Genomic DNA, 56,949 nt, shown 5'->3' on the forward strand with positions numbered 1-56,949 from the left:
ACCGTGCCGGGCGTGCCGGAGCGCGGCCCGGACGTGCGCGGCCCGCACCCACCGCTCGATGCGCCGCCACGCCGACTCCTGCCGCAGCCACCCGGACACCGACCGGAAGGGGATGCCGGCCCGGCGGAAGACGTTGCCGACCTCCGGGACCGAGCACTGCGAGCAGTACGCCAGCCAGTCGCCGGTGTCGAAGGAGGCGTGGTCCATCCGCTCGGACGGCTGGAGGTCCACGACCAGCACCGGGGTGTTGGTGCGCTGCGCGATCGGCAGCACCATCGACGAGGTCAGGTAGGTGGTCAGGAAGAGCACGATCAGATCGCAGTCCACCTGCCGCAGTCGCTCGGCGGCGGCCGCGCCCTCCTGCGCGTCGGAGACGAACCCGGCGTCCGTCACCTCCGCGTCCAACTGCCCGAGCCGGTCGGCGACATAGGCCGCCGACTCCTTCAACTGGGGGAGGAGCCCCGGGAACTGCGGCCAGTACGTGCCGAGTCCGCCGGACACCAGCCCGATCCGCGGCCGGCGCCGGGTCACGGGCGGGAGCAACTCCTCCAGACGGGCCTCCCGTTCACCGGCGTACGTCGTGGTGGCTTCGGTCGTCGCCATGGTCGGCGCTCCTTCGGGATTCGGTTCAGGTCTGCGCGACCTTGAGGTCCGCCGGAGCGGTGGCGGCCGGGGACGCGCGCGGGACGAGGACGCGGACGATGTACAGGCCCGCCAGTGCCGACAGGGCCATGCAGCCGGTGATCACCCAGAGCAGCAGGCTGGGGCTCCGGTCGAGCAGGGCGGGCGTGACGAACGCGACGCCCGCGAAGACCCCGCGCGAGACGGCGTAGGTGATCCCCTGCGTGGTGCCCCGGGTGTCGGCGGGCAGCGTGAGCTGCGACCACACCTTGTAGTTGGCCTCTCCGGCGAAGGGGTACGAGAGCTGGTAGAGGACGTAGAAGACGAGGAAGCCGACGATGGCGCCCAGGGTCAGCGTGCCGATCGCGAAGGCCGCGATCTGCACGACCGTGGCGACGTAGAACATCCGGTCGCGGCGCGGGCCGTCGGCGATCCGCACGAAGGCGAGCGTCAGCAGCAGGCCGATCGGCAGACACGCCAGGTTGATGCCGGTGGCCATGCTCTGCGAGGCACCGCTGACGGTGACCAGCAGATACGTCGTGAACTGGCCCATGGTGTTCGCGCCCAGGCCCCAGGTGACGTAGAAGGCGAAGGTGGCGAGCATGGGCACCAGGGCGGCACGGGTCCAGACGTTCCTGAGTGCGACACCCCGCTCCGCGGCGGGCTTGTCGACCGTGACCTGGTCCTGCTCCGGGTCAGGCCCGGTGGCCAGTTCCAGTCGTGCGCGCAGATGCCAGGTCACCAGGGCGGCGACCGCCAGATGGCCGGTGATGAGACGGGCCCCGAGCATCCCCGTGTCCGACAGGGCGAAGCCGACGAAGACCACGACGATGATGCCCAGCATCCACATGACCTGCGTGAACGCGATGAGCCGTCCGCGGGCGTGGTCGGGGGCGGCGTCCGACACCACGGCCAGGGACGTCGGCAGGTCGGCGCCGGCCGCGAGACCGGCGAGCAGGACGCCCACCAGAAGGGTGATGTCGTCGGGTGCGAGGGTGATGACGATCGCCCCGACGGCGTAACAGAGGATGTCGAGGTTGTAGAGACGGCGTCGGCCGAAGACGTCGGCGAGACGCCCGCCGACCAGGGAACCGACGGCGATGCAGATGGTGACGATCGCGCTGATCGCACCGGCCATCCAGACGCCCATGTCGTAGGCGTCGCGGTAGATGGCCAGGTTGACGCCGATGCTCACGATCAGTGCGGCATCGAGGTAGGACGCCATGCCGGAGAGGGTCGCGACCTTCCACAGGCGCTTCTCGATGGGCGGTTCCGGCTGGTTCGGGGCAGGCGAGGTTCGGGCCATGATGCGGCTCCGTCTGGGGAGAGGGGGTCCGAGCGGAGGGGGACGTCGCTGTTCTCGGCCGATGTCCAGCGACTATAGGAGGGTAAAAACGTTCCAACAAGACGTCATGCGGCCATCCGTGGAAACGACCTGACGGCCCCGCAGCTCTGGTGAGGGCCGTGGGGGTGTCCTACGGTGAGGCTGACGTAAAACGTTTTTGATCCGTGAGAGTGTCCCGGCCGTAGTCGGAAGGACCCACCCGTGCTCTCTCCAGCCCTGCAACGGCTCTTCGACGACCCGCCCCGGGACTTCGGCCCCACCCCGCTGTGGTGGTGGTCCGGCGCGAAGGTCACCCGCGACCGCCTGGCCTGGCAGCTCCGCCGCTTCGCGGACGGCGGCGTCCACAACCTCGTGGTGATTAATCTGGCTCCAGCCGGGCCGACCTTCGGCGCCCGGACCGACGACCCGGTGTGGTTCGGCGAGGAGTGGTGGGCCCGCTTCACGGACGCCTGCGAGATCGCCGGGGACCTGGGCACACGCCTGTGGTTCTACGACCAGATCGGCTTCTCCGGCGCCAACGTCCAGGGGAGCATCACCCGCCGCCACCCCGAGGCGGCGGGCCGCGCCCTGCGCGCCCGCCGGGCGGTGGTCTCGGGCGGCACGGTCCCCCTGCGGGGCACGGAGACGCTGCTGGGGGCGTACGACGACTCGGGCGCACGCCTGCCGGTCACCGGTCCGGCGCACGTCGGCGCCCCCGACGGCACCGAGGTGCGCCTGGTCCTCGCCGTCCCCACGGCGTTCGACTATCTGAACCCCGCTGCCGTCGGTCTCCTGTTCGACGCCATTCACCGCGAGTACGACCGCCGCGTGCCCGAGCACCTGGGCAACGTCATCGCGGGCAGCTTCCAGGACGAGCTGCCCGCCACCAACTCCTGGACCGGCCGCCTCCCCGAGGAGTTCCGGACCCGGCGGGGCTACGACCTCCTCGACCACCTGCCCGCCCTGTTCACCGGGGACGACTCCGACCGGGCCCGGCGGATCCGCGCCGACTACTACGCCGTCCGCGCCGAACTCACCGAGGAGGCCCTGTTCCGCCCGCTCGCCGCCTGGCACGAGGAGCGCGGCCTGCTGCTGGGCTGCGACCAGAGCCATCCGGCCCGCTCCGGCTTCCCGGCCCAGTCCACCCAGCTCTACACCGACTACTTCCGCACCCACCGCTGGTACAGCGCCGCCGGCAGCGACCACCACGGCGACGCCAAGGTCCACTCCTCCATGGCCCACCTCTACGGGCACGAGCGGGTCTGGATCGAGTCCTTCCACTCCTCCGGCTGGGGCGGCACGCTGGAGGAGACCTACGACTGGCTGCTGCCGTTCCTGCGCAGCGGCGCCAACCTGTACAACCCGCACGCCAGTTACTTCGGCACCGCGGGCGGCTGGTTCGAGTGGGCACCGCCGTCCACCGACTGGCGCCAGCCGTACTGGCGGCAGTACCCCGCCTTCTCCCGGGCCGTCGCCCGGATCTGCTCGATCCTGTCCTGGGGCACCTACAGCGCCGACGTGGCGGTCCTGCACCCCACCGCCACCATGCAGGCCCTGCTTCCCCTGGACGCCCCCGTCCAGCACTTCGGCGACGGCCGCCTCGGCGCGGCCCACGCCGACGTCGACGAGACCCAGCGCCACTACCTGGAACTGTGCGGCACCAACAACTGGCTGCGGCCCACTGTCGGCGCCCTCGACCGGCACCGCGTCTCCTTCGACGTCATCGACGACACCTCGGTCCAGGCCGCCAAGGCCGGCGACGGCGTCCTGCGCGTCAGGGACCTGGCGTACACGACGGTCCTGCTGCCCTCCGCGAGCGTCCTGGAGCACGAGACGGCCCGCCGGCTCACTGAGCTCCTCGACGCCGGAGGACGTGTCGTGGTCGTCGGCCGCCCGCCGGAACGCGCCGCGGGGCTCGCCGGTGACGACTCCGTGGTGGCCGCGCTCGCGGAGCATCCCCGTCTGGAGCGGGTGACCGACGCCGAGGCCGGCGCGGCGGCGGCCGACGCCGGATACGCGACGGGCGAGGTGCCGCTGCTGGTCAGGAGGAAGGGCGACGCCGCGGTCGCGCTGGTCACGGGGGCGTTCCCGGACGCCCGTACGCATCCGCCGGAGGGCCGGCACGAGATCGACCCCGCGCGCTACGCCCGTACCTCCACCGTCACCGTGCGGGCCCCGGTCGCCGAGGCCGAGGTCTGGAACCCGGCGACGGGCCTCCGCTGCCCGGCTCGTGTCACCGTCACCGACGGCGTCTCGACCATCGAGGTACCCCTTGAGGGCGCCCCCGCCGCCCTCGTCGTCTGGCGGGAGGGCCCGACGGCCGACGCCGTGCCCCCGCCGCCCACGGAACCGACCGAGACCGTCGACCTGTCGGAGGGCTGGGAGGGCCGCCTCGTGCCCACCCTGGACAACACCTGGGGCGACCTGGCCCTGCCCGCCGGGGCCGCCCTGGACGAACCGCAGATCTGGACCATGCGCTGGACCGAGGACGGTCACTCCTGGGAGCTGGTACGGGCGACCTACGGCAACCGCGTCCGCGTCCTGCCACCCGTGCCCTCCCACCAGGCGCCGCCGCCCCTGGACAGCGCCGCAGTCGAACAAGTCCTCTCCGGTGCAGGGGAGTTGGCCCCCGCGGACTGGGGCGTCTCGCTCTACTCGTCCAGTCGTGGCATCCCCGACCCGGACGGCCTGCTCGGCAACAAGGGCCTGGTCCCGGAAGAGTTCGTGCGCGTTGCCGTGCCCGTGACCGGGACGGTCGCCCGGGTCAGGGCCGTCGTGGAGACCGGTCACCGCGGACCCGCCGACCTGCACATCGGCGCGGCGGCGGTCAAACGCCTCTGGTGGAACGGCAGTCCGCTGGAGACCACCGGCGGCTACCTCGCGTCGGCCCGGATCCGGGTCGAACGGGCCCGCAACGTCCTGGAGTACGAGCTGTCCGACGCCCAGGACCGGCCGCAGACCATCTCCGGCGCCGCCGACACCCCGCTGGGCAGCTACTTCTGCCTGTCCCACCCGGACGGGTTCGCGCCCCGCCCGCTGTTCATGCGCCTGCCCGACGGCGTACGGCCGGACGGCTGTGTGACCTACAGCGGCAGGATCGACGTCCCCGGTGAGGGAGCGGCGGCGGTCCTCGTCGTGGGCGCCGCGGTGGGCGTGACCGTCCTGCTCGACGGAGCCGTCGTGGCCCGGCAGGAGAAGGTCGAGTACTACGAGTCCGACTGGGGCGCGGTACCGATGTTCTTCCGGCACGAGCTGACACTGGACGGCGGCGACCACGTCCTCGACCTGGTGGCCGACAGCACCGACGTACGGGACGGGATCTACGTCGACCTCGTGGCGGACGGGTCCGCCCTGGTCAGCGGTCCCGGCTGGGAGGCCCGGACGGGGGAGTGGCAGGGAGCCACCGTCGAACACGAGGGCCGCTGGGGGGAGTTGCAGCACTGCGGCGCCGCGGTACGCCCGCATCCGCTGCCCGGGGCCGCCTGGCTGGCCGGGGCCCCGGTGCTCGGCTCCGGGACACTGCACCTGCGGTCCACCGACGATGTCCGGGAGACGCGGCAGCGCTTCCGCTTCACCGTCCCGGCGGGCACCGTGTCCCTCGACCTGCCCCTGGAGCTCCCGGCCCGGGTGAGCATCGACGGCGGCCCCGAACTGGATCTGAAGGGGGGCGAGTTGACGCTGGACCGCCCCCTCGGAGGAGCCGCCGAGTGCGAGGTCGTCACCGCTCCCACGGCCGTGCTGCGCGGCGGTTCCGCCTGGCGGGGACCGGTGCGGGTGCGCACGGTACCGGCGCCCCTGCCGCTCGGGGAGTGGGGCGAGCTGGGGCTGGGCGGCTGGAGCGGGGGTGTGGCCTACGCGCGCACCCTCACGGTGCCGGCCGGGCCGGACCCGGTGCTGGACCTGGGGCGGGTGCGCGGCAGCGCCGAGGTGCGCGTCGACGGCGAACTCGTCGGAGAGGCGTTCTGTGCGCCGTACCGATTCACGCTGACCAGGACCTCCGGGCGGGCCGTCCGCCTGGAGGTGACGGTCCACAACACCCTGGCCCCCTACCTCGCCGAGGCCACACCGACCGCCTGGGCCTTCCCCTCGCAGTTGCCCTCGGGACTGCTGGGTCCGGTGACGCTAGAACGGCGCGTCTGAGGACGTCCGCGTGGAGTCCCGCACGACGAGCCCCGGAGCGAACACCCTCGCCTCGTGGGCGTGTTCGGCGCGGGCCTCCACCTCGTCCAGGAGCATCTCGACGGCCGCCCGGCCGAGCTCCTCGACCGGCTGGCGGACCGTCGTGAGGGTGGTGCCCACGAAGCTCGCGATGTCCAGGTCGCCGTACCCGACCACCTGGACGTCCTCCGGGATCTTCACCCCGCGCTCGCCCAGCGCCCGGCACAGGCCCGCCGCGAGGAAGTCGTTGGTGCAGAACACCCCGTCGGGCAGCTCGTCGAGACCCTGCGCGATCCCGCTGCCGTACGCCACCGTCATCTCCTCGGCGACGACCTGGCCGAGGCGGGCCTCCCGCCGGGTGCGCACGGCCTGGCGGGCGCCCTGGTAGCGGTCGGCGCACTGGCGGATCGTGCGCTCGCCGTTCACGACGAGGATGTCCCGGGCCCCGCGGTCCAGGAGGTGCTGCACGGCCATGCGCCCGCCGGCGATGTCGTCCACCGAGACCGAACAGCCCTCCTGGGCGGGCATCGCGCGGTCCGCCAGCACCAGCGGGATGCCGCGCTCGCGCAACCGCGACAGCCGGGTGGGGTCGGCGCTCAGCGGGACCACCACCGCGCCGACCGCCCGCTGTTCGATGAGCATGGTGAAGTAGCCCTCCTCCCGCTCCGGCGCGTCCCCGCTGTCGCACAGCACGAGGGAGTAGCCGTGCTCGTACGCCGCGTCCGCGGCGCCGCGCGCGATGCGCGAGTAGAAGGAGTTGGCCACGTCCGGCAGCACCAGGCCGATCGACGAGGAGTGCCCGGTGCGCAGACCGGCGGCTCCCGGGTGGGGGACGTAGTCGAGGGCGGCGACCGCGTCGCGGACCCGCGCGGCGGTGCGCGCGTTGACCCGCTCGGGCCGGTTCAGGACGTTCGACACCGTGGAGACCGAGACCCCGGCGGCGGCCGCGACGTCCTGGATACGGGCGGGGCGAACCGAAATGACGTCCACCCCCTCGCTGTTGCAGCCGTACGACCAGGAAGGACGGAGTCCTCGGACGCTCTTCCAGATGGGCGACGCAAGTCTACCCCGGGCACGGATAAAACGTTTTCCGCACCGGGAACGGAGGGGTCCTGAAAGTGGCGCAATCCCGTGTTGCAGGCCTGACGGGTGAGGCGCACGTTGGTTGCTGCGGGAGCGCTCCCACGGCGCTCGCGCACGATTGAGTCCCCCCACTTCGAAAGGCACGCACCATGACATCCGCTTGTCATGATCACCACAAAAAAGTCATCAGGCGCGGCGGACGGGGCCCCCAGCTCGTCCTCGGCGCACTCCTCGCCCTGTTGCTCTGCCTGGTTCCCTGGAGCGGCACGGCCGTCGCCCACGGTTCGGTCGTCGATCCCGCGTCCCGCAACTACGGCTGCTGGCTGCGCTGGGGCTCCGACTTCCAGAACCCGGCCATGGCGCAGGAGGACCCCATGTGCTGGCAGGCCTGGCAGGACAACCCCAACGCCATGTGGAACTGGAACGGCCTGTATCGCAACGGCTCCGCCGGGAACTTCGAGGCCGTCGTCCCCGACGGGCAGCTCTGCAGCGGCGGCCGGACCGAGAGCGGCCGCTACAACTCCCTGGACGCGGTGGGCGCCTGGAAGACCACGGCCCTCGCCGACGACTTCACCGTGCACCTCTACGACCAGGCCAGCCACGGCGCCGACTACTTCCTCGTCTACGTGACACGGCAGGGCTTCGACCCCACCACCCAGCCCCTGACGTGGGACGACCTCCAACTGGTCGCCCGCACCGGACGCTACGCGCCCAGCCAGAACTACCTGATCGACGTGAACACCTCCGGCTACAGCGGCCGGCACGTCGTCTACACGATCTGGCAGGCGTCCCACATGGACCAGACGTACTTCCTGTGCAGCGATGTCGACTTCGGCTGAGCCGCATCGAAAATCCGGCGAACCTGCACACCGTTCACGGCTCGGCCACGCGGAAACTGAACGGTAGTCATGACCGCGTCCGCGCACGGCTTTTTGGTGGTGGAGTGTCCGTCTTGGGAGCCTCACGGCGATGAAGGCGCGGAAACCGCTCCAGCAAATCCTGTGAAGAAACAGGTGGATCGGGTGACCGTGTTGCGACGGCGGTGAAGCCGGTGACGGCCACCCGCCGCGGGGCGCGTCCGGCTGACTGGCCGTGTCCATGCCCGGCGTGCTTCCATCCGGTGTCCCCCTCCTTGAGGATTGCTCATGCGAAAGGAACCGCGCGCCATGAACGTCACCCCCCACATCGAGGCAGCCGAGCTCACCGACGCCGACCTGGACAACGTCGCCGGTGGTGTCGCCGCCGCGACCGCTGCCGGTGTCCACCTCCAGGTGGCGAACCTCGAGGTCTGCGCCGACGCCGGCGTCTGCGTCTCGGCCGCGGGTGTCGCGCTCGACGTCAACGCCCACGTCGGCGTGAACTGACCGCACGCCTGCCGAGGGCTCCGGATCATCCGATCCGGGGCCCTTCGTGGTTCCCGGCGCCATCGTGCGCCGCTTCCGGCTCCTCGGGGAAGACGGTGCCGCCGACCGCCCTCGCGATGCCATGCTGGCAGCCTCGGAGCGTTTCAGGAGGCCCTCATGCACGAGCAGCCGTCCCTTCTCGCCGCGCTGGTGTCCGCCCTGCGGGCCGGTTCGATCGAAGTCGTCGATCTCACCTCGCCGTTGTCGTCGTCCACGCCCGTGATCCAACTGCCGCCGGAGTTCGGCCAGACGGCGGTCTTCGAACTGGAGGAGATCAGCCGGTACGACGACCGCGGACCGGCCTGGTACTGGAACAACTTCCGCAGCGGAGAGCACACCGGCACCCACTTCGACGCCCCGAACCACTGGGTGACCGGAAAGGACCTCGCCGACGTGGCGTCCGTACCGGTCGGTCGGCTGATCGCCCCCGCCGCCGTGCTCGACTTCACCGACGAGGCCGCCAAGGACCCCGACTTCCTCGTGGAGGTGGACCACGTGAAGGCCTGGGAGGAACACAACGGACCGCTGCCGGAGGGGGGTTGGCTGTTCCTGCGCACCGGCTGGGACGCCCGCGCGCACTCCCAGGAGACCTTCCTGAACGCCGACGAGAACGGCCCGCACACCCCCGGGCTGTCCCCGGAGTGCGCGCGCTGGGTGGCCGAGGAGTCGCCCGTGATCGGCCTCGGGGTGGAGACCGTCGGCACGGACGCCGGGCGCGGGCACTCCTTCGAGCCCGCCTTCCCCTGCCACTCCTATCTGATGGGCAGCGACAAGTACGGCCTGACCCAGCTCCGCAACCTGGACGCACTGCCCGCCACGGGCAGTGTCGTCGTCGCGGGGCCGCTGCCCATCGTCGCGGGCTCCGGCTCCCCGGCGCGCGTGCTGGCCCTGGTGGAGCGGTCATGAAGGTCGCGGAGGCCGTTGGACGGGCCCTGCGCACGGCGGGCGTCGAGCAGGTCTTCGGCGTCGTCGGATCCGGGAACTTCCATCTGACCAACGCCCTGATCGCGGCCGGCGCGCGATTCGTCGCCGCGCGTCACGAGGGCGGTGCGGCCACGATGGCCGACGCCTACGCGCGCGTGAGCGGCACGGTCGCCGCCGTCAGCGTCCACCAGGGGCCCGGGCTGACCAACGCGATGACGGGCATCGCCGAGGCGGCCAAGAGCCGCACACCGCTCGTCGTGCTCGCCGCCGAAGTCACCAGGCCGACCTCCAACTTCTACGTCGACCAGGACGCGCTGGGCGCGGCCGTCGGTGCGGTGCCGCTGCGGATCACCTCGGCCGAGGACGCCGTGGAACAGGCGGTCGAGGCGGTGCGGCGGGCTCTGCACGAGCGGCGCACGGTGCTCCTCAACCTCCCCTTGGAAGTACAGGCGTTGGAGGCTCCCGACGGTGTCCTCGCCCAGGTGGCACCCGTGCCGCGCCGGTCGGCGGTCGAACCGGCCGCGTCCGAGGCGGCCGCCCTCACGCGGGTGCTGGAGCAGGCGCGGCGACCGGTCTTCGTGGCCGGCCGCGGCTCCCGCTCACCCGCCGCCCGGGACGCCCTCGAAGCCCTCGCCGAGCGCTGCGGCGCGCTGCTGGCGACCTCGGCCGTGGCGCGCGGGCTGTTCCACGGCAACCCCTGGTCGCTCGACGTCTCCGGAGGCTTCGCATCGCCCCTGGCGGCCGAACTCATCCGGAGCGCCGACGTGATCGTCGGCTGGGGCTGCGCACTGAACATGTGGACCATGCGGCACGGCGCCCTCATCGGAGCCGGCACCACCGTGGTCCAGGTCGACGACGACCCCGCGGCGCTCGGCGCGCACCGGGAGCTGCATCTCGGGGTCACCGGCGACGTCGAACGCACCGCGCGACACGTCCTGGCGGCCTCCGGCGACCGGCGGCAGGGCCTGCGGACCCCCGACATCGCCGCGGCCGTCGCCGCGCGGGTGCGCTGGCGTGACGTGCCGTACGAGGACACGGGCACCCGCGACCGGATCGATCCGCGCACCCTCAGCATCGCGCTGGACGACATCCTCCCGGCGGAGCGGGTGATCGGCGTCGACTCCGGCAACTTCATGGGCCACCCGAGCATGTTCCTGTCGGTGCCGGACCAGGACGGCTTCTGCTTCACCCAGGCCTACCAGTCGATCGGTCTCGGCCTCGCCACCGCGATCGGCGCGGCCCTGGCCCGCCCGGACCGGCTGCCGGTGGCCGCGCTCGGCGACGGGGGCGCGCTGATGGGCGCCGCCGACCTGGACACCGTACGGCGGCTCGGACTGCCCATGGTCGTCGTCGTGTACAACGACGAGGGCTACGGCGCGGAGGTGCACCACTTCGGGCCCGACGGGCACCCGCTCGACACCGTCGTGTTCCCGCCGACCGACATCGCCGCCGTGGCCCGCGGCTACGGCTTCGAGGCGGTGACCGTGCGTACGCCGGCGGATCTGAAGCCGGTGGCGGACTGGGTGGCGGGACCGCGTTCCGCCCCGCTGCTGATCGACGCCAAGGTGGTGGCGGACCGCGGGGCATGGTGGCTGGAGGAGGCATTCCGGGGGCACTAGGCGGTCACCGGGGGGGCTCACCCTCCGCCCGGAGGCGGGAAAAAAGGGGAAGCGGGTCGCCCCCGGGGTGTGCCAGCCTGACCGGCCGGACCACCCAGGGGAGCACCCATGACCGCAGGACCTCGCCTCACCCCGCTGCTGGACCAGTTCGACTGGTCCTGCGAGCGACTGGCCGGCCGGCTCGCCGGACCGGTCATGGACAGCGGAGACGGCTCACGGACCCCGGTCGGCCCGCTGACCGACGACGAGTACCTCTGGGAACCGGTGCCGAACTGCTGGTCGGTGCGACGGCGCGGCGAGGAACCCGGGGCGCGCGCGGCCTTCCTGACCGGGTCCGGCGACTGGGGCCGGGACGCCGCGCCCCACCCGCACCCCGTACCGCCGCCGTTCACCACCCTGGCGTGGCGGCTGAGCCACCTCAGCGAGATGCTCCTCCTGCGCGCCGACCACACGACCGGCACCCACACCCTCACCCGCGACGACTACCGCGTCAGCGGCACCGCCGCCGACGCGGTCGCCGCCTTCGACGCGGCGGCCGACGCCTGGCGCACGACGCTGCGGGCCACCGACGACAGCGATCTCGACACCGTGGGCCGCTGCACCTACCCGCACGGGAGCGACCCCGAGGAGCCCTTCCTGGACATCGTGTGGTGGGTCAACCAGGAAGTCCTGCACCACGGCGCCGAGATCGCCCTGCTGCGCGACCTGTACCGGGAACGCCGGCACTGACCCGCCGCTGGGATCAGACCGCGGGCGCCGGATAGGTCGGGTACTCCACCCCGGTCACGTGCTGCACGACCCGGACCACCTGGCAGGAGTAGCCGAACTCGTTGTCGTACCAGAGGTAGAGGATGGCGTTGTCCCCGTCGACCTTGGTGGCGCCGGCGTCGACGATCGAGGAGTGGCGCGAGCCGATGAAGTCGCTGGAGACCGCGTCGGGGGCCGTGGTGAAGTCGATCTGACGCTTGAGCGGTGAGGTCAGCGAGACGTTGCGCAGGTGGTCGAGGACCTCCTCGCGGGTGGTCTCACGGCCCAGGCGCAGGCTCAGGATCGCGATGGAGACGTCCGGCACGGGCACCCGGATCGAGCTGCCGGTGATCGGCGCCTTCAGGTCGGGCAGCGCCTTGGCGACGGCGGAGGCTGCGCCCGTCTCCGTGATGACCATGTTCAGCGGCGCGGAACGGCCCCGGCGGTCGGCCTTGTGGTAGTTGTCCAGCAGGTTCTGGTCGTTGGTGAACGAGTGGACCGTCTCCACGTGGCCGCGCAGCACGCCGTACTCGTCGGCCATCGCCTTCAGCGGCGGGACGATCGCGTTGGTGGTGCAGGACGCGCAGGACAGGATCTGCTCGTCCGGCTTGATGGTGTCGTGGTTGACGCCGTGCACGATGTTGGGGACGTCGCCCTTGCCCGGCGCGGTCAGCACGACCTTGTCGATGCCGGGGCGCAGGTGCTGGGACAGGCCCTCGCGGTCACGCCACTTGCCGGTGTTGTCGATGAGGATGGCGTTCTTGATGCCGTACGCCGTGTAGTCGACCTCGGAGGGGTCGTTCGCGTAGATCACCTTGATGGTGTTGCCGTTGGCGATGATCGCGCTGTCGGCCTCGTCGACGGTGATCGTGCCCTGGAACTGGCCGTGGATGGAGTCCCGGCGCAGCAGCGAGGCCCGCTTGATGATGTCCTGCTCGCCGCCGCCCCGGACGACGATCGCGCGCAGCCGCAGTCCGTTGCCGGAGCCCGCCTTCTCGATCAGCAGCCGGGCCACCAGTCGGCCGATGCGGCCGAAGCCGTAGAGGACGACGTCCCGCGGCTCCCGGCGGTCGATCTTGTTGCCGCCCGTCGCGCCGGCCACGGCCTCGGCGGTGAACTCGGCCACCGACAGGCCGCGGTCGTCGGCCTGGTAGATCTCGGCCAGCCGGCCGATGTCGATCTGCGAGGGGCCGAGGTCCAGCGTGGTGAGGGCCTGGACGAAGGGCAGGGTGTCGGTGACGGAGAGCTCCTCGCCGGCGATCTGCCGGGCGAACCGATGGGTCTTGAGGATGCTGACCACCGACTTGTTCACCAGGGAACGGCTGTGCAGAAGAACCGTTACATCACGCTCCCGGTGCAGCCTCCCGATCATCGGGATCATCGATTCCGCGATCTCTTCGCGGTTCTTCCAGTCGGTGAACGAGTCGTCCTTGACAGTCACAGAATTCTCTTTCGAGCTAGGCGGCGCTCATATGCTAACCCCCTGATGTTTTGATCGATCGTCGGGGTGGCAGAGCTCACTGCCCCAGCAGCCGGGGCGGGGTGGCGTCCGGGACCGGGCGCAGCAGGGCGGGGTGCGCGTCGGTCACCCGCTCCCTGGTGAACGCGGCCACGATCCGGCGGGCCAGCAGGGGATCGGCCGGGAGGGCGTGCGCGGCGAACCAGCGGGCGGGCGTCGGGTCGGGGGAGGACTCGACGAACTCCGCGCCCGCGTAGTCGTCCAGCGGCGGGTCGTAGATGTAGCCGCAGACCAGGTCGTGCCGCACCAGCCGCCGCACCAGGGCATCGCGGTCGTGGACCAGGAGCGGCACCCGGAACAGCGGGAGGGGGCCGTCGTGCGCCGTCCGGTCGCGCAGCGCCGGCGAGGCCCACGGCGTGCCCGCCAGCAGGGCGACCCCGGCCCTGCGCCGTGCCAGGTCCTCGTCGAGCCGGGCCATCCGCACGCCCAACTGGCCGCGGACCAGCGCGCCGTGCCGGGAACGGTAGCCGTGCAGATCGACACGGACCCAGCGCTCGTACGCGGGCAGGCTCGGGGCCTCCCGGGCCGAGGCGGCGAGCCGGGGCGCCTGGAGGGCCATCCGGAACGTGTCGCGCTCCATGAGCCCGAGGCGTTCCATGGTCCGCCACACCGGGCGCACCAGACGCAGCGACCGGACCGCGGACAGGGCCAGGGGACGCAGGGTCGTGGCGAGGTCCTCGCGCAGTCTGCCGGGGGTGAGGAGATCGTCCCGGAGCAGCTCCAGCTCCCGGCGCGTGCGCGCGTCCTCGACGGCGAGGAAACCGCCCGCCATCCCGGCCACGTGCTTGGACAGGCTGAACGCCGCCGCCCTGCCGAAGGTGCCGACCGGCTGCCCGTCCACATGGCTGCCGATCGCGTGCGCCGCGTCCTCGAACAACGGGATCCCCAACTGGGCGCAGCGGCGCCGCAGTTCGAGGACCCGGTCGGGTACGCCGTACAGGTTGGTGGTCAGGACCGCGTCCACCTCGCGCCAGGTCGACTCCGGCACGGCGGCCGGGTCGATGTTGCCGTCCCACACGGACACCGGCGCCTGCACGGGACGCAGACCGGCCGCGAGGACCACGAAGAGGATCACGTCGTCGCTCACCGGCGACATCAGCACCCGCGCGCCCGGCCGGCACCAGCGCCGGAGCGCCAGGTACAGGGCCAGCCGGGCCGAGGGCGTGTAGACGCACTCGCGTCCCAGTCGCCGGGTCATCGTCGCGGCCAGCCGCGAGCCGTAGGGCATCGGCACCCCTTGTGTCGACGGGCCAGGGAAGGGCCGGGGAAGAGGACACGCGCGTGTGTGTCCCGCGTGCGGACCGGGTGGGCGGGCTCGCGTCAGCTCGCCGGCGGTCCCGCGCTGTCGGAGTCCGAGCGGTGCCGGGACGTGCGCAGGGTGCCGACGGTCTTCAGGAGGCGGTCGGCGGGCTCGCGCAGGGCCGGGTGGGCGTTGACCGTGTTGCGCAGGCCGCGCACCGGGCGGCGCCACAGTCGGTGTGCGGTCGCGACCGGGTGGGGACGGCTGGCGAATCCTTCCGCCACACGCAGTTCACGGGTCTTGAGCCAGTCCTTCCACTCCTTGTCGCCGCGCCCCATGTCCATGAGCCGTACCCCGCGCCGGCCCGCGGCCTCGGCCATCCGCAGGTGCATGATCAGGCCGGGGGAGTAGTAGCGCAGTTCGGGGTCGTACGCGGTGAACCAGGGGGCGAACACCGTGCGCGAGGTGGGCCCGAAGTGGGCGGCCACCGGCCGGTCACCCGCGTACACCACCGAGAGGACCCCGGTGAAGTGCTCCTCGCGGACCTGGAAGAGGTCCTCGACCAGCCGCACGATCCACGGCCGCGCGAACCGGTCCATCCGGCCCGTCCTGCGGTACTGCGCCGACTTCCACCGCATCAGCGTGCGCAGGGCCCGCGGGTCGCGCTCGTCGAACACGAAGCGCATCTCGCCCAGGTCGCGGGTGAGCCGGCGCTCCTTCTTGAGAGTCGTCTTCGCGAGCCCCGGGTAGGCGCCGCGCAGCCACTCCGGGTAACTGTCGCTGCCGACCTTCAGATCGATCACCGGGGAGGCGAACGTCCCCGTCACGTAGGGGGCGAAGGGCTTCTGCTCCTCCACGAGGTGGTCGAACTCGAACACCGAGAGCCGGCACGCCTTCAGCAGCGCCCGGGTGTCCCAGGTGACCCCGGGGCGGTGCACGAGCCCCTGGCAGTCGGACAGTCCGAGCCCGATGGCCCGGCCGACGCCGAAGGAGCCGCGTTCGTACGGGAGGAAGCCCACGGCCTCGCCGCGCTGGTGCAGGACCGCCACCCGGGCGCCGCCGCGGTGCCGGTCGATCCCGGCGGCGAACTCCGGTGCCAGGAACGGGTTGGCGTAGTCCGGCGACTCGTCCATCGCCTGGTGCCAGGCCGTGCGGAGCGCGGTGTCGAGTTCGCCGGGTCTGTGGATCGTTATGTCCGTGTCACTGCTCATGGATCGCATGGGCGATCGGTCCCCCCAATTCCCCCCACGACGCGCCGTCCGCGTCCCGCCGGTCGGAGTGCTGGCAAGGATCAAACGTCGCCAAACAGTACGCATGCTGTCAAGGGTGCCTGCCGTAACGGAAGAGTGCGGATCGGACGCCGCTGGTTCCCGTCGGCGGCCACGGTGCCCCACCCCGCGGAGGATCTGTCGTCGGTCCCGATGCGCTACTTGCCGTGGCCCGCCCGGTCGCCGTCGCCGGTCATGGCAGCAGCCGTCGTTCCTTCGCCACGGCGACCGCGCCGGCCCGGGGCATGGTGCCCGACCTCGCGGTGGATCTGCCGCTGGCCCCGATGTGCGGCTGCCCGCCGTGGGCCGCCCGGTCCCCTGTCGCCGTTCATGGCAGCAGCCGTCGCTCTTCGCCACGGCGAACCGCGCCGGCCCTGGCGTGCTGCCCGCCCGGCGGTGGATCTGCCGCTGGCCCCCATGTGCGACTGCCTGCCGTGGCCCGCCCGGTCCCTGTCGCCGGTCAGGGCAGCAGTCGTCGTTCCTTCGCCACGGCGACCGCGCCCGCGCGGGTCTCGACGCCCAACTTGCCGTAGATGCGGCCCAGATGGGTCTTGACTGTGGCCTCGCTGATGAACAGGGCGCGGGCGATCTCCCGGTTGCCGAGCCCGCGGGCGAGTTGCGCGAGGATCTCGTGCTCGCGGGCGGACAGGGCGGGACGAGGGCTGCGCAGCCGGGTCAGCAGCCGGTCGGCCACCGGGGCGGACAGCGCGCCGCGGCCCGACGCCGCGTCCCGGACGGCGGAGAACAGCTCCTCGGGCTGTTCCGCCTTGAGGAGATAGCCGGTGGCGCCCGCCTCGATGGCCCGGGTGACGTCGGCGTCGGTGTCGAACATGGTGAGCACCAGTACCCGGGGGGCCCGCTCGCCCTGGGCGGTGAGGTGCCGGGTGGCGGTCACCCCGTCCATGCCGGCGTCGAGCTGAAGGTCCATCAGGACGACGTCGGGGCGCAGATGGGCCGCCATGGCGAGCGCCTCCTCGCCGGTCGCGGCCTCCCCGACCACGTCGATGCCCTCGGCGCTGGAGAGCAGGGCCCGCAGCCCGGCGCGCACCACGGCATGGTCGTCGCAGAGCAGGAGCCGGACGGGGGAGGCGGGGGTCGGCGTACTCACAGGGCGGGCTCCTCGGCGACGAGCGGGACGGCGGCCGACACCACGGTGCCTTCCCCGGGCGCGGACTCCACGGTGAGCGTGCCGCCGGCCTGGCGGGCCCGGATCCGCATCGCGGGAAGCCCGTGCCCCCGCGTCGACGACCGCGGGGCCCCCGGCCCGGTCTGCTCGAACCCCCGCCCGTTGTCAGCGACATCCAGCGAGACCAGGTCGTCCAGCCACGTCAGCGTGAGCGCGGCCCGGGTCGCCGCCGCGTGCTCCCGTACGTTGGCCAGCGCGCCCTGGGCGATCCGCAGCAGCGCCGCGGCGACCCGTTCGGGCAGCGGCCCCTGGTCCCCGTCGAGCCGGAACTCCACGGTCAGCCCGGGACCGCTCTCGCGCCGGGCGAGTTCGTCGAGGGCCTGCGCGAGGGAGCGCTCGGAGAGGTCGGCCGGGGCCAGGTCGTGCACGAAGCGACGGGCCTCGGCGAGGCTGCGCGAGGTGATCCCGGCCGCCGCCCGCACATGCTCGCGGGCCGCGTCCCGGTCGGCCTCCCACACCCGCTCCGCGGCCTGGAGCAGCATCCGCTGACTGGACAGCTCCTGCGCGAGGGTGTCGTGGATCTCCGCGGACAGCCGCTGCCGCTCCGCGAGGACCCCGGCCCGCCGCTCGGTGGCGGCGAGTTCGTGCCGGGTGCGCACCAGGTCCCCGATCAGCACGCGCTGCTGGGCGCCCTGCCGCTGCAGATGCACGAGTACGGCGGTGGCGACCGCGGCGACGGCCGGCGGGGCCACGACCATGTTGGGGTTGAGCGGCCCGTCGGCCACCCGTATCTCCGAGAGCACCACCAGCGCGGTGAGCACGGCCGCCACCGGCACCGCGATCCGCGGCGGCAGCGTGTGCAGTCCGGCGAACAGCAGGGGCATCACGCACCAGGTGGCGCTCGGCGCGAGCGCGAGCAGCACGACCCAGACGGCGGTGACCGAGCCCAGCCACACCAGATGACGGCGGGTCGGCGGCAGTCCCGGGCGGGGCGGCGGGGCCACCAGGCGGCCGAGGACGTACAGCAGACAGAAGACGGCGAACAGCGCCACCACCCAGCCCGTGCGCGCCCCGCCCTGGTCGCGGCTCAGGAAGCGGGCGAACGACGAGCCCAGCAGCACGAGGAACGCGCCGTGCACGATCGCGCCCAGCCAGCGCTCGTCCGGATCGGTGTGGTTCATGCTCCGTGTCTAACGTGCCGGACGCGGGACCGCATCAACCGATCGGCTGACACGGCCGTCGCCCGGGTCTCCCCGCGGGAGCAGCCGGTCGGCCGAGCCGGACCCCCGGCCGCCGCACCGAGGCTTGGCGGCAGAGCGAAACACCTCCGAAAGGCCTCCCGATGCCCGCCAGGAACCTCACCGCCAACCGCGCCGCCCTCGGCCACCGTGTCGGCTACGCCCTGCGCCACCCCGACCGCGTGCCCCGCCACCTGGTCCGCGCCGCCCGCGACCTGTGGCTGCGCCGCCGTCACCCGGACCACATCTCCTACTACCGGGCCGTGATGCGCTCCGACACCCGCACCGACCCTGACCTGGCCGTCGGCAGCCGCAACCGGGAGCGCTGGCTGGCGCTCGGCGCGATGCAGTTCGACTACCTGGTCGGCCACGGGCTGCGTCCCGAGCACCGCATGCTGGAGATCGGCTGCGGCAACCTGCGCGGCGGCTGGCGCTTCATCCGCCATCTGGAGCCCGGCCACTACCACGGGATCGACATCTCGCCCGACATCCTGTTCGCCGCGCAGGACACGATCGTCGAGATGTCCCTGCAGAAGCGGCTGCCGAACCTGACCCCGGTCCGCGACCTGACCCTGCGCTTCCTGCCGGACGCCCACTTCGACGTCGTCCACGCGCACAGCGTCTTCTCGCACTCGCCGCTGCCCGTGATCGAGGAGTGCCTGGCGCACGTCGGCCGTGTCCTCGCCCCGGGCGGCTGGTTCGACTTCACCTTCGACCGCACCGAGGGCGAGGAGCACCACGTGCTCAGGGAGGACTTCTACTACCGCGTCGAGACGCTCGTGGCCCTGGCCGAGAAGCACGGGCTGCGCGCCCGGTTCATGCGGGACTGGGAGGAACTTCCGCACGGCCAGTCCAAGATCCGGGTGACGCACGGGGGTGAAGAATGAGGCCGGTGAAAATTGCCTGTCGCCGGGGCCCATGAGGGCACAGACTCGTCCCATGGCTGACATGGGGGAGTTCCGGGACGCGGTCACGGCGTGGGCGGCCGGTGGCCCCGGCGAACCGGCACACGAACTGGCCGCGGACCTGTCCGTCCGGACCGTCGTCCTGCTCGAAGGCCCGAGCGACGTGGCGGCGGTCGAGGCGCTGGCCGCGGCCCGGGGCCGGGACCTGGCCGCCGAGGGGCTGTGCGTCCTCGCGATGGGCGGGGCGATGAGCGTCGGCCGCTTCGCGGGCCTGCTGGGCCCGTCGGGCCTGGGCCTGCGCCTGACGGGACTGTGCGACGAGCGGGAACGGCCTTTCTACGCCCGGGGCTGGGAACGAGCCGGTGCGACGCCGGACGGCTACTTCGTCTGCGCGGCGGACCTGGAGGACGAACTCATCCGCGCGCTGGGGGTGCCACGGGTGCGGGAACTCGTGCGCGAGCAGGGCGAGCTGCGGCAGCTCCAGACCTTCCTGTCCCAGCCCGCCCAGCGCGACCGCTCCGCCCAGCAGCAGTTGCGGCGCTTCATCGGCACGAAGTCGGGCCGCAAGATCCACTACGGCCGCGTCCTCGTCGAGGCCCTTGACCCCGACCGGGTGCCCGCCCCGCTGGACGACCTCTTCGCCGCCCTCTGAGAGGGCGCGGCGAGGCGGGGCGAGGACGAGGGCGGCCCCGTTCGCCGAGTCGGACAGGTGAACCGACGGTGTGCGTGGCGTGTTCACCGATATCACCGCCCGGGGGTCTTGTTAGGACAATCGCCGGGATCTAGGGTCGACCCGGGGAGCAAGCGCTTTCCCCGCACGTCAGCGTCCCTCGCCGGACGTCCCAGGAGGACCGTATGCCCCGTCCAGCCCGCCGCCGCGTCGCCGTGGTCGGCACCGGCGCCATCGTCAGCGGCAGCCATCTGTCCGCGCTCAGGGCCCACGCCGAGCGCACGGAACTGGTCGCCGCCGTCGACGTGGACCAGGGCAGACTCGACGCCTTCCGCGAGCTCGCGGGCGGTCAGGTCGCCGGGTACACCTCGGTCGACGCGATGCTGGACGCCGTACGCCCCGACCTGGTCCTGATCGGCACCCCGCCGTCGCTGCACCGGGAGCAGACGGTGGCCGCGCTCAAGTCGGGCACCTGGGTGCTGTGCGAGAAGCCGCTGACGCTGTCGCTCGCCGAGTACGACGAGATCGCCGCCGCCGAGGAGGCGTCCGGCGCCTACGCCTCGGTGATCTTCCAGCACCGCTACGGCTCGGGCGCCGCCCACGCGCGCGAGCTGATCACGAGCGGTGAGCTGGGCGCCCCCCGGGTCGCGCACTGCCAGACCACCTGGCACCGGGACGCCGCCTACTACGCCGTCCCGTGGCGCGGCACCTGGGCGAGCGAGGGCGGCGGCCCGACCATGGGCCACGGCATCCACCAGTACGACCTCCTCCTGCATCTGCTCGGCCCCTGGGCGGAGATCCGCGCCATGGCCGCCCGGCTGGTCCACGACACCGAGAGCGAGGACGTCTCCACGGCCCTCGTCCGCTTCGAGAACGGCGCCCTCGCCACCGTCGTCAACAGCGTGCTGTCGCCCGACGAGGTGAGCCGCATCCGCATCGACTGCGCCGACGCGACCGTCGAGCTCACCCATCTGTACGGGCACCGCAACGAGGACTGGGCCTACACGCCCGCCCCCCACGTGGCCGCCGACCGCGTCGACGCCTGGCGCACTCCGGCCGCCGACGTGCCCAGTTCGCACACGGCCCAGCTCGGCGCGCTCCTCGACGCGTACGACAACGGTGTCAGGCCGCCCGGCAGCGGTGCCGACGCACGTGCCACCCTCGAGTTCGCCGCCGCCCTCTACAAGGCCGCGTTCACGGGACTGCCCGTGCACGCGGGGGAGATCGTGCCGGGCGACCCGTTCTACCCGGCCATGCACGGCGACCACCCCCACTGGGCCCCCAAGGAGCGCGCATGAGCATCCGCGTCAGCCACGTCCACGGCGAGCACATCGCCGTCGAGGCGGCGAACGGCACGGAGATCCTCCGCTACGTCTACCGACCCGACGCCGACGCCTTCGAGGCCCAGAAGCCCTACGCCCACCCGGTGCGCACCCTCGGCGGCCGCACAGTGACCGGCTACCGGCCCAACGACCACCGCTGGCACAAGGGTCTGCAGATGACGGCGAGCCATCTGTCGGGGCAGAACTTCTGGGGCGGCAACTGCTATGTCCACGGCCGGGGTTACCTGCCCCTGCCGGAGCGCGTCGGCTCCATGCGGCACGACGGCTTCACCGCGTTCACGGTCTCCGAGGCCCGGCTGGACGTCACCGAGGCGCTGACCTGGGTGGAGAACGGCGGCGAGGAGTGGGCCCGGGAGGAGCGCGGACTCGCCGTCCACTCGGTCGACGAGGAGGCCGGTTCCTGGGCGCTCGACTGGTCGATCCGGCTCACCAACCTGCGGTCCGAGCCGCTCGCCTTCGGTTCCCCCACCACAGCGGGCCGTGACATGGCCGGCTACACCGGGCTCCAGTGGCGTGGCCCCCGCGACTTCACCGGCGGCGCGGTCTTCGGTCCGGACACCGACGCCGACGCGGACAAGCTGATGGGCAGCCAGGGCCCCTGGCTCGCCTTCACCGCCGAGCACGACGACGTGGACGCGCACTCCACGCTCGTCTTCGCGCACGCCCCCGAGAACCTCGATCCGGGGACCGCGATCCACGAGTCGCACTGGTTCGTGCGCTCCCAGCCCTTCCCCACGGTCGCGTTCTCGTGGGCGTTCTTCGAGGAGTTCGAGCTGCCGCCGGGGGAGTCCTTCACCTACCGCTACCGGCTGGTCGTGGCCGACGGCGCCTGGGACGAGGAACGCGTCTCCGCGCGTCTGGCGGGCCTGCCCTGGTGAGCCCGGGCCTTCCCCACCCGCTGCCGGGCGCCGTGGGCCTGTCCCACCTGAGCGCCTACGACTGGGAGGCCGTCGACGGTGTCTGCGGCGGCAGCCCGCACCTGCACCTGGTGTGCACCGAGGCGTACGTCGTCACCGGCGGCCGGGGTGCCGTGCAGACGCTGAGCCCGGACGGCTACCGCGAGATCCCCCTGGAGCCCGGCTCGATCGCCTGGTTCACCCCGGGCACCGTGCACCGCATGGTCCAGGGCGGCGATCTGCGCGTCACCGTGCTGATGCAGAACAGCGGGCTGCCCGAGGCCGGGGACGCCGTCTTCACCTTCCCGCCGGAGGTCCTGGCCGACCCGGCGCGGTACGCCGCCGCCGCCCAACTCCCGCCGGGAACCGGGCCGGAGACGGCCGCCGCCGCCCGGCGCCGCAGGGACCTCGCCGTCGAGGGCTGGCTTGTGCTGCGCGAGGCGCTGGCCGAAGGCGACAACGGCCCCTTTCTGGAGTTCCAGCGGGCCGCCGCCCGACTGGTACGGGACAAGGTCCCCCACTGGCGCGAACTGTGGCGGACGGGCTCCCTGGCCACCGCCGAGCGCACTGGCGCCCAGCTCGACGCGCTCGCGTCCGGCGAACCGGCGTACCTGGGCGAGGCGACCGCCCACGAAGCCGCGCCGACCCGGCTCGGCGGTTTCGGGATGTGCGGCAGACGCGACGAGTACAACCTGCCGGGGACGACACTGCCGTACGGCGGCGAATAACCCCGCTCCGGGCAAGGGGAGTTGCTAGGCGGGCCTTGGAAGTCCGCCCGCTCGGTGCGCTGGTGGTCCGATCCGTCGGCAAACCCCGGAGTTAAGGGGGTATTTGGGTGCGCGGAGTGTAGGCGACATCACCGCTGCCCATCATCTTGACATGAACCTGCGGCCCGACGGGCGGGCCGGGGTCTCATGGAGGTGTGGAATGCACCGCAGACTCGCCACCGCACTGAGCGCCTCGACACTGGCCCTCGTCACCGTCGTCGCCACCGCCGCAACCGCCGACGCCGCTCCCGCCGACAAGTCCGCCGTCCTCGCGACCTGGACGCAGACCAGCGCGTCCAGCTACACCACGTGGGCCGCCGCCCGCGCCGACCGGACCAACTGGAGCGCCTACGCCTTCGACTGGTCGACCGACTACTGCTCCTCCTCGCCGGACAACCCCTTCGGCTTCCCCTTCTCGATGTCCTGCGCCCGCCACGACTTCGGCTACCGCAACTACAAGGCCGCGGGCACCTTCAGCGCCAACAAGTCGCGCCTCGACAGCGCCTTCTACGAGGACCTCAAGCGGGTCTGCGCCAAGTACGGCAGCGGCACGAAGACCGCGTGCAACAGCACCGCCTGGACGTACTACCAGGCGGTGAAGGCGTTCGGCTGACCAGAGCGGTGCGGGCAGGGGAGGCATTCGGACGCGTTCCCCTGCCCGCCGGGTCAGTGAGCCGCCCTGAACGACCGCAGCCGCAGCGAGTTGCCGACCACGAAGACCGACGAGAACGCCATCGCCGCCCCCGCCAGCATCGGGTTGAGCAGTCCGGCCGCCGCGAGCGGCAGCGCGGCCACGTTGTAGGCGAACGCCCAGAACAGGTTGGACCGGATCGTGCCCAGGGTGCGGCGGGCGAGACGGATCGCGTCAGCCGCGGCCCGCAGGTCGCCCCGGACGAGGGTCAGATCGCCGGCCTCGATCGCGGCGTCCGTGCCGGTGCCCATGGCCAGACCGAGGTCGGCCTGGGCCAGCGCCGCCGCGTCGTTGACGCCGTCACCGACCATCGCGACCGAACGGCCCTCCGCCTGAAGGCGCTTGACGACGTCGACCTTGTCCTGCGGCAGGACCTCGGCGATCACGTGCTCGGAGTCGATATCGACCTCCCGGGCCACGGACTCGGCCACGGCCCGGTTGTCACCGGTCAGCAGCATCGGCGTGAGCCCGAGACCCCGCAGCCGGGCGACGGCCTCGCGGCTGGTCTCCTTGACCGCGTCTGCGACCTCGAGCACGGCACGCGCCTCCCCGTCCCAGGCCACCGCGATGACCGTACGACCGGACGACTCCGCCGTGGCCTTTGTGCGCCGCAGCTCCTCCGGCAGCTCCATGGCCCAGTCGGTGAGCAGCCGCTCCCGTCCGACGAGGACGGCATGCCCGTCGATGACGCCCTGTACGCCGAGCCCCGGGACGTTCGCGAAGTCCTCGGGCGCGGGCAGTGAACCCAGCTTCTCCAGCGCCGCGTCGGCGACCGCGCGGGCCACCGGGTGCTCCGAGGCGTGCTCCAGAGCGCCCGCCAGCCGCAGGACGTCGGTCTCGTCGGTGCCGTGGGCGGTGTGCACGGCCAGCAGGGTCATCCGTCCGGTGGTGACGGTGCCGGTCTTGTCCAGCACCACGGTGTCGACCCTGCGCGTGGACTCCAAGACCTCGGGACCCTTGATGAGGATGCCGAGTTGGGCGCCGCGGCCGGTCCCGACCAGCAGCGCGGTCGGCGTGGCGAGGCCCAGGGCGCACGGGCAGGCGATGATCAGTACGGCGACGGCGGCGGTGAACGCGGCAGCCGTACCGGCGCCGTTGCCGAGCCAGAAGCCCAGGGTGCCGAGTGCGAGTGCGATCACCACCGGCACGAACACCCCGGAGATCCGGTCCGCGAGCCGCTGCGCGGCCGCCTTGCCGTTCTGGGCGTCCTCGACCAGCCGGGCCATCCTGGCGAGTTGGGTGTCCGCGCCGACCCGGGTCGCCTCGACGACGAGCCGTCCGCCCGCGTTGAGGGTCGCGCCGGTGACGGCATCGCCGGGGGTGACCTCCACCGGTACCGACTCACCGGTGAGCATCGAGGCGTCCACGGCGGAGGAGCCCTCGACGACCGTCCCGTCGGTGGCGATCTTCTCGCCGGGACGGACGAGGAAGCGATCGCCCACCTTCAACTCGCTTACGGGTACGGTCCGTTCGCGACCCCCCGCGTGCAGTACGGTCACGTCCTTCGCGCCCAGTTCCAGCAGCGCCTTCAGGGCCGCGCCCGCCTTGCGCTTGGAGCGGGCCTCGAAGTACCGGCCGGCCAGGATGAACGCGGTGACCCCGGCGGCGGCCTCCAGATACAGGTTCCCGGTGCCGTCGCCGCGGGCGATCGTCAGCTCGAAGGGATGCTTCATGCCCGGTGTGCCGGCGGACCCGAGGAACAGCGCCCACAGCGACCAGCCGAAGGCGGCCGTGGTACCGACCGAGATCAGCGTGTCCATGGTCGCCGCGCCATGGCGGGCGTTGGTGAACGCCGCCTTGTGGAAAGGCCATCCGGCGTACGTCACCACGGGCGCCGCCAGTGTCAGCGACAGCCACTGCCAGTACTCGAACTGCAGCGCCGGGACCATCGCCATCGCGATGACGGGCACCGCCAGCACCACCGCGGTCACCAACCGCTCGCGCAGGGAGCGCAGTTCGTCGGGCTCCCCTTCATCGGGGGCGGCCGGCTCCGGTGGCACCGGCTCCTGGGCCGTGTACCCCGTCTTCTCGACAGTGGCTATCAAGTCCTGGACCGAGACGTCCGCGGGGTGGGTGACCCTGGCCTTCTCGGTCGCGTAGTTGACGGTCGCGGTGACCCCGTCCATCCGGTTGAGCTTCTTCTCGATGCGCGCCGCGCAGGAGGCACAGGTCATGCCGCCGATGGCGAGCTCGGTCTCGGCCGCTGCGGTGGTGGTCATCGGGCTGCTCCTCGTGGATACCGGGTGGGGGTATTCTCTGACGCGATTCCTGTATACCCCGGGCAGGTATGCGAGGCAAGCACTCGAACGGCTTGACTTGATACCCCTAGGGGGTATCTTGAAGTGCATCGGGAACCCTTTGCCGAGCCGGAGGAGCCGGTCATGCACGCTGGACTGAAGATCACCGCGTTCGCCGCCGCGCTGGCAGCGACGTTCGGTACCGCCTACGGCGTGGGCCAGGGCATGGGCCCCGTCGTCGACGACGAGCCGCCCGCCCGCCACGACACGCACGCGGGCGGCGAGGACACGGCACAGGCACCAAGCTCACAACAGCCGGGGCATTCGGAGCATTCGGGGCAGGACTCATCTCCGGCCGGCGGGCTCCAGATCTCCGAGGGCGGCTACACCCTCGATCTGCGGACCCCGCGCCTCGCAGCCGGACGGACCGCCGATCTCCGCTTCACCGTCCGGGGCGACGACGGCCGCCCGGTCACGGCCTTCCGTCGGGAGCACGACAAGGAGCTCCACCTGATCGTCGCCTCCCGCGACCTGAACACCTACCGTCATCTGCACCCCACCCGGGCCGCCGACGGAACCTGGAGCATCCCCGTCTCCCTGCCCCGGGCGGGCGGCTACCGGGTCTTCGCCGACTTCACCCCCGACAGGAAGGGCGCCGAGAACCTCACCCTCGGCGCGGACCTGGCCGTGTCGGGCCCCTACGCACCCCGGGACCTGCCCGCACCGCACACCACCGCCGGCACCGACGGCTACGAGGTGAAGCTCGGTGGAGCGCTGCGCCCCGGCGCCGCCCGTGAACTGAAGCTGACGGTGTCCCGGGGCGGCCGGCCGGTCACCGACCTCCAGCCCTACCTCGGCGCCTACGGCCACCTGGTCGCCCTGCGCTCCGGTGACCTCGCCTACCTCCACGTCCACCCGAACGGCGAGCCGGGCACCGCTCCCGCCGGCCCGGACATCTCCTTCACGGCCACGGCGCCCACCAGCGGCAGCTACCGGCTCTTCCTCGACTTCAAGCACGAGGGCAAGGTGCACACGGCGGCGTTCACCGTCAGGTCGGGAGGAACGGCCCCCACCCACGGGTCCCCGGCCCCCCACGCCCACTGACGGTCACCTCTGCCCCCGACCCGCACACGTGCGCAGGGTCGCGGTGAGTTCGCCGGGGCGGCCCAGGACCTCGCCCTGGCGGGGGGTGAGGACGGCGTCCTCGGGATCCGGCCGAGGTCCGGGGCGCAGGAGCCGACCCCGGCAGCCGCCCCCGGACGGGGCTCATCCAACGACCACGTCCGTGACGGGACCCCACAAACCCCCGGCAACCCCGCGCTCTGACCGTCACCCGGTGCGGGGCCCATGCCGTGCGCAGGGACGCGGTCAGCTCCCGGGGCCCGGTCCTCGTTCTCGTGGGGGGCGAGGATGATGTCCTCGGGTCCGGCCCAGGCCCGGGGGCGCGGGCGCCGACCTCGGCCGCCGCCCCCGGACGGGGCTCATCCGGCGACCACGCCCGCCGGGACCCCACAAGCGCCGGGCAACCCCGCGCTCTGACCGTCACCCGGTGCAGGGCCCATGCCGTGCGCAGGGACGCCATCAGCTCACCGAGGCCCGGTCCTCGCTCCTGGTGGACGGTGAGGACGGCGTCCTCGGACCTGGTCCACGGCGCCAACCTCGGTGGCCGCGCCCGCGGACGGGGATTTCCACGAGAACTCCGCCGACCACAGTGGCCACGCCCGTGGAACGGGCCCCACGAGCACCCCGACAACCCCGCCCAGCGACCATCACCCGATACGGGCCCCCGTCCCCCCGACCCGTACCCGAGGGTCGCCCGCGCGCAGGGTCACCGTGAGTTCGCCGGGGCGGCCCAGGTCCTCGCCCTGGTGGAGGGTGAGGACGGTGTCGTCGGGGACGAGGCCCAGGTCGCGGGCGTATGCGCCGAACGCCGCGGCCGCGGCGCCGGTCGCCGGGTCCTCGACGACCCCGCCGACGGGGAACGGGTCACGGACGTGGAAGACGGTGGCCGACTCCCGCCACACCAACTGGACCGTGGTCAGGTCCAGTCGGTGCATCAGTGCTTCGAGGCGCGCGAAGTCGTACGCCAGCTCCGCGAGGCGCGCGCGGGTCGCCGCCGCCAGGACGAGGTGGCGGGCACCGGCGAACGCGATCCGGGGCGGGAACGCGGGGTCGAGATCGGCGGCCGGCCAGTCGAGCGCGGCCAGCGCCTCCGTGAGGTCGGCTTCGGTGACCTCCTCGACGTGCGGGGCGACGCTGGTGAGCGTGGCCCGCAGGGTGCCGTCCGCCTCGGCCACCGACACCGGCACGGTCCCGGCCGGGGTGGCGAACACCAGCTCCCCGGGGCCGATCCGCTCGGCCAGCGCGAGGGCGGTCGCGACGGTGGCGTGTCCGCAGAACGGCACCTCGGCCTTGGGGCTGAAGTAACGGATGCGGAACGTCCGCCCCACCGGTCCCTCCACCCCTTCGGGCGGCGCGGTCAGGAACGCGGACTCCGAGTACCCGAGCTCGGCGGCGATGGCCAGCATGTCGCCGTCGGAAAGAGCGGCGGCGTCCAGCACGACGCCGGCGGGGTTGCCGCCCTCGGGGTCGCTGGAGAAGGCGGTGTATCGCAGGACCTCGGGCCGGGGCGCGTTCGTCGTCATGCTGACGGCAACGTGGGACCAGGCGGCGGCTATTCCGGGCGCTCAGCCGAGGGCCCGGTCCAGGTTGAACGCCGCGCTGATCAGGGCGAGATGGGTGAAGGCCTGCGGGAAGTTGCCCTGCTGCTCACCGGTGTTGCTGATCTCCTCGGCGTACAGTCCCAGATGGTTGGCGTAGGTGAGCATCTTCTCGAAGGCCAGCCGGGCCTCGTCGATCCGGCCGGCGTGCACCATCGCCTCGACGTACCAGAACGAGCAGATCGAGAAGGTGCCCTCGTCGCCGCGCAGCCCGTCGGGGCTCGCCGTCGGGTCGTAGCGGTAGACGAGGGAGTCCGACACCAGCTCCTCGGTCAGCGCGTCCAGCGTGGACAGCCACTTGGGATCGGTCGGCGCGATGAACTTGGTCAGCGGCATCATCAGCACGGCGGCGTCCAGCACATCGCCGTCCTCGTGCTGCACGAACGCCTGCCGGGACTCCGACCAGCCGCGGTCCATGATCCGCCGGTAGATCGTGTCCCGGCACTCCCGCCAGCGGTTCAGGTCGGCGGGCAGACCGCGCCGGTTGGCCATGCGGATCGCCCGCTCGATCGCCACCCAGCACATGAGGCGTGAGTACAGGAAGTTCTTGCGGCCGCCGCGGGTCTCCCAGATGCCCTCGTCGGGCTGGTCCCAGTGCTCGCACACCCACTCCACCAGCGTGCACACGTCGTCCCACTGCCCGCTGGAGATGGGCTTGGCCCACTTGTCGTAGAGGTAGATCGAGTCGATCAGGGCGCCGTAGATGTCGAGTTGGAGCTGGTCCGCGGCGGCGTTGCCGACCCGGACCGGCGCCGAGCCCTGATGTCCTTCCAGATGACCGAGTTCACGCTCCGTCAGATCGGTGCGGCCGTCGATGCCGTACATGATCTGGAGCGGTCCCGAGGGGCCGTGGCCCTCCGGGCTGACGTGCCGGATCAGGAAGTCCATGAACTGCTCGGCCTCGCTGGTGAATCCGAGCCGCAGCAGGGCGTACACGCAGAAGGCGGCGTCCCGCACCCACACGTACCGATAGTCCCAGTTGCGCTCGCCGCCGAGCTGTTCGGGCAGGCTGGTGGTCGGCGCCGCCACGATGGCGCCGGTGGGCGCGTAGGTGAGCAGCTTCAGGGTGAGCGCGGAGCGGTGCACCATCTCCCGCCACCGGCCGCGGTACTTGGAGGCGGACAGCCAGTGCCGCCAGTAGGCGACCGTGCTGTTGAACTGCTCCTCGGCCTCGGTGCGCGCGCACCGGCGCGGGGTGACCTCGCCGCCGACCTGGTCCAGGGCGAACACCGCCGACTCGCCCTCGGAGAGCTTGAAGTCGGCCCGCGCGTCCGGGCCCTCGGTCTCCAGCGGCACGGTCGCCGTCAGCCCCAGCGACAGCTTCGGGGACTCGAAGACCGCCACGTCCCCGACCATGCGCAGGGTGTGCGGCTGGGCGCCGTAGTCGAACCGCGGCGCCACGCGCGTGCGGAACGGGATCGCACCGCGCACGCACACCACCCGCCGGATCAGCCGGTGCCGCTCGGTCTCCACCGCGTCGCCGTCCACCGGCATGAAGTCCTGGACCTCGCCGACCCCGTCCTCGGTGTAGAACCGGGTGATCAGGACGTTGGTGTCCGGGAAGTAGAACTGCTTGGTCCGGGCCGGCACGGCCGCCGCCAGCTCGAAGCGCCCCCCGCGCTCCGCGTCCAGGATCGACGCGAACACGCTCGGCGCGTCGAAGGACGGACAGCAGTACCAGTCGATCGTGCCGTCGGTCCCGACCAGCGCCACACTGCGCAGGTCGCCGATCAGACCGTGCTCGGCGATCGGCAGGTAGCCCATGTGATCCCTGGCTGATCCGCTCATCGCAGCCTCCTGCCGATCAGCCTAGGCAGGTTCCGTCGCGAGTGTCAGGGGAACGGTCCTCACACCGTGAGGACCCGCAGCCCCGCCTCCTCGAACCGCCGGACCGTCGCTGGGGCCGCCGCCGAGTCCGTGACCAGGGTGCCGACCTGCTCGGCGGCGCAGATCCGGGCGAAGGCCCGCTGCCCCAGCTTGCTGGAGTCGGCGGCCACGACCACCCGCTCGGCCCGCTCGCACAGCAGCCGGTTGATCGCGGCCTCCGCCTCGTCGTGGGCGGCGGCGCCGTGCGTGACGTCGAAGGCGACGACACCGAGCACCGCCACGTCGAGGGTGATCTGACCGAGCACCCCGTCCGCGAGCGGCCCGACGAGCTCGTACGACTGCGGACGCGCGACCCCGCCGGTCAGCACGATCTTGAACTGGGGGCGGACGGCCAGCTCATTGGCGATGTTGAGGGCGTTCGTGACGATCGTCAGCCCGGGGGAGCCGCTGGAGAGGTCTCCGCGCACGGCGAGGGCCCTGGCCACCTCGGTCGTGGTCGTGCCGCCGGTCAGCCCGACGGCCTCACCGGGAGCGATCAGCTCCCCGACCGCCTTCGCGATGCGCTGCTTCTCGGAGGCGTGGCGGGCCGTCTTGTAGCGCAGGGGCAGCTCGTACGACACCCCGTGCACGACCGCCCCGCCCCGGGTGCGCACCAGCATCTGCTGCTCGGCGAGCTGGTCGAGGTCACGGCGGATCGTCGCGGCCGAGACCTCCAGATCGGCGGCCGCCTCCTCGACGTCCAGCCGGCCCCGCTCGACGAGCAGCTCCAGCAGCGCCTTCCAACGGGCGTCCCGCGACATCCGCACCTCCGTCCCTCGCCCTCCCGGCGACCCTAGCGCACCCCTCCTGCGCACGGATGTTTGATTGTGCTCGAAACTCGGCTCTATCTTGCAAGAACAATCACCGCGACCGAGGGGTACGGCATGAGCCATGTCGAGGACGAGCTGACCAGCCAGCCCGCGTGCTGGACCCGGGTCGCGGGCGAGGCGGCCCGTCACTCCGGCGCGCTTCCGGCGGTCGGCGAGCGGGTCGCGATCGTCGGCTGCGGGACCTCGTACTTCATGGCGCAGGCGGCCGCGGTGCTCAGGGAGAGCGCGGGGCAGGGCGAGACCGACGCCTTCGCCGCCTCGGAGTTCCCGGCCGGCCGCGCGTACGACCGGGTCGTCGCCCTCACCCGCTCCGGCACCACCACCGAAGTGCTCGACCTGCTAGGGCAGTTGAAGGGCCGCACCCGCACCACCGCGGTCACCGCCGACCCGGACACCCCCGTCATGACCGCCGCCGACGAGGTCGTCGTCCTCGACTTCGCCGACGAACGGTCCGTCGTCCAGACCAGGTTCGCCACCACCGCCCTCACCCTGCTCCGCGCCCACCTGGGCCTGCACACCGACGCCGTGGTCGCCGACGCCCGCACCGCGCTCTCGGGACCGCTGCCCGAAGGGCTCGTCGACTGCACCCAGTTCACCTTCCTCGGTCGCGGCTGGACGGTGGGGCTGGCGAGCGAGGCCGGACTGAAGATGCGCGAGGCCTCTCTCGCCTGGACCGAGGCCTACCCCGCCATGGAGTACCGGCACGGCCCCATCAGCGTCACCACCCGCGGCACCGCCACGTGGATGCTCGGCGAGGCCCCCGACGGCCTGGCCGAACAGGTCCGGGAGACCGGCGGACTGTGGGTGCCGGGCACCCTGGACCCCCTCGCCGAGCTGGTCCGCGTGCAGCGCCTCGCGGTCGCCGTCGCCGCGGCCCGCGGCCTCGACCCGGACCGGCCCCGCCACCTCACCCGCTCGGTGATCCTCGCCCGCCCCTAGGAGACGTCGTGCCCCTGGTCACCACCGGCGAGCTCGTCACCCGCGCCGCCACCGCCCGCTCCGCCGTCGCCGCCTTCAACATCATCACCCTGGAACACGTGGAGGCCGTCGTCACCGGGGCCGAGTCCCTGGACACGCCCGTCGTCCTCCAAGTCAGTGAGAACGCCGTCAAGTTCCGCCAAGGACGCCTCCACCCGCTCGCCCGGGCCGCCGTCACCGCCGCCGAACGCGCCTCCGTCCCCGTCGCGTTGCACCTCGACCACGTCAAGAGCGACGGCCTGCTCCGCCAGGCCGCCGACGCGGGCTTCAGCTCCGTCATGTACGACGCGGCCCATCTGCCCTACGCCGAGAACCTCGCCGCCACCCGTGCCGCGGCCGACTGGGCGCACTCCCAAGGGCTGTGGATCGAGGCCGAGTTGGGCGAGGTGGGCGGCAAGAACGGCGCACCCCCGCTCGACGCCCACGCCCCCGGTGCCTGCACCGACCCCGCCGAGGCCCGCGCCTTCGTCACCGACTCCGGTGTGGACGCCCTCGCCGTGGCCGTCGGCAGCGCCCACGCCATGACCGAGCGCACCGCCACACTCGACCACGACCTCCTCAAGCGCCTGTCCGGCGCCCCCGACGTCCCCCTCGTCCTGCACGGATCCTCCGGGGTCCGCGACGAGGACTGACCGCGGCCGTCGCGGGCGGCATCGCCAAGGTCAACGTCGGCACCGCGCTCAACCTCGCCATGACCGGCGCGATCCGGGAGCACCTCGCGGCCCACCCCGACGCGGTGGACCCGCGCACCTACCTCGGTGCCGGGCGCGATGCCATGGTCGGGGCGGCCCGGCGGATCATCGAGCTGCTCGCGCGGTGAGGACGGGCTGGTAGAACCCGCTGGACGCCGGATCGTGCCAGCGCACCTCGGCGAAACCGGCGGCGGCCACGAACTCCGTGACCTGTGCGCGGGTCAGCGCCCAGGAGGTCGTACGGCGGACGCGGACCGCCCAGTCGTCCCCGCCGCCCGGCAGGAGCTGGAAGTACTCCTGGTCGTAGCGCTCGCCGTCGTCGTGCCAGTGCCACAACTGGAAGGTGATGACGCGGCCGTCGGAGCCCTCCGAGACCTGGGGGGCCGCGGCCGCCGGCCGGGTCCCGCGGAGTTCGTCGTAGTCCCGGAGGGTGAGCAGCAGCAGGCCCCCGTCCCGCAGCACCCGCCGCATGCCCGCCAGTGCCGCCGCCACGTCCGGGGCCGTCAGCAGATGGGCCAGGGAGTTGTCGGCGCAGACGACCACGTCGAAGACGGACGGCGCGAACGGCAGCCGTCGCATGTCCGCTGCGGCAGCCGGCAGCCGGGCGCCCCGTGAAGCCGCCTCCGCCGCGGCGCGCGTCACCGCGACGGGACTCAGATCGCTGCCGACGACCCGGTGCCCGGCCAGCGCCAGCCCGATCGCCTGGGTCCCGATCCCGCACGAGCAGTCCAGCACCCGGTGCGGGCCCGGCCCGAGGAGCGCACCCAGCGCCGCCGCCTGACGGGCCATGCTCGCGTCCCAGTCCGCGAAGATCCGGTGGTAGTCCGGAGCCAGCGAGTCGTAGAAGTCCCGTGCCGAGGAAGCCGAGGGTTCAGTCACCCGACCTTTTCACCGCCTTGAGCACCACGAACTTGGGGTCGCTCGCGACGAGTTGACTGTTGCCGAACAACTTCCGCAGCTTCACGTGGTACCCGAGGTGCCGGTTCCCGACGACCCACAGCTCGCCGCCGGGCCGCAGCGTCCTGCGCGCCCCCGAGAACATCCGCCAGGCCGTCGTGTCGGTCGTGGCCTGGTGGGAGTGGAACGGCGGGTTGTTCAGGACCAGGTCGACGCTTCCCGCCGCGACCCCCGCCAGACCGTCCCCGACCCGGAACTCCGCCTGCCCCGGCACGCCGTTCGCCTTGTACGTCCCCTCCGCCGAGGCCACGGCCTGGAAGGACTCGTCGACGAACAGCACCTCCGCCTCCGGGTTGGCGAGAGCCATGGCCGTACCGACGACGCCGTTGCCACAGCCCAGGTCCACGATCCGCTGGGAACCGCGGCTGTCCGGCAGGTGCTGGAGGAAGAACCGGGTGCCGATGTCGAGCCGGTCCGCGCAGAAGACCCCCGCGTGGTTGACGACGGCCCGCCCGGAGGCGGCCCCGATGCCGTCCGGGAGGGTGTAGCCGTACGGCCAGGGGTTGGCCGGCCGTTCGCGGGACGGCTCGGGCGTGCAGAAGACGAGCCGGGCCTTCTTCTCGGCCAGCGAGGTGCGGGTCGGCCCGAGGATCCGCTCGAACAGGTCGAGCGTCGAGGTGTGGATCTCCTTCACCATGCCGGTGCCGACGACCACCGTGCCCTCGTGCACCGCCGGCGCCAGCCGCGAGAGCTGGTCCTCCAGCAGGGCCAGGCTCTTCGGCACACGCACCAGCAGGACGTCGATCCGGCCGGGCGGCGGGTCCTGCGTGGTGAGCAGCCGCACGGTGCCGGGTTCGACACCGGCGCGCGCGAGGTTCGCCCGGGTCGCCTCCTGGCCGAGGAAGGAGTCGGTGATCTGCACCGGCCGGTGCGCCGCCAGCGCGGTGACCAGGGCGCCCCAGCGGTCCCCGACCACCACGACGGTGCCGGACAGCGCCACCCCTTCGTCCGCGAGATGCCTCAGCAGATACGCGTCGGAGGCGTCCCAGGCGCGCAGCCGGTCGCGCGGGTCCTCGGGGAAACGGGTGAGGGCGAGCTCGCCCCAGGGGGTCGTCATTCGGTCGTCCATCGTGCGTCCAGGCTATCGGAGCCGCAGCTCAGGCCCCTCGGGCAGGATGGAACGATGGACGCCGAGCTGTTCCCCCGAGCCCGTACGGAGGTCGCCCCGGGCGCGGTGCACCTGCCGGACTGGCTGCCCCCGGCACGGCAGCGCGCGCTGCTGGAGGCCTGCCGGGACTGGGCGCGCCCGCCCGCCGGACTGCGCACGGTCCGCACCCCGGGCGGCGGCACGATGACCGCACGCCAGGTCTGCCTGGGCTGGCACTGGTACCCGTACGCCTACGCCCGCACGGTCGCCGACGGCGACGGGGCACCGGTGAAGCCCTTCCCGCCCTGGCTGGGCGAGCTGGGCCGGGACGCCGTACGGGACGCCCTGGGCACCGAGACCGCCGGTTACGACATCGCGCTGATCAACTTCTACGACGGCGACGCCCGCATGGGCATGCACCGCGACAGCGACGAGAAGTCGGACGCGCCCGTGGTCTCCCTCAGCCTCGGCGACACCTGTGTGTTCCGCTTCGGCAACCCCGAGACCCGGACCAGGCCGTACACGGACGTCGAGCTGCGCAGCGGCGACCTGTTCGTCTTCGGCGGCCCGTCGCGGCTCGCGTACCACGGGGTGCCCCGCGTGCATCCGGGCACCGCGCCGCCCGAGTTGGGGCTGACGGGACGGCTGAACATCACGCTGCGAGTCAGCGGCCTCTAGACCGGGACGGCGAACGGATCATGGGAGACTCGCCCTCATGAGCGGCAAGGCGGACCCCCGGCCGGCGGGGGAAGGGACCACCTCGAGGGCGCGGCTGGACCGGGGGCGCGGTGCGCTCGGGCCCGCGTTGGAGCTCGTGCACACCGGGCGGGCGCCCACCCGGGCCGTGCTCACGGCGGAACTCGGGGTGACACGGGCGACGGCCGGCGCGGTCGCCGCGGAACTGGAGGCGCTCGGGCTGATCCGCGTCGACGCCCGGCCCACCGCGGCCGCCGGTTCGCAGGGCAGGCCCTCGCACCGGCTCGCGGTCGCCGAGGACGGCCCCGTGGTGCTGGCCGCGCAGGTGCACGCCGACGGCTTCCGCGCCGCCCTGGTCGGTCTGGGCGGCCGTATCGTCGCCACCGCCCCCGGCACCGAGACCGTCGACGCCGACCCGGCGAAGGTCCTCGGCTCCGTCGTCGAGGCGGGCGCCGACCTGCTGCGCACGACCGGCAGGCGGTGCGTCGGCGCCGGGCTCGCCGTGCCGTCCGCGGTCGCCGAACCCGACGGGCTCGCCCTCAACCCGCTGCACCTGGCCTGGCCCGCGGGCGCCCCGGTCCGCCGCATCTTCGACGAGTGCGTGCGCACCGCCGGGATCACCGGACCGGCCTTCGCGGGCAACGACGTCAATCTCGCCGCACTCGCCGAGCACCGCCACGGCGCCGGCCGCGGCGCCCGGGACCTGCTGTGCGTGGCGACCGGACACCGGGGCGTGGGCGGCGCCCTGGTGCTCGACGGACGGCTGCACACCGGCAGTTCGGGCCTCGCCCTGGAGGTCGGCCACCTCACCGTGAACCCCGAGGGCCGCCCGTGCCACTGTGGCAGCCGCGGCTGCCTGGACGTCGAGGCGGACCCGCTGGCCCTGCTCACCGCGGCGGGACTCGACCCCGGCCCCGAGCAGTCCCTGCTCCGGCAGGCCGACGACCTCGTCCGCGACCACTACGACGACCCCGCCGTCCGCAGGGCGGCCGAGTCGCTGATCGACCGCCTGGGCCTGGGCCTCGCCGGGCTTGTCAACATCCTCAACCCCGACCGGATCATCCTCGGCGGCCTCCACCGCACCCTGCTGGACGCCGACCCCGGGCGCCTGCGGGCCGTCGTCGCCGACCGCAGCCTGTGGGGACAGAGCGGCGGCGTCCCCATCCTGGCCTGCACCCTGGACCACAACAGCCTCGTCGGGGCAGCGGAGTTGGCGTGGCAGCCGGTGCTGGACGACCCGCTGGGGGCACTGACCCGTGGCTGAACTGCTCGAGGCCGGGGGACTGCGTCTGGTCGAGGTGGCGCCCCCCGTGCTTCCGCCCGGGACACGGACGGCCATGGACCGCGAGTGGGACGAGGCCGTCCTGGCCAACCCGGCCCTCTTCGACGGTCCGGTGGCGGTCTGCGCGGGGCTCTCCCGGCAGGCCCCGGACACCCTGCTCGTCTCCTGGTCCCGGACGACCTACCGCTACTTCGCCCTGCGCCGCGTCCCGGGCGCCACCGTCCTGCGGTCCCTGTTCGTGAGCGTGGTGCAGCCGACGCCGGACGGACGCGTCCTGGTGGGCCGGATGTCCTCGGCCACCGCCGCGCCCGGCCGCTGGCAGTTCCCCGGCGGATCGGTGGAGCCGCCCACCGGCGACGAACCGCTCGACGAGCACGCGCTGCGCCGCCACGCGGCGGTGGAACTGGCCGAGGAGACGGGCGTCGGCCTGCCACCCACCGACCTCACCCGCTGTCTGGTCACCTACGGCGAGGACGGACAGGTCGGCGTCCACTACCTGGCGCCGCCCCTGCCCGCCCATCTGCTCCGCGAGCGTTTCGAGGCACTCGTCGCCGCCGAGACGGCACGCGGTCGTGCCCCCGAGTTCGACCGGATCGCCCTCGTCGGCTCACCGGCCGAACTGCCGGACCTGGCAGGCGCGCACGTGGTGTACCTGGAACCCGTGGTCCGCTGGACGCACCGCCGAGTAGGCTCGTGACATGCGGATCTCCGTCTCCTCGGACATGGACGAACCGGTCGCGCGCACCCTCCTCGACGAGCTGCGGGCACGCGGCCACGAAGTCGTCGCGTACGGCGCCCTGAGCCCCGGCGCCGACCCGCAGTGGGCCGTCTGCTCCGAGGCCGCGGCCCGTGACGTGGCCGAGGGGACGGCCGACCAGGCCGTCGTGTGCTGCTGGACCGGCACCGGCGCCTCCATCGCCGCGAACAAGGTCCCCGGCGTACGGGCCGCCTTGTGCACGGACGCCTACACCGCGGACGGCGCCCGCCGCTGGAACGACGCCAACGTCCTGGCGCTCGGCCTGCGCCTCACCTCCGAGCCGCTCCTCAAGGAGATCCTTGACGCCTGGTTCACCGCGGCGCCGAGCGAGGACGCCGAGGACCGGGAGAACGTGGCCCGGGTGGCACGCCTGGACGCCGGCCGGGCCTAGCGGGACGCGCCCGCCCGGACGGCGAGCGGGCCCGCCACCTTCAGCTCCCCGCGGTCGATCAGCCGGCGCACCGACTCCAGTACGGCGTCCTCCGGTTCGTAGCGCGGGGCGTAGCCGAGGCGGGTCCTGGCCTTCTCGATGGAGAGGCACTGGCTGCGGTGCAGGTGCTCCCAGCTCACCTGGGCGTGTTCCGGGTCCGTGCTCGCGCGGAACTCCTCCCAGGTCACCGGTTCCAGCGACGCGGTCCGGCCGAACCATCCGGCCGCGAGACCGGCGTACCCCCGGACGTTCAGCGCGGTCGGGGCCACGATGTTGAAGTCCTCTCCCGCCGCCGCGTCCCGCCGCTCGACCGCCCGCTCGAAGGCCTGCGCGACGTCGTCCGCGTGTACATGGTGCATCAGCTCCACGCCGCTGCCGGGGATCTTCAGCGGCTCTCCCGCCGAGAGCGCGTACCAGACGGCGGGGTCGAAGCTGCCGAGCGGACCCACCGGGTGCCAGCCGGGTCCGACGATGTGCCCGGGATGCAGGGACGTGGTCACCAGGCCCCCGGCGGCCGTCTCCGCCTTCAGCATCCGGGCGATCCGGTCCTTCTGGATGCCGTACTCCCCGACGGGCGGCGTGCCCGTGGTCTCGGAGATCGGGACTCGGTCGGCGGGGCCGTGGCGCCACACGCTGCCGCAGTGCAGCAGGTGCCCGACCTCGCCGCGCAGCCGCCCGACCAGCGCGGTGGCGGAGTCCAGGGTGAAGCAGACCAGGTCGACGACGACGTCCGGCCCCAGCCCGGCCACGCGGTCACCGAAGGTGCCCTCGCCGTCCTCCCGCTCCCGGTCGGCGACCACCTGGCGCACCTGTTGCCATTCGGGAGCCTCGACGTAGGCGGCCCGCGTGCCACGACTGATGTTGATCACTTCATGGCCGGCGCGGACCAGTCGGGGAACCAGGAAGGTGCCGATGTGCCCGCTACCGCCGATGACGACGACTCGCATGTTCTCCCCATCAGTGTCGGTTCGCTCAGGCCAGTCTGATCAGGCCCCGGGCGGGGCCGTCAACCTCCGCAGCGCCACGGCCAGCGGCCACCGCGCTGTTCTCCAGTACGAGGCGGGGGACCACGCCTGTGCCGCGGCCGAGGGCGATCAGCGGCGGCGGTCCCTCGTGGCCGTCGGGCTCGCAGACCGTGTCGGGGACCGTGCCCAGCGGTCGGCCCCGAGGACGTCGACGCCCTCTGCCGCTGAGCGACGGGGTCAGGGCCGCGTCCACTCCACGGCCAGTGCCCGGCCGGGGTTGTCGACGAAGACGCGGCGCACCAGCTCCTCACCCAGCTCGGCCGCGAGCCGGGGACGCACCCGGCGCAGCAGGTACGGCATCCCCGGGCCCCCGTCGACCGACCGGGCGGCCGCCGTCGTGGTGTCGCCGCCGAGGAGCAGACGGTCCCCGTGACCCGCCTCGGCGAGGGACCGCACGGCGTCCGGCATGCGCCAGTCCGTGGCGTGGTTGGCGCGCGAGGGCCCGTCGAAGGCGAGCCAGCAGCCCGATGCCGCGGCCTGGCGGTGCACGGTGAAGTCGGGGGAGCGGTTGAGGTGTCCGAGGATCACCCGTCCCGGCGGCACCCCCAACTCCCCGCACAGCAGGTCCAGTACGTCCAGCGCGCCGGTCCCCAGCTCCAGGTGGACGGCGATCGGCGCCCCCGTCGCACGGTGGGCCTCGGCCGCCGCGGACATCGTCCAACGGGTGTGCGCGTCCAGGGCGTGGAAGCCGCCCGCCACCTTGATCAGCCCCGCCCGGACCCCCGACTCCCGGATGCCCTCGGTCAGTTCGGCCACGAACACCTCGGCCAGCCTGTCGCGCAGCCCGGCGAGCGTGTCGTCGTCGTAGTGGACGGACTGGTGCAGCCCGGTCGCGGCGACGATCCGCACCCCGGTCTCCCGTGCCAGCGCGGGCAGTTCGGCGGCCCGCCGCCCCAGTGCGTACGGCGTCCACTGCACCACGGCGCCGCCGCCCTGTTCGGCGAACGCGGCCAGCTCCGCCCGCGCCGCCAAGACGCTGCGCAGTTCCTGTCCGGGCAGCCGGGGACTGGCGAAGAACAGGTGGTCGTGGGCGTCGCACACCCCGAGCTCTTCGGCGGGGACGTCACCCGCCACGGTGCGAACGGCGGCCGTGCTCACCACTGTTGGCCCCGCAGCAGCCACCTTCACCACTGCCGCCCCCGCGGCAGCCGCTCCCGGCCCGGGGCCGAGACGTGCAGCACCTCGAACACCTCGCCGTCCGCCTCGGGCGGCTCGTGCGCCCAGAGCGAGAAGTGGGCGAGCTCCCAGCGGGCGGTGTCCACGACGGCCGCCGCGCACACCGCACCGTCCTCCCCGGCCAACCGCCCCGTCTCGCCCACCGCGTCCGCCATCACCTTGGCCAACTCCACGCCGTCGGGCACCGGTTGGCGCCGTCGCACGGCCCACCGGGCGGGGGAGCCGGCGGTGCCGCCCTCCTCGTACGACAGTCCGGTCCACTGCCGCACCGACGGGCGCCCGAAGTCATTGCTGAGCCCCTGGAAGGCGCCTCCCCAGAGGAAGGTGTTCATGCCCTCCACGGTGTTCCACAGGTAGAAGGGCGCGTACTGGTTGACGGGCGAGCCGTGCACCCCGCGCTCGCGCATCAGGTACGTCTTGAAGCCGAGCCCGTCCCAGTCGTCCAGCAGATGCCCGACCCGCCCGACGCGCGCGCGGATCACGCCCATGTCGTAGTCGGCGGGCAGGGTGAGCTCGTACTGCATGGCGTGCATCGGGCGTCTCCTCAGGCGGGGTAGTCCTCGGGGGCGACATGCGCGTCCCAGTCGGTCGTCGCGCCGTCCTCCGCTGCCTCGACGACCGCGAGATGGGTCATGAAGGTGTGCGGCCCGGCTCCGTGCCAGTGCCACTCGCCCGGTTCGATCCAGACCGTGTCGCCCGCCCGGATCGGCTCGGGGGGCGCGCCCCTGCGCTGCACCAGGCCCTCGCCCTCGGTGACATGCAGCACCTGGCCGTGCGGATGGCGGTGCCAGGCGGTGTGGGCGCCGGGGGCGAAGTGGACGGTGAACATCCGCAGCAGGGACGGGGCGGGAGGAGCGGCCATCTCGTCCAGCCACACCGTCCCGGTGAAGTTCTCCGCCGGTCCCTGCCGGGTTCGGGGGCGCTCTCGAGTGATCTGCACGTGTGTCCGCTCCTTACGACGAAAGGGGTGTGAGCAGCGAGAGCAGGCCCCGCACGCCGGTGTCGAACGCGGCGGGCGATCCGGACGCGCGGGCCAGGACATAGCCGCCCTGCACCGTCGCGAGCACGGTCGCTGCGATCTCCTCGCCGTCCAGCGAGGCCGCGAACTGGCCCTGTTCCTTGCCCTCTTCGACGATCCCGGCGATGCGCTCACGGATCCAGTCGATCGTCTCGTCCACCGGAGCGCGCAGTTCGTCGCTGGCGACGACCTCCGGATCCATCGTGAGCCGGCCGATCGGGCAGCCGCGCAGCACGTCCCGCTCGCGCCGCAGATACGCCTCGATGCGCTCGTACGGCGTCCCGGGCCCGCCCAGCACGCCCTCCGCGGTGGCGCGCAGCTCCTCGGCGGATCTGCGGATCGCGGCCAGGGCGAGGTCGGGCTTGCCCTTGAAGTGGTGGTACATGCTGCCCTGTCCGGCGCCCGCGCGCTCCAGGATGGCCTTGGGGCTGGTCCCCACGTAGCCGCGCTCCCACAGCAGTTCGCGGGTGGACTCGATCAGTCGGTCCGAGGTGCTCATGGTCGCACTGTACATACTAGTAGTTACAGAAGTCGAGCCCCCTGGGAGCAGGCGGAACAGAGCCGCGTACTCCCCGGGAGGTACACGCACTGCCGCTGGCCGTACGACGACCCGACCCCCTCCCCGGAGCCAGTCTCGAAGCAGCCCCGAACGAACCCTCAGGAACTCCAGGGAGATGAACCGACATGCAGACTCTCGCGCACTGGGACGGTGGCCCGGGCCCGTGGATCCTCTTCTTCCCGCTGATCTGGGCGGCCGTCGTGCTCGGCGTCGTCACCGTCCTGCGCCGCACCGGTTGGCAGGGCCGCCGCGGACCGTGGCGCGCCATGGCCGACGCCCGCCCCTCCGGGGACTCGCCCATCGCGATGCTCGGCCGCCGCTTCGCCTCCGGCGAGATCGACGAGGACGAGTACTGGCGCCGGCTGTCCGTCCTGGACGAGCAGTTCGGCCGCGCGTCGGGCAAGGGCGGTGCGGCATGACCGTCACGGCCCCCTCCGGCGGGACTCCAACCGCCCGGGTGGTCGACGCCGTGAAGGTCTACGGCAGCGGCGACACCGGCGTGCGGGCCCTGGACGGGGTGAGCGTCGACTTCCCGGCCGGCCGCTTCACCGCGATCATGGGGCCCTCCGGCTCCGGCAAGTCCACCCTCATGCACTGCGCGGCCGGCCTCGACACGCTCACCGAGGGCACCTCGTACATCGGCGACACCGATCTCGGCTCCCTCGACGACCGCCGTCTGACCCTGCTGCGCCGGGACCGCGTCGGGTTCGTCTTCCAGGCGTTCAACCTGGTGCCGACGCTGACCGTCGAGGAGAACATCCGGCTGCCGCTGGACCTCGCGGGCGGCGGGGGCGACCCCGAGTGGATCGACGCGCTCATCGACGTCGTCGGCCTGCGCGACCGGATCCACCACCGGCCGGCCGAGCTCTCCGGCGGGCAGCAGCAACGCGTCGCCGTGGCCCGGGCGTTCGCCGGCCGCCCCGACGTCGTCTTCGCCGACGAGCCCACGGGGAACCTCGACTCCCGCTCCGGCGGGGAGGTCCTCGGCCTTCTCGGCAGGACCGTGCGCCGGACTGCCCGCACGGTCGTCATGGTCACCCACGACCCGGTCGCCGCCGCCCACGCCGACGAGGTCGTCTTCCTCGCCGACGGACGCCTGGTCGACCGCATGGAGTCACCGACCGCGGACAGGGTCCTGGACCGCCTGAAGGCCTTCGAGACGCCTTCGCGGGGCGGGAAGCCGCCCCGGACACCGGAGCTGCCCCGGACAGGGGCGCCACCCCGGCCAGAAGCGGCGAACTGGGTCGGGGCGCCGGCGAGGACGGAGGCGTCGTCCCGTGCAGAGGTGCCGCCCCGAGGCGAGGCGTCCTCTCGGCGAGAGGCACTGGCCAGGACGGAGGCGTCGTCCCGTGCAGAGGTGCCGCCCCGAGGCGAGACGTCCTCTCGGCGAGAGGCACTGGCCAGGACAGAGACGCCGCCCCTCACAGAGGTGCCGCCCCGAGCGGAGGTGCCGCCCCGAGCCGAGGCGCCAACTGGGCGAGAGGTGTCGGCCAGGATAGAGACGTCGTCCCGCGCAGAGGTGCCGCCCCGAGGCGAGACGTCAACCCGGCGAGAGGCACCGGCCAGGACAGAGACGTCGCCCCTCACAGAGGCGCAGCCCCGAGACGAGACGTCAACCCGGCGAGAGGCACCAGCTCCAACGAAGGCACCGGGCCCGACAGAGGCACCAGCCCCGACAGAGGCGCCCGCCCCGACAGAGGCGCCCGCCCCGACAGAGGCGCCGGTCAGGACGGATGCGTCCCCCGACGCAGACGCAGCGGCCCGCACCCAGGCACCCTCGCCCACGCAAGCCCTCTCCCGCTCGGAACCGCAGGCCCCCTCGCCCACCCCGACGGAGGACCCCTCATGAACGCCTCCCTCCGCCTGAGCACCGCCTCCCTGCGTGCCCACAAGCGGCGGTTCGCCGGTACCTTCCTCGCCGTGTTCCTGGGCGTCGCGTTCCTCGCCGGGACCCTCGTCATGGGCGACACCCTCCGCGCCGGCTTCGACGCCATGTTCGGCAACGCGACCAGCGGCACCGACGCGGTGGTGCGCAGCGCCGACGCCATCACCACGCCGGGGGAGAGCGAGGGGGTGCGCGAACCGGTAGCCACCGGCCTGGTCGACACCGTCGAGCGGGTCCCCGGCGTCGCGGCCGCCGCCCCCGACATCCAGGGCGCCGGCCAACTCGTCGGCGCCGACGGCGAACCCGTCGGGGGCCAGGGCCCGCCCACCCTCGCCGGCAACTGGATCGACGACCCGGAGCTCAACCCGTACCGGCTCGCCGAGGGCCGCGCCCCGGAGCGGTCCGGCGAGGTCGTCGTCAACCGCGGCGCCGCCGAGAAGGGCGGCCTGAAGATCGGCGACACGACGGTCCTGCGGACGCCCGACCCCGTCGAGGTGACCCTCGTCGGTCTCGCGACCTTCGGCGGCGAGGACGGCATGGCCCAGGTGACCTTCACCGGCATGACCCGCGCCGACGCCGAGAAGTACCTCACGGCCAGGCCCGGCGAGGCGTCGAGCATCAAGGTGCGCGCGGGACCCGGGGTGAGTCAGCGTGAACTCGTCGAGCGGCTGACTCAGGCCCTCCCCAGGGGAGTTGAGGCGATCACCGGGCAGGAGTCGGCCCAGGAGAACACCGACATGATCTCCAGCCAGTTCCTGACCGTCTTCACGACCTTCCTGCTGGTGTTCTCGGGCGTTGCCCTCCTGGTCGCCACCTTCTCCATCCACAACACCTTCGCGATCGTCGTCGCCCAACGCACCCGTGAGAACGCCCTGTTGCGGGCACTCGGCGCCTCCCGGCGCCAGGTCACCGCGTCGACCCTGACCGAGACGAGTGTCGTGGCCGTCACCGCCTCCGCCGTCGGCCTCGCGGGCGGCATCGGAATCGCGGCCGGCCTCCAGAGCCTGTTCCCGGCGATCGGATTCTCCTTCCCCGAGGGCGACTTGGTGGTCAGCGTGCTGTCGATGCTGCTGCCGCTCGCGGTGGGCGTCGTGGTCTGTCTGGGCTCCGCGCTGCTGCCCGCCGTACGCGCCGGACGCACCGCGCCCCTCGCCGCACTGCGCGAGACGGCCGTCGACCAGTCGGGCGCCTCCCGCGTCCGTGCCGTCACCGGGGCCGGTCTGACCGCGCTCGCGGTGGCCGTCACCCTCACCGGCGTCCTCGTGTCACCGTCCGTCCTGCTCGCGGGAACCGGCGCGGTACTGGCCCTCGTCGCGTTCGTGGTCCTCGGCCCGGTCGCCGCCACGACAGCCGTACGCGTCCTCGGCAGCCCCCTCGACCGGTTGCGCGGCGTCACCGGGTCCCTCGCCCGGCGCAACGCCCTGCGCAGCCCGAGGCGGACGGCCGCCACCGCGAGCGCGCTGATGATCGGCGTGGCCGTGGTCTCGCTGTTCACGGTGTTCGGGGCGTCCCTGAAGGCCACCATGGACCAGACGGTCTCCCGGTCCTTCGCGGGCGATGTCGCCGTCAGCACCCCGTCGTTCGGCGCGGGCGGCAGCGGACTCAGCCCCCGGCTCGCCGGAGCTGTCCGACAATTGCCCGAGGTGGACACGGCCGTGGGCCTCGGCCGCGGTGTCGCCGAAGTCGACGGCCGGGGGCGGGCGTTGACCGTCACCGACCCTCTCGCGCTGGAGCGCACCTTCGATCTGGGCACCGTGCACGGCTCCCTGCGCGACCTCGGCACCGACGGCATCGCCATCACCGGCACGGAGGCCGAGAAGCTCGGCCTCGCGACGGGGGACCAGGTCCGACTCGCCTTCACCGACGGCGAGCAGCACACCTTCACGGTCCGCGCGGTCTACGGACGGTCCGAACTGGCGGGGGACTACGTCATCACCCGGGCGGCCTGGGCCCCGCACCGCACACAGGACGCGGACACCCTCGTCGCGGTTTCCTTCAAGGACGGGGTGAGCACCGACGCGGGCAAGGCGGCGGTGGAAAAGGTAGCTGCGCGGTACGGCCATCCCGAGGTGCAGACCCGCGCCGAGTACGCGCAGTCCTCGGCCGGCGGCATCGACATGATGCTCACCCTGGTCTACGCTCTGCTCGCCCTCGCGGTCCTGATCGCGCTGCTGGGCATCGCCAACACGCTGACCCTGGCGATCCACGAACGCACCCGCGAACTGGGCCTGCTGCGGGCCGTGGGCCAGACCCGGTCCCAGCTCCGCGCGATGGTCCGCTGGGAGTCGGTCCTGGTCGCCGCCTTCGGCACGGTCGGCGGACTGGGCCTGGGCGCCTTCCTGGGCTGGGTCCTGGTCAAGGCCTCGGACGGCACGAGCGACAGCACCTTCGCCTTCGCACTGCCACCCCTGCAACTGGCGATCGTCGCCCTGGTGGGCCTCACCGCGGGAGCCCTCGCGGGCCTGCGCCCGTCCCACCGAGCCGCCCGGCTCGACGTGCTCCGAGCGATCGCGACCGAGTGAAACGGTCGAGCACCCCTCGAAGGGCCACACCAACGAGAACCGGCGGCCGTGCGAAACCCCCGTGCGGGGACGCCTCGTACGGCCGCCTGCCCGCCGACGCTACGGCCGCTTTCCCGCCGACGCTACGGCTGCCTGCCCGCCGAAGTCCCGCAGAGCCGGCGCCCTCCCGCGCCCCCGCCTCGACGTACGGCGAGTACCGCGACGGAGCGAACGGCCCGTACCTGTCGGCGTGGAACCCACCCGCGCGCCCACTGAGTCAACGCGCGCGCCCCGCCTACGACCGGCCCCGACCCGCCGGCGCACCCGGCAAGGCCCGCATGACCGCACGAGCCTCACCCGGCACCGACCACCCAGCGCACCCCGCGACTTGGCGTGCGGGAAGGGAAGCCGTCACCGCCCGGTCAGCCGGGAACGGCGGACCGGGCGGGAGCGTGTTCGGGCCGGAGGACTTCCGCGCGCACCTCGGTGAACCGGAGCGCGCTCTTGTCGAGGACGGTGCGCCGCTGGGGCCGCGCGGCGGCGGGCGTCGGCAGGGTGAACCACACGAACTTCCCCGCATCGCCGTCCGGCCGTACGCCCCAGCTCTCGCTGACCGCGGCGACCATAGCGAGCCCTCGCCCGCACGTGGCGAGCGGCTCGGTGTCCTTGATGTCGGCCACGACCGGCAGACGCGGGTCGTGGTCGTGCACCGAGACCATGAGCCGGTCGAGCAGCAGCTCGATCTCCACGGTGCACGTCTTGTCGGGCTGGGCATGGCGGTGGACGTTGGTCAACAACTCCGTCACACCGAGCACGGCCCGGTCTATGAGGGGATCCATATGCCAGTAGCGCAACTGCGCAGAAAGGATTCTGCGGACCTGGCCGATCCGCGACGGCAGAGCCTGAAGCTCGACCGTGCAATGCCTGCTTGGGTGACTGATCACGGCTGCGACTCCCCGACGTGAGGTCCGGAAGAACACGGAGTTCGGATCGATCCAGCAGGTGCCTGCATGACGGCCGCCTGCTGTCGTGCCCGGCGGGCTGGTGTGCAGCGTGATCGCCGGTAAACCCAGAGTGATGTGAGACCAGCGTGACGCAGGAGGCGCGTCACCGCAACTCGCGGTGACCTATTCGCTACGCCCCGCAGCCCTGCGCACGGCCTCGATGAACCGGCGTGCAGCGGGCGGCCCCGGCTCGCCCGGGGCGGGGTCGTGCTCGCCGAGCGTCAGCAGGTACCGGTTGCCGTTGAGGTCGGCGAGGGCTCGGTCGTCCGAGGCGAACCAGGGCTTGGAGGCGCGCACCGCCTGCACCGGCGCGCTGTCGATCTCGCTGCCGTAGCTGGTGAGCAGTTCCAGTCTGCCGTCGTTGATCCGGACCTGACCGGCCCGGGTGAGCGATCGCAGCCGCTTCCCGATCCGCACGCCCGTAGCCGTGAACTCCGGCTCCGCCATGCCGCCCCGCCCCCTTGTGCGCGTCGGTGTGCCCGCCCGGACTCCCGCGTGGGCCGAGAGCCGGCAACTCTGTCGTGATCCAGTGTGCGCGCCCCCGTCCGAGACGTCCGTCCCGCCCGGTGCAGTCTGCCCGCCACGGGCGTCGAGCACCAGTACGCATGACATCTCGCCGGGAGCGCCCGGAGCACTCGTCCGAATGCGCCCCCGCCGCCGTGTGCGGTCGCGACCCCAGGGTGCCTTTGAGGCTCTCAAAGGTGTGTTTATGCAGGTGAGAAGCGTGCGGAAGGTGTCTATGATCGAGCCATCGGCTGCGCGACGCGCTGTCGGCGCGAAGTGTTAGGAGCCCCGCCGTGAGCACCCCTCAGCAGATCCGACCCGGCGACACCCTCGACATCGACCACAGCGACACCGCCTACCGCGGCTGGCTGAAAGAGGCCGTCCGCAAGGTGCAGGCCGACGCGAACCGTTCGGCCGACACCCACCTGCTGCGCTTCCCGCTCCCGGAGCGGTGGGGCATCGACCTGTACCTCAAGGACGAGTCGACCCACCCCACCGGCAGCCTCAAGCACCGCCTCGCCCGTTCGCTGTTCCTCTACGGCCTGTGCAATGGCTGGATCCGGCCCGGCCGCCCGGTGATCGAGGCGTCCAGCGGCTCCACCGCCGTGTCCGAGGCCTACTTCGCCAAGCTGATCGGGGTGCCCTTCATCGCGGTCATGCCGCGCACGACGAGCGCCGAGAAGATCCGCCTCATCGAGTTCCACGGCGGCCGGTGCCACTTCGTGGACGACCCGCGCACCATGTACGAGGAGTCCGCCCGCCTCGCGGTGGAGACGGGCGGCCACTACATGGACCAGTTCACCTACGCGGAACGCGCCACGGACTGGCGAGGAAACAACAACATCGCCGAATCCATCTTCCGGCAACTGGAGTTGGAGCGTTTTCCGGAGCCCGCCTGGATCGTCGCCACGGCCGGCACCGGCGGCACCTCGGCGACCATCGCCCGCTACGTCCACTACATGCAGCACGACACCCGCATCTGTGTGGCCGATCCGGAGAACTCCTGTTTCTTCGAGGGCTGGAGCACCGGCGATCCGGACGTCACGTGCGACTGCGGTTCGCGCATCGAGGGCATCGGCCGGCCGCGCATGGAACCGAGCTTCGTGCCCGGGGCCGTCGACCGCATGATGAAGGTCCCGGACGCGGCGAGCGTGGCCGCGGTGCGCGCCCTGGAGCGGGCCATCGGCCGCCGCGCGGGCGGCTCGACGGGCACGGGTCTGTGGAGCGCGCTGAAGATCATCGCCGAGATGGTGGCCGAGGGACGCCGGGGGAGTGTCGTCACCCTCCTCTGCGACCCCGGCGACCGGTACCTCGACAAGTACTACTCGGACGCCTGGCTCGCCGAGCAGGGCCTCGACATCGAGCCGTACACGGCGGCGATCGCCGCACTGCTGGAGACAGGGGTCTGGCCCGGCCAGGTCGGTCCCAGCACCTCCTGAACCGAGCTCCCGGCTAGCCGGCCCGCGCCGCCAGCCGCCGGTCCAGCGTGCGGACCGCGTCCCTGAAGGCCCGTCCCAGACCGGCCCGCCCGAGCTTCGTGACCAGCCGGAACGCCACCGTGCCGTCGACGGCGAACGTCCAGCGCACCTGGGTGCCCGCTCCGGCCGGAGTCAGCCGCCACTCCTCGGCGATGGCGCGGGCGCCCGGCGCGTTGGCCACGTCGACCCGGTAGGCGTACACCTCGGGGTCCTTGGCCGCGATGATCGTCTCCTGGAAGCGCCCGCCGCCCCTGAGACGTATCTCCCGCGTCGAACCGTCCCCGGTCGAGCGGGCCAGCGTCACCGCGGAGAACCACTCCTCCCAGCCGGGAACGTCCTCGGCGAGCGCCCGGTACACCGCCTCCGGCGGCGCCGACATCTCCTGCACGAACACCATCCGTACGGGCGCGGTCCCGATGAAGTCGAGCCCCACCTCGCGCAGTTGGTGAGCCATGGCCACCCCCCCAGGTGTGAACGGGAGGAGTCACCTTAGCTGTCGCTCCGTCAGATGTCTGCACCGTCGACGAACTCGCCCGCCACGACCAGCCGCCGCAGGTGCTCGGACACCTCCGCGCGCGCCGACTCCGGCAGCCCCGCGTCCGTCACCAGCGTGTCGACCTGCTCCAGCGAGGCGAACGAACTCAGGCCCACGGTGCCCCACTTGGTGTGGTCGGCGACCACCACGACCCGCCGTGCCGACTGCACGAGCCGCCGGTTGGTCTCGGCCTCCGCGAGGTTCGGCGTCGACAGACCGGCCTCGACCGATATCCCGTGCACGCCGAGGAAGAGCACGTCGAAGTGGAGCGCCGCGATCGCCTGGTCGGCGACCGGCCCCACCAGCGAGTCGGAAGGAGTGCGCACACCGCCGGTCAGCACGACGGTCGCCGCACCCTGGCGCGGACCCGAGGTGCGCTGCGCCGCGTGGAAGACGTCGGCCACCCGCACCGAGTTGGTCACGACGGTCAGGTCCGGCACGTCGAGCAGATGGTGGGCCAGCGCGTACGTCGTCGTACCCCCCGACAGGGCGATCGCGGTGCCGGGGGCGACCAGCTCCGCCGCGGACCGCGCGATGTCCTCCTTGGCGGTCAGCTCCAGACCCGACTTCGCCTCGAAGCCCGGCTCGTGGGTGCTCGCCTCCATCACCGGGACCGCGCCGCCGTGCACCTTCTCCAGCACACCCTGGCGGGCCAGCGCGTCCAGATCACGTCGTACCGTCATGTCCGACACGCCGAGCTTGCGGGTCAGCTCGTTGACGCGCACCCCGCCTCGGCGCCGGACCTCGTCCAGGATCAGGGCGCGCCGCTGCTCCGCGAGGAGGTTCTGATTCTCACTCACGTACGCTCCGGTCCTTTCGCCTGGGCTGTCCGACACGCCCTGCGCACCCGCTCCCACAAGCACATTTTGCCCGTCCCGGGTGCGTAGGACGTCCCATACTCGCACGCGGCCCCACCGGGAGCGCCACCGACCGCCCCCACGTGCTCCCGCCACAGGGGTGACAGTCGGGTTCCGGTCGTGGCACGGATCGGGGAGATTCCGTGACGAGTGGTGTGCGCGACGCGCCGAGCGGCGATCCTTGTGCCCGCACGGACAGATGCCGACCGCGCGTCACGGGGGAAGTGCAGAAGACAGTGGAACGTGTCCCGACCACCGGCACGGACGGCTCGCCCGCCCGGCCCGAAGAATCCGCAACCGCCGCCCTGGAACTCCTGGTCCACGGAGTGGGCGGCACCACGCCCGAGAAGATGCTCGACGATCCGCGCACGGTGCGGATCACCGGTGACGGCACCGCGGCCGTCTTCCGCCGCGCCGACGACGTCGACGCCGAGAGGAGACCGCACGACGCGAGCACCGGCCCGGTCCCCGAGGCGTACGTCTGGTGCAACCTCACCTCCGGCAACGGCACCCGCGCCCTGTGGCTGCTGTTACTGCCGTTCATGGTGGTCAACCTCGCCCACTGGATGCGCCCCACCGCCCGCGGCCGCAGACGGACCGTGCGCCTGTACGGCCTCCTGGTACGGCTAGCGGGCCTGACCCTGACCGTTCTGCTGGTCGCCGCCGCCTGCGAGGTCGCCCTGGACCTCGCGGCCTGGCAGTGCGCGGGCACGCGCGCGTGCGCCGAGTCGCACACCTGGCTCGGCTTCCTGTCGCCCGACGTGTCGGACGGCGGCTGGTGGAGCCGGCCGGGCCGCCGCCTCGCCCTCGCCGCGCTGGTCCCGGCCGCCCTGACCGGCCTGCTGTGGTACCTGTCCCACCGCACCTGGAGCGACTACGAGTCCCAGCAGCCCATGTCCCGCGACCCCGAGCCGGAGGAGGACCACGAACGCACCGCGCTCGGCCGCCCCGGCTTCTGGTACGGCCGCCGCCTGGTCGCCCGCCTGCGGGCCGCGCACACCGCGGCGGGCCTGCTCACCATCGCCGCGGCGGTCAGTTCCACGGCGGCCCGCTTCGACCGCGCCCCGGGCGGCCCCGCGCTCCTCGACACGCTGGGCCTGCTTCTGCAGACCGGTCTGGTGGCCGGCGGGATCGCCGTCGTCTGGGTGGTGTGCCGCCGCGGCCGCAGCGAGAAGTACCTGGACCGGCAGCTCGACCCGCATCTCGTACGACGCCTGCCGCTCGCCGCACTCGTCCTGCTCGCCCTCGCCGCGGTGTACGCCGGCTGGGAGCGGCCGGGATGGCAGTCGCACGGCCGGCTGTCGGGGGACGCCACCTTCGGCGGAATCGCCTTCGTGCAGGGCCTCCTGGTTGTCGCCCTGGCCGTGGTAGCCCACCTGCTGTACCGCACGCGTCCCGACCCGCGCGCGGCGATGCGCGGCCTGGCCGGACCCGCCGTGGCGACGCTGGCCTGCGCCCTGGGCGGTGTGATGTCCGGCGGCGTCTCCCAGCGCGTGGCGGACTGGCTGGACGGCACCGGCGCCACCATCCCGGGCCCGCCGGTCCTGCTGACCTGGCAGGCGTCCGTGATCCCGCTGGTCCTCCTGGTGCTGCTGGGGCACTGCGCCTGGCTCGGCCGGCGCACCTGGCGCGCCGGCCTGGCCCAACTGGACACCGTCGAGAGCGACTACCCCGAGGAGCCCAAGGACGCGGCCCGCACCCGTCGTATCGCCCGTACCCGCGCGATGGCGGCGCTGACGGACCGGGGGCCCCGCCTGCTCGGAGTGACATCGGCCAGCACCCTCCTCCTCGGCGCCGGAGCGCTCGTCGGAGCCCTGACGTCCCGCAGGACACCGGCCAGGGCCGCCGAGGGGACGTACGCCTTCGTGCAGAGCGCCGCCGACACCGCGCAGGCACTCGGCTCCTGGCTGATCGGGCTCGGCTTCATCCTGTTCGTCACCTGGGGCCGCCGCGCCTACAAGGACCCCTCCGCGCGCCGGACCATCGGCATCCTCTGGGACGTGGGCACCTTCTGGCCGCGCGCCGCCCACCCCTTCGCCCCGCCCTGCTACGCCGAGCGCGCGGTACCGGACCTGACCTGGCGGATCGCCACCTGGACCCGGACCACGCGGGGCCGGCTGGTCATCTCGGGACACTCCCAGGGCAGCGTCCTGGCGGCCTCGGCGGCCTGGCAACTGGAGCCGTCCGTCCGCAAGCGGGTCGCCCTGCTGACCTACGGCTCCCCGCTGGAGCGCCTCTACGGCCGCTGGTTCCCGGCCCACTTCGGCCCGGCCGCGCTCACGGCCCTCCACCACGACGTGGACTGCTGGCGCAACCTCTACCGGCTCACCGACCCGATCGGCGGCCCCGTCCGGCTGCCCGGCGACTGCGGCCCCGCGGTGGACCGCGAGCCCCTCATGGACCCGCTCGCCTACGGCCGTACCGAGCTGCACCCGCTGCCCGCGCCGATCCTCGGCCACTCCGACTACCAGGCCGACCCGGTCTTCGCCGAGGAGCGGGCGAGACTGCTGGGCCGGCTCCAGCCGGACGTGCCGGGCCCGCGGTCTCAGGACGAGCCGGGCAGGTCCTCGGCGTAGAGCAGGGTCAGATCGTCCGTGGTCGGGTCGTCCACCTGGGCGACCCGGCTCGCGTGCCGCTCCACCATCGCCTCGAAGGTCTGGCGCGCGGTACGGCCGTTGCCGAAGGCGGGACCCTTGGGCAGCACCGTGAAGTACTTCAGCAGGGCCTCCGAGGCACCCGGCGCCAGCCGGTACTCGTGCTCCTCGGCCTGCTGCTCCACGATGCTGAGGAGTTCGTCCGGGTCGTAGTCGCTGAAGGTGATGGTCCGTGAGAAGCGGGACGCCACACCGGGGTTGACCGAAAGGAACCGCTCCATCTCGGCGGTGTAGCCCGCGACGATCACCACGACCGCGTCCCGGTGGTCCTCCATCAGCTTCACCAGCGTGTCGATGGCCTCCTTGCCGAAGTCCCGGCCCGAGTCCTCCGGCGACAGCGCGTACGCCTCGTCGATGAACAGCACACCGCCGCGCGCCCGGTCGAAGGCCTCCTGGGTGCGGATCGCCGTGGAACCGATGTGCTCGCCGACCAGGTCGACCCGGGACACCTCGACGAGATGCCCCTTCTCCAGCACCCCGAGGGAGGCGAGGATCTCGCCGTACAGCCGGGCGACCGTCGTCTTGCCGGTGCCGGGGGAGCCGGTGAAGACCAGATGGCGCTTGACGGAGGCCGCCTTGAGGCCCGCCTGCTGGCGTCGCCGGCCCACCTCGATCATGTCGGTGAGCGCCCGCACCTCGCGCTTGACGCTGTCCAGGCCCACCAGGGCGTCGAGTTCCCCGAGGACGTCCTTCGAGGTGCGCGCGGGCTTCGCCGGCTCGGCGGGGGCGGCCGGCGGCTCCGGGTCGGCCGCGCGCTGCCCGGGGATCGACCCTAGCAGACCGGCGGAGCGGGACTCCGTCTGCACGACCGTCTCCCGGGCCGCGGGCGGGGTCAGGCCGCCGCTCTCGTCGCTGGTGCAGTCCTCGACGACGGGACCCGCTCCGGCGGCCGCGTCCGGGACGTCCGCGAACTCGTAACCCCCGCGCGCACAGCGCTCGGTGCGGCACTTCCTGAGCGTCGCACGGCAGCCGTCTATCACGTGGAAGCCGTACCCGCCGCTGCCCGTCACCCGGCAGTTCAGGAAGCTGCCGCGGCCGCCCGCCGACACGTAGAAGCCGGCCTCGGCGGGGGAGTCGACCGTGCACCGCTCGATCGTCGGGTCGGCGCCCTTGGTGACGATCACTCCGGTCTGGGTGCCGTCCACCGTGCAGCCGTTGAGGGTGCCGCCGCTGCCGTGGTCACGGAACCAGGCCCCGGTCGCCGCGTCCCGGATCCGGCAGTCGTCGAGCTGCGCGGTGGCCCCGTCGCTCACCGACACGGCGGTGTTGCGCACCTGGGAGATGTCGCTGTCGACGACGTCCGCGCGGGAGCCGCGGTCCAGCACGAAAAGGGCGTCCGGCACGTCGTGCACCCGGCAGGAGTCCAGTACGGCGGTGGCGCCGTCGCTGACCCAGACGGCCGGGTAGTCGCCGGTGCTGTCGAAGATCTCGCACTGGTTGGCGTCCACGCGGGTGCCCGGGTCCCACACCGACAGGCCGTTGCGCCCGAACTGACGGACCGTCGTGCGGGTCAGCGTCAGCACCGAGCGGGAACGCAGGTCGACCGCGTTCTCCGGGATGTCGTGGATGCGGCAGTCGGCCAGGGTCAGCACCGCGTCGGTGTCGAGCGTGACGCCGTCGGCGGTGGTGCGGTGCACATCGCAGTCGGTGAGGTGCGCGGTGGCCCGGCCGGTGATCTGCACCCCGCTGCCGCGGACCTCGTAGATCTCGCAACCCACGGCCTCCAGCGCGGAGTTCTCGCCGGTCGCCGCGAGTCCCGCGCCCGCGGTGTGGTGGATGCGGCAGCGCTCCAGGCGGGGGTGGGCACCGCCGCGCACCGCGACGCCGGACTGGCCGGCCGCCACGACCTCGCACTCCTCGAACACCCCGCCTGCGCCGTCCAGTACGGCGATGCCGATGCCGGCCGGGTTGTCGACGGTGCAGCGCCGCACGGTCGGGCGGGCACCGCCGCGCACCTCTATGCCGGCCGCGGACCGCGTGACGACCCGGATGTCGGCGAGCTCCGGTGTGCCCTCCTCGACGAGCAGGGCGGGCGCGGCCGCGTCCTGGCCCTCCACGTGCAGGTCCTGCACCACGGCGGAGGCGCGCACGGTCAACGGCACCCCGTCCACGGGGGCGATCCGCACGGAACCGGGCGATCCCTCGGGGCCGCGCAGGGTCACCGCCCGCTGCACGACGAGGTTCTCCCGGTAGGTGCCGGGCGCGATCGTCAGGACGTCCCCGTCCGCCGCGGCCTCCAGGGCAGCGGCGAGCGACGCGTACTCACCCGTGCGGCGCCGCCACCGCGATGTGCCGGTGTGCGTCACCTGGACCGTGCCCTGTGCCATGGCGTTGCTGTGCCCCCACCTCGTAGTACGCGGGTTCGTGCTGCCGAGGAACCTCGGCCGGTCCACCGTAGCGTGCGCGCGGGTGGTGGGTTGACCAGAGCCGTGAGGCCGTCAGCTCCCGGTGCCGGTACGGCCCCAGTCCGGGCCCGCGCGGTCCCAGGCCTGGTCCCAACGGGCGTACCGGCGGCGGACCATGCGCCAGACGGCGAGCCGTCTGGCGCCCTCGATCAGGCCCGCGGTCAGCAGGGCCGCCCCGACGCCCGCGAGGACGGCGTGGGTGGTGGCGGTGGCGGGGTCCAGCGGGCGGGCCACTGTGCGGCCGTGGAGGTCCGTCCACAGGGTGAAGCGGTCGCCGTGGTGCGGGGTCTCCAGGGCGGCCAGGACGGTGCCGTGGTGCTTGCTGCCGTCCGGGGCGCTCCAGTCGGCCACCACGCGGGTGCGCAGATCCCGCCCCGAGGCGGCTTCAGGTTCGGCGTCCAGCGGCGACCGGTCCAGTGCGCGGACCACGGTCGCCGTCACCAGCCGCCGGGAGTCCTGCTGTTCACGGACCGAGCGTTGGAGCGCGCCCTGGGCCGCGGTCCCGGTGACGGCGCCGAGCACCGGTCCGACGACCAGGATCAGCAGCAGGGCCACGAGGCCGGCCCAGGCCTCCGCCAGATCGGTCCCACGGCACAGCGGGTTGCGCCGCCAACGCCAGAGTCCGCTGATCGCTCGCACCGTCCGCACCCCCTTCCCGCTCCGTGATAACCCCGGAGGAGTCGTCCACGCGCGGGACCGGCCCAAGAGAGAGCGAAATCACCTGCGGCCGGGTCCTCTCAAGAACTCCTCACGAAGGCTCCAACGTGCGGGCCCCCGGGCGGTGTTCCCGCGGCCCGGGCCGGGGTGGATCTCCGACGTCACCTCGTCTCCCGGCCGCCGCGTCGACCCTGCGCCCGCGCCCTATTCGAGGATCGTGACGGGGTCGCCGACCCGGATCGTGCCACTGGTGCGGGGCACCAGGTTCTGGCCGAAGACGAGCTTGCCGCCGAGACGCCGGTGCCGGCCCAGGCTGTGCAGGGGCTCCTTGCCGCGGACGGCCCGGTCCTGGTCGGTGGTGGTCACCACGCACCGCCCGCACATCTTGGCCACCCGGAAGGTGACCTCCCCGATGGCGACGAGAGACCAGTCGTCCTCGGCCCAGGCTTCGGCGCCGCCCACGACGACGTTCGGCCGGAAGCGGTTCATGGGCAGCGGGCCCTCGGCCGCGTGCGGGCCTTCGGAGATCCGGGAGTTGAGGGCGTCGAGGGAGCTCGCGGAGGTGAGCAGCAGCGGGTATCCGTCGGCGAAGGTGACGGTCTCGCCCGGCAGCGCGT

At 72.8% G+C, this 56,949-nt stretch carries 48 protein-coding genes and 2 pseudogenes (2 of these 50 running past the window's edge); 24 read left to right on the forward strand and 26 right to left on the reverse strand.

Going from position 1 to position 56,949, the window contains the following annotated elements; translation table 11 throughout:
• Together ACZ66S_RS23155 and ACZ66S_RS23160 are read right to left on the reverse strand one after the other, a co-directional pair.
• Positions 1-603, reverse strand: partial view of an arabinose isomerase gene (locus ACZ66S_RS23155; RefSeq protein WP_469903417.1) — the start only. Its footprint begins 870 nt before the window's first position; only the first 603 of its 1,473 coding nucleotides appear in the window; the start codon lies at positions 601-603; its stop codon lies beyond the left edge, outside the window.
• A gap of 25 nt (positions 604-628) precedes the next feature.
• Positions 629-1,927, reverse strand: a complete 1,299-nt coding sequence (locus ACZ66S_RS23160) for an MFS transporter (RefSeq protein ID WP_469903418.1) — start codon at positions 1,925-1,927, stop codon at positions 629-631.
• A gap of 240 nt (positions 1,928-2,167) precedes the next feature.
• On the opposite strand from ACZ66S_RS23160, the gene ACZ66S_RS23165 reads away from it, so the two are divergent.
• A complete protein-coding gene (locus tag ACZ66S_RS23165; RefSeq protein WP_469903419.1) occupies positions 2,168-6,085 on the forward strand; it encodes a glycosyl hydrolase in 3,918 nt (1,305 codons plus the stop codon).
• On the opposite strand, the gene ACZ66S_RS23170 is transcribed toward ACZ66S_RS23165, so the two are convergent.
• A complete protein-coding gene (locus ACZ66S_RS23170; protein WP_469903420.1) occupies positions 6,068-7,093 on the reverse strand; it encodes a LacI family DNA-binding transcriptional regulator in 1,026 nt (341 codons plus the stop codon). The two genes, ACZ66S_RS23165 and ACZ66S_RS23170, sit on opposite strands and share 18 nt — an antisense overlap.
• Before the next feature lie 242 nt (positions 7,094-7,335).
• Between ACZ66S_RS23170 and ACZ66S_RS23175 the strand changes: the two genes are divergently transcribed.
• From ACZ66S_RS23175 to ACZ66S_RS23195, 5 genes are all read left to right on the forward strand, one after another.
• Entirely contained in the window at positions 7,336-8,025 is a 690-nt protein-coding gene (locus ACZ66S_RS23175; protein ID WP_469903421.1) for a lytic polysaccharide monooxygenase auxiliary activity family 9 protein, read from the forward strand.
• A gap of 306 nt (positions 8,026-8,331) precedes the next feature.
• A complete protein-coding gene (locus ACZ66S_RS23180; RefSeq protein WP_469903422.1) occupies positions 8,332-8,550 on the forward strand; it encodes a hypothetical protein in 219 nt (72 codons plus the stop codon).
• 156 nt (positions 8,551-8,706) lie between these two features.
• Positions 8,707-9,495: a cyclase family protein gene (locus tag ACZ66S_RS23185; RefSeq protein WP_469903423.1), complete on the forward strand. Its 789-nt coding sequence runs from the start codon at positions 8,707-8,709 to the stop codon at positions 9,493-9,495.
• Positions 9,492-11,132: a thiamine pyrophosphate-binding protein gene (locus ACZ66S_RS23190; RefSeq protein ID WP_469903424.1), complete on the forward strand. Its 1,641-nt coding sequence runs from the start codon at positions 9,492-9,494 to the stop codon at positions 11,130-11,132. Before ACZ66S_RS23185 ends, ACZ66S_RS23190 begins: the two co-directional genes overlap by 4 nt.
• Before the next feature lie 108 nt (positions 11,133-11,240).
• Positions 11,241-11,861, forward strand: coding sequence for a DinB family protein (locus ACZ66S_RS23195; protein WP_469903425.1), 621 nt, complete (start codon positions 11,241-11,243; stop codon positions 11,859-11,861).
• Between the two features lie 13 nt (positions 11,862-11,874).
• Here the strand turns inward: ACZ66S_RS23195 and ACZ66S_RS23200 are convergent, their stop codons facing one another.
• The 5 genes from ACZ66S_RS23200 to ACZ66S_RS23220 form a co-directional block, all read right to left on the reverse strand.
• The gene (locus ACZ66S_RS23200) at positions 11,875-13,320 is read right to left on the reverse strand and encodes a glyceraldehyde-3-phosphate dehydrogenase (protein WP_469903426.1); all 1,446 of its coding nucleotides are present in this window, start codon (positions 13,318-13,320) and stop codon (positions 11,875-11,877) included.
• Between the two features lie 76 nt (positions 13,321-13,396).
• On the reverse strand, positions 13,397-14,626 hold the full coding sequence (locus tag ACZ66S_RS23205) for a DegT/DnrJ/EryC1/StrS family aminotransferase (RefSeq protein ID WP_469903427.1): 1,230 nt from the start codon (positions 14,624-14,626) through the stop codon (positions 13,397-13,399).
• A 92-nt stretch (positions 14,627-14,718) separates the two neighbouring features.
• Positions 14,719-15,858 (reverse strand): GNAT family N-acetyltransferase, encoded by a 1,140-nt coding sequence (locus ACZ66S_RS23210; RefSeq protein WP_469903428.1) that lies wholly within the window; start codon positions 15,856-15,858, stop codon positions 14,719-14,721.
• Between the two features lie 508 nt (positions 15,859-16,366).
• The gene (locus ACZ66S_RS23215) at positions 16,367-17,014 is read right to left on the reverse strand and encodes a response regulator (RefSeq protein WP_469903429.1); all 648 of its coding nucleotides are present in this window, start codon (positions 17,012-17,014) and stop codon (positions 16,367-16,369) included.
• Positions 17,011-18,213, reverse strand: a complete 1,203-nt coding sequence (locus tag ACZ66S_RS23220) for a sensor histidine kinase (protein ID WP_469903430.1) — start codon at positions 18,211-18,213, stop codon at positions 17,011-17,013. The genes ACZ66S_RS23215 and ACZ66S_RS23220 overlap by 4 nt, the downstream gene beginning before the upstream one ends.
• A 161-nt stretch (positions 18,214-18,374) precedes the next feature.
• On the opposite strand from ACZ66S_RS23220, the gene ACZ66S_RS23225 reads away from it, so the two are divergent.
• The 6 genes from ACZ66S_RS23225 (at position 18,375) to ACZ66S_RS23250 (ending at position 23,464) form a co-directional block, all read left to right on the forward strand.
• The gene (locus ACZ66S_RS23225; RefSeq protein ID WP_469903431.1) at positions 18,375-19,157 is read left to right on the forward strand and encodes a class I SAM-dependent methyltransferase; all 783 of its coding nucleotides are present in this window, start codon (positions 18,375-18,377) and stop codon (positions 19,155-19,157) included.
• A gap of 52 nt (positions 19,158-19,209) precedes the next feature.
• On the forward strand, positions 19,210-19,827 hold the full coding sequence (locus tag ACZ66S_RS23230) for a TOPRIM nucleotidyl transferase/hydrolase domain-containing protein (protein WP_469903432.1): 618 nt from the start codon (positions 19,210-19,212) through the stop codon (positions 19,825-19,827).
• Positions 19,828-20,030: 203 nt separating this feature from the next.
• On the forward strand, positions 20,031-21,143 hold the full coding sequence (locus ACZ66S_RS23235; RefSeq protein ID WP_469903433.1) for a Gfo/Idh/MocA family protein: 1,113 nt from the start codon (positions 20,031-20,033) through the stop codon (positions 21,141-21,143).
• Positions 21,140-22,066 carry a DUF6807 domain-containing protein gene (locus ACZ66S_RS23240; RefSeq protein ID WP_469903434.1) on the forward strand — a complete coding sequence of 309 codons (927 nt, stop codon included), beginning with the start codon at positions 21,140-21,142 and terminating at the stop codon, positions 22,064-22,066. The genes ACZ66S_RS23235 and ACZ66S_RS23240 overlap by 4 nt, the downstream gene beginning before the upstream one ends.
• A complete protein-coding gene (locus tag ACZ66S_RS23245) occupies positions 22,063-22,812 on the forward strand; it encodes a cupin domain-containing protein (RefSeq protein ID WP_469903435.1) in 750 nt (249 codons plus the stop codon). The genes ACZ66S_RS23240 and ACZ66S_RS23245 overlap by 4 nt, the downstream gene beginning before the upstream one ends.
• 199 nt (positions 22,813-23,011) lie before the next feature.
• On the forward strand, positions 23,012-23,464 hold the full coding sequence (locus tag ACZ66S_RS23250; protein WP_469903436.1) for a phospholipase: 453 nt from the start codon (positions 23,012-23,014) through the stop codon (positions 23,462-23,464).
• A gap of 53 nt (positions 23,465-23,517) precedes the next feature.
• Here ACZ66S_RS23250 and ACZ66S_RS23255 read toward each other — a convergent pair whose 3' ends face one another.
• Positions 23,518-25,761 carry a heavy metal translocating P-type ATPase gene (locus tag ACZ66S_RS23255; RefSeq protein ID WP_469903437.1) on the reverse strand — a complete coding sequence of 748 codons (2,244 nt, stop codon included), beginning with the start codon at positions 25,759-25,761 and terminating at the stop codon, positions 23,518-23,520.
• Positions 25,762-25,923: 162 nt separating this feature from the next.
• Between ACZ66S_RS23255 and ACZ66S_RS23260 the strand changes: the two genes are divergently transcribed.
• Positions 25,924-26,883 (forward strand): hypothetical protein, encoded by a 960-nt coding sequence (locus ACZ66S_RS23260; protein ID WP_469903438.1) that lies wholly within the window; start codon positions 25,924-25,926, stop codon positions 26,881-26,883.
• Positions 26,884-27,548: 665 nt separating this feature from the next.
• Here ACZ66S_RS23260 and ACZ66S_RS23265 read toward each other — a convergent pair.
• The 3 genes from ACZ66S_RS23265 to ACZ66S_RS23275 form a co-directional block, all read right to left on the reverse strand.
• Positions 27,549-28,424, reverse strand: a complete 876-nt coding sequence (locus ACZ66S_RS23265; RefSeq protein WP_469903439.1) for a PhzF family phenazine biosynthesis protein — start codon at positions 28,422-28,424, stop codon at positions 27,549-27,551.
• A gap of 42 nt (positions 28,425-28,466) precedes the next feature.
• On the reverse strand, positions 28,467-30,263 hold the full coding sequence (locus ACZ66S_RS23270; protein WP_469903492.1) for a glycoside hydrolase family 15 protein: 1,797 nt from the start codon (positions 30,261-30,263) through the stop codon (positions 28,467-28,469).
• 83 nt (positions 30,264-30,346) lie between these two features.
• Positions 30,347-31,126: a DeoR/GlpR family DNA-binding transcription regulator gene (locus ACZ66S_RS23275; RefSeq protein WP_469903440.1), complete on the reverse strand. Its 780-nt coding sequence runs from the start codon at positions 31,124-31,126 to the stop codon at positions 30,347-30,349.
• A gap of 123 nt (positions 31,127-31,249) precedes the next feature.
• On the opposite strand from ACZ66S_RS23275, the gene ACZ66S_RS23280 reads away from it, so the two are divergent.
• The gene (locus tag ACZ66S_RS23280) at positions 31,250-32,134 is read left to right on the forward strand and encodes an SIS domain-containing protein (RefSeq protein WP_469903441.1); all 885 of its coding nucleotides are present in this window, start codon (positions 31,250-31,252) and stop codon (positions 32,132-32,134) included.
• Between the two features lie 8 nt (positions 32,135-32,142).
• Positions 32,143-32,993, forward strand: a pseudogene (locus ACZ66S_RS23285) (class II fructose-bisphosphate aldolase).
• Here the strand turns inward: ACZ66S_RS23285 and ACZ66S_RS23290 are convergent.
• A complete protein-coding gene (locus ACZ66S_RS23290) occupies positions 32,971-33,744 on the reverse strand; it encodes a class I SAM-dependent methyltransferase (RefSeq protein WP_469903442.1) in 774 nt (257 codons plus the stop codon). The pseudogene ACZ66S_RS23285 and the gene ACZ66S_RS23290 overlap by 23 nt on opposite strands.
• Positions 33,737-34,879: a methyltransferase gene (locus ACZ66S_RS23295; RefSeq protein ID WP_469903443.1), complete on the reverse strand. Its 1,143-nt coding sequence runs from the start codon at positions 34,877-34,879 to the stop codon at positions 33,737-33,739. Before ACZ66S_RS23295 ends, ACZ66S_RS23290 begins: the two co-directional genes overlap by 8 nt.
• Before the next feature lie 66 nt (positions 34,880-34,945).
• On the opposite strand from ACZ66S_RS23295, the gene ACZ66S_RS23300 reads away from it, so the two are divergent.
• The 4 genes from ACZ66S_RS23300 to ACZ66S_RS23315 are packed head-to-tail and all read left to right on the forward strand — an operon-like array spanning position 34,946 to position 38,035.
• The gene (locus tag ACZ66S_RS23300; RefSeq protein WP_469903444.1) at positions 34,946-35,587 is read left to right on the forward strand and encodes an alpha-ketoglutarate-dependent dioxygenase AlkB family protein; all 642 of its coding nucleotides are present in this window, start codon (positions 34,946-34,948) and stop codon (positions 35,585-35,587) included.
• 37 nt (positions 35,588-35,624) lie between these two features.
• Positions 35,625-36,869, forward strand: a complete 1,245-nt coding sequence (locus ACZ66S_RS23305) for an ROK family protein (RefSeq protein ID WP_469903445.1) — start codon at positions 35,625-35,627, stop codon at positions 36,867-36,869.
• Positions 36,862-37,584 (forward strand): NUDIX hydrolase, encoded by a 723-nt coding sequence (locus ACZ66S_RS23310; RefSeq protein WP_469903446.1) that lies wholly within the window; start codon positions 36,862-36,864, stop codon positions 37,582-37,584. Before ACZ66S_RS23305 ends, ACZ66S_RS23310 begins: the two co-directional genes overlap by 8 nt.
• A gap of 1 nt (position 37,585) precedes the next feature.
• Positions 37,586-38,035, forward strand: coding sequence for an RpiB/LacA/LacB family sugar-phosphate isomerase (locus ACZ66S_RS23315; RefSeq protein ID WP_469903447.1), 450 nt, complete (start codon positions 37,586-37,588; stop codon positions 38,033-38,035).
• On the opposite strand, the gene ACZ66S_RS23320 is transcribed toward ACZ66S_RS23315, so the two are convergent.
• The 5 genes from ACZ66S_RS23320 to ACZ66S_RS23340 all read right to left on the reverse strand — a co-directional run bounded on the left by ACZ66S_RS23320 (position 38,032) and on the right by ACZ66S_RS23340 (position 41,807).
• Entirely contained in the window at positions 38,032-39,021 is a 990-nt protein-coding gene (locus ACZ66S_RS23320; RefSeq protein ID WP_469903448.1) for an NAD-dependent epimerase/dehydratase family protein, read from the reverse strand. The two genes, ACZ66S_RS23315 and ACZ66S_RS23320, sit on opposite strands and share 4 nt — an antisense overlap.
• Positions 39,022-39,276: 255 nt before the next feature.
• A complete protein-coding gene (locus ACZ66S_RS23325) occupies positions 39,277-40,200 on the reverse strand; it encodes a phosphotriesterase family protein (protein ID WP_469903449.1) in 924 nt (307 codons plus the stop codon).
• Between the two features lie 23 nt (positions 40,201-40,223).
• Positions 40,224-40,808, reverse strand: a complete 585-nt coding sequence (locus tag ACZ66S_RS23330; protein ID WP_469903450.1) for a DUF4865 family protein — start codon at positions 40,806-40,808, stop codon at positions 40,224-40,226.
• A gap of 11 nt (positions 40,809-40,819) precedes the next feature.
• Positions 40,820-41,215, reverse strand: coding sequence for a (R)-mandelonitrile lyase (locus ACZ66S_RS23335; RefSeq protein WP_469903451.1), 396 nt, complete (start codon positions 41,213-41,215; stop codon positions 40,820-40,822).
• 13 nt (positions 41,216-41,228) lie between these two features.
• Positions 41,229-41,807: a TetR/AcrR family transcriptional regulator gene (locus ACZ66S_RS23340; protein ID WP_469903452.1), complete on the reverse strand. Its 579-nt coding sequence runs from the start codon at positions 41,805-41,807 to the stop codon at positions 41,229-41,231.
• Positions 41,808-41,977: 170 nt separating this feature from the next.
• On the opposite strand from ACZ66S_RS23340, the gene ACZ66S_RS23345 reads away from it, so the two are divergent.
• From ACZ66S_RS23345 to ACZ66S_RS23355, 3 genes and pseudogenes are all read left to right on the forward strand, one after another.
• The gene (locus tag ACZ66S_RS23345) at positions 41,978-42,271 is read left to right on the forward strand and encodes an SHOCT domain-containing protein (RefSeq protein WP_469903453.1); all 294 of its coding nucleotides are present in this window, start codon (positions 41,978-41,980) and stop codon (positions 42,269-42,271) included.
• Positions 42,268-43,020 (forward strand): annotated as a pseudogene (locus tag ACZ66S_RS23350) (ABC transporter ATP-binding protein); the annotation flags it as partial. The gene ACZ66S_RS23345 and the pseudogene ACZ66S_RS23350, both read left to right, overlap by 4 nt.
• A 677-nt stretch (positions 43,021-43,697) precedes the next feature.
• Positions 43,698-46,259: an ABC transporter permease gene (locus ACZ66S_RS23355; protein ID WP_469903454.1), complete on the forward strand. Its 2,562-nt coding sequence runs from the start codon at positions 43,698-43,700 to the stop codon at positions 46,257-46,259.
• Between the two features lie 401 nt (positions 46,260-46,660).
• On the opposite strand, the gene ACZ66S_RS23360 is transcribed toward ACZ66S_RS23355, so the two are convergent.
• Entirely contained in the window at positions 46,661-47,182 is a 522-nt protein-coding gene (locus ACZ66S_RS23360) for an ATP-binding protein (protein ID WP_469903455.1), read from the reverse strand.
• Between the two features lie 183 nt (positions 47,183-47,365).
• Entirely contained in the window at positions 47,366-47,689 is a 324-nt protein-coding gene (locus ACZ66S_RS23365) for a hypothetical protein (RefSeq protein ID WP_053847615.1), read from the reverse strand.
• A gap of 350 nt (positions 47,690-48,039) precedes the next feature.
• Between ACZ66S_RS23365 and cds1 the strand changes: the two genes are divergently transcribed.
• A complete protein-coding gene (gene cds1, locus ACZ66S_RS23370) occupies positions 48,040-49,185 on the forward strand; it encodes an L-cysteine desulfhydrase Cds1 (protein ID WP_469903456.1) in 1,146 nt (381 codons plus the stop codon).
• 13 nt (positions 49,186-49,198) lie between these two features.
• Here the strand turns inward: cds1 and ACZ66S_RS23375 are convergent, their stop codons facing one another.
• Positions 49,199-49,678, reverse strand: a complete 480-nt coding sequence (locus ACZ66S_RS23375; protein WP_469903457.1) for an SRPBCC family protein — start codon at positions 49,676-49,678, stop codon at positions 49,199-49,201.
• A 50-nt stretch (positions 49,679-49,728) separates the two neighbouring features.
• Positions 49,729-50,559, reverse strand: coding sequence for a DeoR/GlpR family DNA-binding transcription regulator (locus ACZ66S_RS23380; protein ID WP_469903458.1), 831 nt, complete (start codon positions 50,557-50,559; stop codon positions 49,729-49,731).
• A 293-nt stretch (positions 50,560-50,852) separates the two neighbouring features.
• Here ACZ66S_RS23380 and ACZ66S_RS23385 point away from each other — a divergent pair, with 293 nt between their 5' ends.
• Entirely contained in the window at positions 50,853-53,192 is a 2,340-nt protein-coding gene (locus ACZ66S_RS23385) for a hypothetical protein (RefSeq protein WP_469903459.1), read from the forward strand.
• On the opposite strand, the gene ACZ66S_RS23390 is transcribed toward ACZ66S_RS23385, so the two are convergent.
• The 3 genes from ACZ66S_RS23390 to ACZ66S_RS23400 form a co-directional block, all read right to left on the reverse strand.
• Positions 53,162-55,597, reverse strand: a complete 2,436-nt coding sequence (locus ACZ66S_RS23390) for a right-handed parallel beta-helix repeat-containing protein (RefSeq protein ID WP_469903460.1) — start codon at positions 55,595-55,597, stop codon at positions 53,162-53,164. The two genes, ACZ66S_RS23385 and ACZ66S_RS23390, sit on opposite strands and share 31 nt — an antisense overlap.
• 111 nt (positions 55,598-55,708) lie before the next feature.
• Positions 55,709-56,314, reverse strand: a complete 606-nt coding sequence (locus ACZ66S_RS23395) for an Rv1733c family protein (protein WP_469903461.1) — start codon at positions 56,312-56,314, stop codon at positions 55,709-55,711.
• A 222-nt stretch (positions 56,315-56,536) separates the two neighbouring features.
• Positions 56,537-56,949, reverse strand: partial view of an MOSC domain-containing protein gene (locus tag ACZ66S_RS23400; RefSeq protein ID WP_469903462.1) — the 3' portion only. It continues 415 nt past the right edge of the window; the window shows 413 of its 828 coding nt (coding positions 416-828); its start codon lies beyond the right edge, outside the window; the stop codon is at positions 56,537-56,539.

The sequence above is a fragment of the Streptomyces sp. NPDC107471 genome (genome assembly GCF_055582845.1).

Bases quoted from the DNA above. Each gene is read 5' to 3' on its own strand.
- ACZ66S_RS23160 (WP_469903418.1), bottom strand. From the start codon at position 1,927: ATGGCCCGAACCTCGCCTGCCCCGAACCAGCCGGAACCGCCCATCGAG.
- ACZ66S_RS23175 (WP_469903421.1), top strand. From the start codon at position 7,336: ATGACATCCGCTTGTCATGATCACCACAAAAAAGTCATCAGGCGCGGC.
- ACZ66S_RS23180 (WP_469903422.1), top strand. From the start codon at position 8,332: ATGCGAAAGGAACCGCGCGCCATGAACGTCACCCCCCACATCGAGGCA.
- ACZ66S_RS23185 (WP_469903423.1), top strand. From the start codon at position 8,707: ATGCACGAGCAGCCGTCCCTTCTCGCCGCGCTGGTGTCCGCCCTGCGG.
- ACZ66S_RS23190 (WP_469903424.1), top strand. From the start codon at position 9,492: ATGAAGGTCGCGGAGGCCGTTGGACGGGCCCTGCGCACGGCGGGCGTC.
- ACZ66S_RS23195 (WP_469903425.1), top strand. From the start codon at position 11,241: ATGACCGCAGGACCTCGCCTCACCCCGCTGCTGGACCAGTTCGACTGG.
- ACZ66S_RS23205 (WP_469903427.1), bottom strand. From the start codon at position 14,626: ATGCCCTACGGCTCGCGGCTGGCCGCGACGATGACCCGGCGACTGGGA.
- ACZ66S_RS23210 (WP_469903428.1), bottom strand. From the start codon at position 15,858: ATGCGATCCATGAGCAGTGACACGGACATAACGATCCACAGACCCGGC.
- ACZ66S_RS23220 (WP_469903430.1), bottom strand. From the start codon at position 18,213: ATGAACCACACCGATCCGGACGAGCGCTGGCTGGGCGCGATCGTGCAC.
- ACZ66S_RS23225 (WP_469903431.1), top strand. From the start codon at position 18,375: ATGCCCGCCAGGAACCTCACCGCCAACCGCGCCGCCCTCGGCCACCGT.
- ACZ66S_RS23230 (WP_469903432.1), top strand. From the start codon at position 19,210: ATGGCTGACATGGGGGAGTTCCGGGACGCGGTCACGGCGTGGGCGGCC.
- ACZ66S_RS23235 (WP_469903433.1), top strand. From the start codon at position 20,031: ATGCCCCGTCCAGCCCGCCGCCGCGTCGCCGTGGTCGGCACCGGCGCC.
- ACZ66S_RS23240 (WP_469903434.1), top strand. From the start codon at position 21,140: ATGAGCATCCGCGTCAGCCACGTCCACGGCGAGCACATCGCCGTCGAG.
- ACZ66S_RS23250 (WP_469903436.1), top strand. From the start codon at position 23,012: ATGCACCGCAGACTCGCCACCGCACTGAGCGCCTCGACACTGGCCCTC.
- ACZ66S_RS23255 (WP_469903437.1), bottom strand. From the start codon at position 25,761: ATGACCACCACCGCAGCGGCCGAGACCGAGCTCGCCATCGGCGGCATG.
- ACZ66S_RS23260 (WP_469903438.1), top strand. From the start codon at position 25,924: ATGCACGCTGGACTGAAGATCACCGCGTTCGCCGCCGCGCTGGCAGCG.
- ACZ66S_RS23265 (WP_469903439.1), bottom strand. From the start codon at position 28,424: ATGACGACGAACGCGCCCCGGCCCGAGGTCCTGCGATACACCGCCTTC.
- ACZ66S_RS23270 (WP_469903492.1), bottom strand. From the start codon at position 30,263: ATGGGCTACCTGCCGATCGCCGAGCACGGTCTGATCGGCGACCTGCGC.
- ACZ66S_RS23275 (WP_469903440.1), bottom strand. From the start codon at position 31,126: ATGTCGCGGGACGCCCGTTGGAAGGCGCTGCTGGAGCTGCTCGTCGAG.
- ACZ66S_RS23280 (WP_469903441.1), top strand. From the start codon at position 31,250: ATGAGCCATGTCGAGGACGAGCTGACCAGCCAGCCCGCGTGCTGGACC.
- ACZ66S_RS23295 (WP_469903443.1), bottom strand. From the start codon at position 34,879: ATGACGACCCCCTGGGGCGAGCTCGCCCTCACCCGTTTCCCCGAGGAC.
- ACZ66S_RS23300 (WP_469903444.1), top strand. From the start codon at position 34,946: ATGGACGCCGAGCTGTTCCCCCGAGCCCGTACGGAGGTCGCCCCGGGC.
- ACZ66S_RS23305 (WP_469903445.1), top strand. From the start codon at position 35,625: ATGAGCGGCAAGGCGGACCCCCGGCCGGCGGGGGAAGGGACCACCTCG.
- ACZ66S_RS23315 (WP_469903447.1), top strand. From the start codon at position 37,586: ATGCGGATCTCCGTCTCCTCGGACATGGACGAACCGGTCGCGCGCACC.
- ACZ66S_RS23320 (WP_469903448.1), bottom strand. From the start codon at position 39,021: ATGCGAGTCGTCGTCATCGGCGGTAGCGGGCACATCGGCACCTTCCTG.
- ACZ66S_RS23330 (WP_469903450.1), bottom strand. From the start codon at position 40,808: ATGCACGCCATGCAGTACGAGCTCACCCTGCCCGCCGACTACGACATG.
- ACZ66S_RS23340 (WP_469903452.1), bottom strand. From the start codon at position 41,807: ATGTACAGTGCGACCATGAGCACCTCGGACCGACTGATCGAGTCCACC.
- ACZ66S_RS23345 (WP_469903453.1), top strand. From the start codon at position 41,978: ATGCAGACTCTCGCGCACTGGGACGGTGGCCCGGGCCCGTGGATCCTC.
- ACZ66S_RS23355 (WP_469903454.1), top strand. From the start codon at position 43,698: ATGAACGCCTCCCTCCGCCTGAGCACCGCCTCCCTGCGTGCCCACAAG.
- ACZ66S_RS23365 (WP_053847615.1), bottom strand. From the start codon at position 47,689: ATGGCGGAGCCGGAGTTCACGGCTACGGGCGTGCGGATCGGGAAGCGG.
- ACZ66S_RS23375 (WP_469903457.1), bottom strand. From the start codon at position 49,678: ATGGCTCACCAACTGCGCGAGGTGGGGCTCGACTTCATCGGGACCGCG.
- ACZ66S_RS23390 (WP_469903460.1), bottom strand. From the start codon at position 55,597: ATGGCACAGGGCACGGTCCAGGTGACGCACACCGGCACATCGCGGTGG.